Below are 57671 nucleotides of genomic sequence, written 5' to 3' on the forward strand. Positions count from 1 at the left end.
TCGAAACGGCGATCTTGGCGAGTTATATCACGTGTATGCCAGCTTCCGCTCCCACCGTTCGATTCCCGGACTGGGCGGCGCTTTTACGACAAAAGCCATCGCCGGCGGCGGCGCGCTGATCGATTGGGGCGTTCACTTCCTCGATATCGTCATGTACTGTACGGGCGATCCGAAGCCGTTAACCGTATCCGGCCAGGCTTACTGCAAGCTCGGCAAAGACATGGAGAACTATGCCTTCCTCAAAATGTGGGCAGGACCGCCGAAATACGACGGCACTTATGATGTGGATGACTTCGTGACGGCTCTCGTGCGCACCGAAGGTCCGACCATTTCCCTGAACGGCGCATGGGCGCAAAATATCGGCGCCGAAGAAATGTTCATCGACTTCCTTGGCAATAAAGGGGGCATTCGTTTGAATTACGGGGCAGACTTCACGTACTACACCTCGGCGGACGGTGCCTTGACGGAGACAACGCCGAAGTTCAATTCCGGCAATATGTATCAGAAGGAGATCGACAGTTTCATGGAATGCGTACAAACCGGGGAGAAGCAGCCGTCCCATATCGATACGGTCATCTTGTCTTCGCAGATCATCCAGGCCATCTACGATTCTTCCGACATGGGGAAGGAGATTTCCATCCTATGAAAAAAATCGGATTTATCGACCTGCACCTGGATCAATTCCATGCCGATAAATACCCCGGATGGATCGAGCAGGCTTCGGCGGGTGCCATGAAGGTCGCATACGCCTACGGGAAACGGGACAAAGAAAACGGACGCACGAACGAGGCTTGGTGCAGGGAACGGGGGATCGAGCTGCTGCCGACGATTGGCGAGGTCGTCGAGCGAAGCGACTATCTGATCGTGTTGTCTCCCGACAACCCGGAGTTTCACGAGGAATTGTCCCGGCTGCCGCTAGCGTCGGGAAAGCCGACTTATATCGATAAGACGTTCGCTCCGGACCGGGAGACGGCCGTTCGCCTATTCGATCTGGCCTCGGCGCACGGAACGCCGATGTACTCGACGTCCGCGCTCCGTTTTGCCGGCGAATATGCGCAAGTGGATCCCGAAGGCATCCAAACCATCAGCAGTTGGGGACCCGGCGCTTTCGCCAATTACTCGATCCATCAAATCGAACCCGTGGTTAGCTTGATGGGAGCCCATCCGTTAAGTGTGATGTATACCGGAACGCCGGGTTCTCCCGCCCTGCTGATCGATTTCGGTGCAGGCCGCCGGGCCTCGATTCATCACCTTGGGGATAACTGTCCATTTACGATCGGCATCAAATATGATAACGGCAACTTCGCGCAAGCCACCGCCAATTCGAATTTTTTCGAAGCATTTATTCGGAACCTGGTAGACTTTTTCGAAACCGGCAAGCCGGTCGTCGACTCCGCCGAAACCATCGCGGTCATAACCATCATCGAATATGGCTTGAAAGCGGCTGAAACGCCTGGCGTATGGGTGGATCTGCCTAACTAATGAATTCTATAGGGGTGCATTTATATGTTGCTGCGCAAGGATGTACACCCTTCAACTTGAAGGCAGTCGCTTGTATAATAAGGTTAAGAAGCTCAGCGCGTAAAACGCCCCGGCCTAAGATAAGAGCGACTTAGGCCGGGGCGTTCCGGCTATGTTTTGCACAAAGGGAAATGGAGTGGAGCGCATGGAAACCGTTATCCAATATTATGACAATTATGACGAATCCGCCAGATTAACGACGGACAACGCCCGGAAACTTGAGTTTATGACGACGACGCATATTTTGGACAAATACATAACCGGCGGTGCCGATATTCTTGATCTTGGAGCGGGCGGGGGGATTTATACCTTTTATTATGCCGACAAGGGGAACAAGGTTGTTTCGACGGATATAACGCCTAAGCATGTCGAGGCTATTCAATGCAAAGCCGATTTGCATCGTTATCCTAATATTACGACGCATATCCTGAATGCGGTGGACCTTTCCCGTTTTGATGCGGAGAGATTCGACGTCGTTTTATGCCTGGGGCCGATGTATCACCTCATGGATCCGCGCGATCGGGACGCCTGCCTCAGCGAATGCTTACGAGTGCTGAAACCGGGTGGGATACTGGCGGTCGCCTATATCAACAAATATTTTACCGTACCGTATCTTATCAAAAGCGATCGCAGATATTTGGATGAGGAATGGATTTCCCACGTAATCGAGCAGGGAAGAAGCGTTCCTACCGAGACGGATGCTTTCTTGAAATTGGCCCAATTCCTCGCTCCGGATGAAATCGAAGGTTTGTTGGAACCGTATGGCGTTGCGAAGCTGGATCATGCGGCCACGGACGGAATAGGCATTTTCATGCGGGAAACGATAAATCAACTGAGTGAAGAAGAATACGGGCTATGGGTAAAATATCATCTCGCAACGTGTTCGGAACCGTCCTTGCTGGGAGCCAGCAACCACGGATTATACGTATGCCGCAAATAGGCATTTCCGGATGCCCGATTCCCGCTTCATCCGGATGAACAAAGGTCTTTTCTCTTCCCGGCACTATCGGCTAATGGAGCCGTGCATCGTTTCGGGTTGCCGGCTCCGTTTTCGATCCTTCCAATACCATTGCAGCGCGGACATGGCGCAGATCATAGAGATGACGAGGAACAGCAGCGCCCATACCATCGCGGGCACGCCCGTGAGCTGAGCCAGATTGGCCGCATCGCCGGCCTGGCTTGGATGGGTCAGGGCTCGCAGCAGCAGGGTGGCCGGTCCCATGACCGATTCCTCCAAACATAGAAAGGCCAGCAGCAAGTAATAAAAATTCCGAATGCGTCCGCCGATGAGAAGAAACAACGCATTAACCACGATAAACGCGATTAGCCACCCCAAACCGTATCCCGATCGTACGAAAAGGAGAATGGACGCGAGCGCCAGCCCGCTGATGACCGCGAGTCCCGCCGCTTGCTTTTGCCGGGAATAGCCGTAAAACAGCGCCATCGCAAACAAGGAAGCCGTGACATAACCGGCCAGGGACACCGCCAATTGGCTCCAGCCCGAGGTCAGCACCGAATAGGTGACCCCGCTGTGGTCGGGATTCAGTTCGATTCGAAGCACCCGGCCCGACATCAGCAGGGTCGCGACGGCATGGCCAAGCTCATGGACCATCGTGTCCAGCATGCGGAACCAGTCGGAGAACGGAACCAGCCTCGTCAGTAAAGCAGCCCCAAGCAGAAACAGCAAGGCCTTCAGCCATTTGTTCAATGGAATCCCCCACCCTTTCTCCATTTAGCAGTTGCTTTTTATTATACGGGAGAGCAAAATAGTATTCAAAAAGCGAACAAGCTTTCGGTTTGATGGTATAATGGAGTCATAATGGAGGACTATGGACGATGAGCGATGGAACGGACAAACGCGACTTTGTCGATGTACATAGCAGAGAACACGGGCAGCGGACGGGACGGGAGCGCCGGCTGACGTTTGCCGAGCTTGAGCTAGGCATGCCGGAGCCGAAGCAAGCCGCGGAGCCGGTCAGCCGCGTGGTCGCGCCGGATCCTTGGGAGCGAAACCTCGATTGGCGGCAGGACTTCCGTTATGTCTCCCGGGAGCAGCAGTTCGTCCTGAAGGCCAAGGAGCTGGAGACGGCTTCCGCGGCTTATGCGGAGTTCGTGCCCTTTCAAACCTACTGGCCGACCTATGACCAGATGCAGCCCGGTCAATTGAAATGGTATCTGTTCTGGCGGGAGGAGGTTCGGTCGGGGCGCTGCCCGGATACGGATTTATCCTACCTGTTCGTTTTCCTGTACGAGCTGATCCACGGGATCGGCTGGTCGGTGCCTGCGGAAGGGTATGTCTTGATGGAGCGGGTTTGGCGGAACTACCGGGAGCGGTATCCCAAGCTGGACACGTACGTCCGCGAATGGATGTACGATTTCGCCTTGGTGCATAACCTGGAGGAACGGCCCGCCTGGCCGCTGCACAAGCTTCCGCATAATCTGTCCCCGGCGCTGAAGGAGCTGGAATGGGGACGGAGGTTTACGGCGGAGCCGCTGGAGCTCAGCTGGGAACTGCTGCTGCTGCTGATCGACTACGACGTGCAGAAGAGCCGTTTCTATGCGGAGCAAGGTCGCAAGGAACTGCGGACCTATGCGCCGAAAGCGGTAGCGCTGGTCGACGGATATTTGGCCAAGGCGAAAGGGAGCCGAATCCTGGAGCTTCATATGCCGCGCGAAAAAAGGGAGCCCCGCTATCTGTTCCGCAGCGCCGTGTACGATCACGGCCTGTATGGCCGCACCAAAACGGTAACCGTGCTGCCGATCAGCGAATATCCTCCTTTTCGCGCTTATATAACGCAGCTGGTCCGGCTGACGGAGAATAAGCTGCGGGAGCTGTACGGGTTCAAGGGCAAGTTGCGCGGCATCGAGGTGGAGCCGGAGATCGATCGGCTGATCGACCGTTTTCTGCGCAAGGAGTTTGAACAACGGCGCGCCGAGGAAGCGAAAGCCCGGGCCCCCAAGGTGAAGATCAGCGCGGCCAAACTGCGCAAGCTGAAGCAGGAATCCGACGAAGTGCGGGACATGCTGTTGGCGGAGGAATTAACTTTGCCTTTTGCGGCTGGGGATGCCGGCGATTCGGAGCTGCCGGCGGGTCTGCCGTCCGGGACGAAACCGGCCGGGTTCGGAAAGGAACAAGCGGCCGGGGAGTCCGGTCAGGCGGTGCGGAGCTCGCGCCGCGGGAAAGCTGCGGACGAGCCGGTGCAAGCGGAGCTTGATTTTGAGCGGGGTTGGCAAGAGCTCGAGGAAGAAGAAACGCCGGGGCAGGAAGAGACCGCAACGCCGGCGTCGGTCGAGATGCCGTTCAGGAAGCCGGATGCGCAGGTGGAGCCCAATATGCCTACGCCTGCGCCGACCATGGCGGCGGTTCATGAAGAGCCGGAGACCGTTCAGGAGCCGCCGTCCGTCTGGCACGGGCTGTTCGCCCGGCTCGCAGAGGCCCATGTGCAGATGCTCGCCGCATTGCTGGGCGGCAGCAATGCCGCTAAGCGGCAGGCCATCGCCGAGCAGGCCGGTTCCATGCCGGAGCTGCTGCTGGACGAAATCAACGAGCTGGCGATGGAGTTGCTCGGCGATCTGCTGATCGACGGGGACGAGATCACGGAGGAATACCGCGAAGAACTTCATCAACGGCTTCCAGATAAGCGTTAACCTAATTGAAGGCTCAGATTTCTATGAGGTGATATACGATGAAACCCATGCAAATTCCCAAGCGGCTCACCACGGCGCTGGTTAATTCCCTGACGGCCGGGGTCGTGCCGCGGGTCGGGCTGGAGCATATCGCGGTAGGCCGCAAACCGGAGGTGGCGTCGATCCTCCAGGATATGGACAATATCGCGGAGGGCGGGGCGGCTTTTCGCCTGATCACCGGTAGGTACGGGAGCGGCAAAAGCTTCCTGCTCCAGATGATCCGCAACTACGCCATGGACCGCGAGTTCGTGGTGGCCGACGCGGATCTGTCCCCGGAGCGCCGTCTGGTCGGCACGAAAGGGCAGGGTCTGACCACCTACCGGGAGCTGATGATGCATTTGTCCACCCGGACGAGACCGGATGGCGGGGCGCTCGAAACGATGCTGCAAAAATGGATCGCCGCCCTCCAGCAGGAGCAAATGCAGGCCACCGGCCTGCGCCCCGGCGATCCGCAGCTTCATGACGCGGTCGAGCTGCGGATTTACGCGGTGACGAACGAGATGCAAAGCCTCGTGCACGGATTCGACTTCGCGAAGGTGCTGGCGGCGTATTGGTCGGGGTACAAGCTCGGCGACGACGACCGGAAAGCGGCGGCGCTGCGCTGGCTGCGCGGGGAGGTCCCGACCAAAACGGAAGCCCGCCAAGAGCTTGGGGTCGGCGTCATCATCGACGATGACAATTGGTACGATTATATGAAGCTGTGGGCGGAATTTGCGGTGCGAATCGGCTATAAAGGCCTGCTGCTGTTCATCGATGAAGGCGTGAACTTGTACAAGATCACGAACAGCGTCTCCCGCCAAAGCAACTACGAGAAGCTGCTGACGATGTTCAACGACACGATGCAGGGCAAAGCGCAGTACCTGGGCATCTATCTGGGCGGGACGCCGCAATTCGTGGAGGATGAACGCCGGGGGCTGTTCAGCTATGATGCCCTGCGCTCGCGGCTGATGGACGGACGTTACAGCAGCGGGACGCGGCGTTCCTACACCTCGCCGATCCTGAAGCTGGACATGCTGTCGCATGAAGAGATATTGATCCTGCTGCAGAAGCTGCGGGATATTCATGCGATGCATGCCGGCTATGAAGCGCGGTTGACGGACGAGCAATTGATCGCCTTCATGCAGGCGGCGGTGAACCGGCTGGGCGCCGAGGAGCTGCTGACGACCCGGGAGGTCGTGCGGGACTTCATGGACGTGCTGCATTTGCTGCATCAGCATCCGGAGCTGTCGTTCGAGGAACTGATGGGCGAACGGGAGCAGGATGCCGCGGCCGCCGGGACGAGCGGCAAGCAAGCGTCCGGGGACGAGCTGGACGACTTTTTGGCGGAGTTCGATCTATGAGCGGTCCGAACGCTTTTTCCCGGCTGGCTCCGTTCATTCAGGAATACGTCTACCGCAAAAAATGGGATGCGCTGCGCGAATCCCAGGTCGAGGCCTGCCGGGTGCTGTTCGATACGCCGCATCACCTGCTGATCGCCTCGGGCACCGCTTCCGGGAAGACGGAAGCGGCCTTCTTCCCGGCGCTCACGGAGCTGTACAACCGGCCGTCCGAATCGGTCGGCATTTTGTACATCGGACCGCTGAAAGCGCTGATCAACGATCAGTTCGAGCGGGTCACCGAACTGCTGCGGGAGGGGGAGGTGCCCGTCTGGCACTGGCACGGCGATGTGTCGCAAGCGGAGAAAACCAAGCTGATGCAGCGGCCCTCCGGCGTGCTGCAAATTACTCCGGAGTCGCTGGAGGGGCTGCTGATGAATCGCCCGAATGCGATTCCGGCGCTGTTTCACGACCTGCGTTACATCATGATCGACGAGGTGCACGCCTTTATGGGGGCGGATCGGGGCATTCAGGTGCTAAGCCAGCTGACCCGGCTGGAACGGATGGCCTCCTGCGCGCCAAGGCGGATCGGCTTGTCGGCCACGTTAAGCGATTACGATACCGCGGCGCGTTGGCTGGGAGCCGGCACGCCGCAGCCGGTGGAGGTCGTCTCGCCGCCCGGCGGGCGGAAACTGAAACTGTCCGTGGAGCATTTTTCGCTCCCGGGCGCCCGGAACGAACGGGAGGCCGAGCATCTGGAACTGGCCAAGCAGAATTATTACAACTACGTCTACGACCATACCCACCGAAAAAAAGCGCTCGTCTTCACCAACAGCCGTTCGGACGCCGAGCTGACGACGCTGGAGCTGCGCCGGATCGCCGCGAAGCGGGAGGAACGCGACGTGTTCCATGTCCATCACGGCAGCATTTCCGCGATGCTGCGGGAGGAGACCGAGGCCGCGCTGCGCTCCGGCCCCGGACCGGCGGTGGCCGCGGCGACGGTGACGCTGGAGCTGGGCATCGACCTCGGCGAGCTGGAGCGCGTCATCCAGCTCGGAGCGCCGTACAGCTGCTCCAGCTTCGTGCAGCGGCTGGGCCGCTCCGGCCGCCGGGGCGACCAGGCGTCAGAGATGATGTTCCTCTGCGCGGAGGAAGAGGACGAGGAGGCTCAGCTGCCCGCGCGGATGCCGTGGATGCTGCTGCGCGCCATCGCCGTCATCGAGCTGTATCTCCGCGAGCGCTGGGTGGAGCCGGTGGACGTGCGCAAGAAACCGGTCGGCGTGCTGTACCACCAGACGATGAGCACGCTCAAAAGCATCGGCGAAGCGGAGCCGGGCGAATTGGCGCGGGCGGTGCTGACGCTGCCTTCTTTTCGCGGGATCGATCCCGAAGAGTACAAGGGGCTGCTGCAATACTTGCTGCAAACCGACCATATCCAGCAGACGGAGGAAGGTACGCTGATCGTCGGGCTCGGCGGGGAGAAGGTGGTGAACAACTTCCGCTTTTACGCCGTGTTCAAGGATGATGAAGAGCATGTCGTTTACAACGGCTCGGAGGAGATCGGCAGCATTACGACCGTACCGCCGCCGGGCTACTGCTTCTCGTTGGCCGGGAAGCTGTGGAAGGTGGAGGAAGTGGACAACAAGCATAAAGCGGTGTATGTGAAGTCCTCCCGCGGCAAAGTGGATACGTTATGGCTTGGGGCGGGCGGCGATGTCCATACCCGGGTGATGCAGAAAATGCGTCAAGTGCTTGAGGAGCATACACTGTACCCGTATTTGGCTCCCGGCGCGGCCAATCGTTTGGAGCGGGCGCGCCGGCTGGCCCGCGAGAGCGGGCTGCTGCGTAGCGCGGTAATCCCGGCGGGCGGCGATTCGCTGTTCGTGCTGCCTTGGGCGGGAAGCAAGCAGTTCCGCACGCTGGAACGGATGCTGAAGCATCAGTTGAGCGAGCCGATGGGACTGCGCCAGGTGGTCCCGATGGAGCCGTATTATATGGTCGTGGCCGGCAGAGCCGGTGCCAAGGAACTGCTCGCGGGCATCGAGGGCGAATTGGCGGGGGACCCGAATCCGGAGGCGCTGCTGGATGCGGCGGAGGCCCCTTACCTTGGCAAATATGACGAATTCGTCCCTCCCGAACTGGTTCGGCGCGCTTTTGCCGTGGATGGGCTGGATTTGCGGGGATTGACCGAAGCGCTGCGGAAATGGGATGAAGAGAAAGGGGATTGGGATTAAACATGACGGCAAAAACGAAAATCGCCGCTCCGCAGCTTCCGGGAGATTTGGAGGAAGCCCAGTGGGAAGAATTGCTGGAGGATGCGGATCATGAGTTGTTGAAACGAACGCTGTCCGGCGTGCATTTTGAACAAGAGGTGCTGGATAAATGCATTCTGGCCAAGGTGCAGCTCCGCGGCTGCTCCTTCGCGAACACGAAGTTCGAGCGTCTGGATCTGACGGACGTCGTGCTGGAGAATTGCGATTTGTCCAATGCCGCGCTTAGCGGCGTCATCCATCGCGTGCATTTCAAGGATTGCAAAATGATGGGGTTGAGCCTGTCCAAAGCGAACCTTGGGTCCGTGACGTTTGAAAATTGCATGATGAATCTGAGCGATATGGTCGAGGCTTCTTTGAAACAGGTGAGGTTTACCGGTTGCTCCTTGCAGCATGCGAATTTTTACGGCTGCAAGTTCAAGGACATCGAGCTGGAGGACTGTGATCTGAATGAGGCGGATTTCAACGACACCTCGCTGAAAGGGATAGATATCAGCACCTGCACCTATGAAAGGGTGGATATCCCCTCGTATGCTTTGGCAGGATGCACGGTGTCGCCGGCGCAGGCCATCGGCTTTGCCAAATTGCTAGGCTTGAAGGTAAAATAAATGAAATGATCTGTAATCCCTAAACACCCCCACCAAGACGAGCGATCGATGGCGGGGGCGTTTTTGCGTCATGCCAGTTCCAGCACCATCTTGTAATTGCCCGGTTCCGCACGGAAACCGAGGAGGTCGCGGTTGATCCGCAGCATGGGGCGGTTCATCGAATCGTTATGCGTTCGCAGGTAGGGGACGCCGCAACGTTGGGCGGTTTGGATGGCGAGCATTTTTAGCGCCAGCGCCAAATGGCGGCCGCGGTATTCGCGGAGTACGCCGGTATATTCGTGATACATCGCTTTCGTTTGTTCGTTTTGCAGCAAGGTCACGACGCCGACATAGCGATCCCCGTCCTTGGCGATGTGGATCCATTCGGGACGCACGCCGGTTTGCCCGATGCTCCATTTCTTCCATTCTTCGAACCAAGGGAAGCTTTCCGAGTAACCGGGAATGTCCTCATGGGTGATTCGGTACAGCTCATGCAGCTTGCGTTCGTTTGTCTCCCCGGTTTCATCGGCCAACGTGACGAACTCGATGCCGGACCGCCGCGCCTCATCGATGGCGTCCGGCAGCAAGGCGCCTTGGAAGGAGGCCAAATCCAGCACGGATTCAAACGTGTGGCGTTCCTGCACATACCCCCGGTGCTTGGCAAAAGCGAGCGAAGCCGCATCGTTTTCTCTCATGTAAATGATGAATCGGGAGGCTTTGACGTCCTTGGCCCATTGCCGGATCTCTTCGTATAGGGCTTTGCCGACCCCGTTACCCCGGCTTTCCGGCTGAACGATTAGCGTAAACAACAGGTTTCCGGGCTCCGTCCACGGAGCGCGCCATACATATGCATAACCGATGACTTGCTGGTTTTCGTCTTCGGCCACCCATTTGGGATGATCCCAGCCCGTCAGCTTGCCTTCTTCATTGTAATCCAGCTGACCCGGCGGAATTTGGGCGTCTTCTTCCTGCAGTCGTTCCGCAGTAGTCGGCTCCGACATCACCAGATTGACAAGACGAGCCGCCGCCGCATAATCATCCGGCTTTCTCATTTTACGAATCGTAAACTTCAGCATTTCATAAACCCCCGTCCACATATTAGTTCCTACGGCTATTATCTCATGCCGGGGGACTTTCGGGAGGGTAAGGTTTGGATATAAAATAAAGATTACATCACTCAAAACGCAATGCAGAGAAAACAACTAGTGGAAGGTTCCTAAAATAACTTTAACATGGCGGGGCGGCTCTTCGGGTTGGGAAAACAGCCAAAGTTAGCGCGCTGAAAAACTCAGGTGAAAATATAAGGGGAAAAAATGGCGCTATTTCGGCGATATCCCTGATTTTGCGTGAAATAGAGGAGATTTATGGCGCTATTTTTTCGAGTCGCCGGGAAATGGCCGCTTTTCGCACTGTTTATTGGAAAATAAGGCCCAAAAGTTCCCCTATTAGTGATAAACAGGCTCAGATCCGAAAAATAAGACCATAAAATTCCGCTATTTATATGAGGGTGGATTTGAACCTAATCCCGATGGCACCTTTTCGTCGCCTCCGGAATTGGAGGTCTTGAGCTAAAGGAGGAACTAGCCGTATTTATCAGAAAGTATACCAAGTCCATCCGGAACGGTTACAGGAATTTCGCCAGGTCGTCTTTCTTTTATTTAGAAATATTACACAAAAGCGAAACCTTGTTATAGGCAAAATTTCACAACTGCTAAGATTCAAAGAAAGGAATGAAACAGCCCTGATCATATTTGAATATCTGCGATTTTTGGATTTCCAGGTCATGTACCGCTCAGCAAACAGGAGCGGAAGCGAAGGAGGAACGATGGCATGGTCATGAACCAAGAGCTTGCCGATTTGTTGGAACGGTCCGAAATTCAATATATGATCGATCGCATGAAGGCGATCCAGAGCAGGGAAGGAAACCCCGAAGGCGTAGAAATCGCCCGGTTCGGCGGAAGTACCGCGTTTTACAGCCGCACGATGCCATGGGGGTTGTTTAACAATGTAAAAGGGACCCTTGAGGCGGAAGCGCTCGACGACATCCTGGAATTTTACCGGGTGCGGGAACGGAACTTCGAGTTTCAGCTCATACCGGGCAAGACCGATCCCCAAGTGTTGAAAATGCTCGCTCAACGAGGATATTACCAGTCCGGTTTTCACACTACGTTGTATGGAAAGCCCAGAAACATAGATCAAGCGCCTGATGGCGATTTGCATATTCAAGAGCTTAAAGAAGAGGAATTCGACACCTACGCGGAAATTCACTGTCTGGGGACAAATCTTCCATTGGAAGGGAAGCCTCACGTAGCCGCAAATAATCGGGTGTTGTTTTCCCGCCCGGGTTGGCGTTATTATCTCGGATTCTATCGCGATACCCCGGCGGCCGTAGCCGTCATGTACGTTGAGGACGATGTCGCAACGTTTACTTTCGCTGCAACCCTTCCGGAGTTTAGAAATAAGGGCTTGCAGCAGCGATTGCTGCTTGCTCGCATCCATGAAGCTAGCTTATTAAATTGCCGATGGGTGGTAGGCCAATGCGCCTTTGGCTCCGCGAGCCACCGGAATATGGAGCGGGCGGGATTAAGAATCGGGTATACGCGATCCACATGGACGAAATTGCACTGACGGCATCAAGTTTTTTTGTTATGGTGGGGGAAACGTTGAGAGAGAAGGCGAGCCCTTGATGGTTTACGCGGTTAGTTTAATCATCCCCGCTGCGGTGTTGCTCCCCAATTTGATATTTTGGCGTTGGCCTCCGCAGCATATGCCTTCGCCGCAGGAGCTGCAAGAGAACATCTTCCTCAAAGCGGCTGAAGGGATCGGACGCGTGGGGGTCATGGTTTTGCCTCTGTTCTCCCCTGTTCATATGGGCAACCTCCGCGATATCCTCTCGTTGACGGGCATGGTCGTCTTCCTGCTGCTGTATTATGCCGGCTGGATACGCTATCTTCGCCGGGATCGGGAATATCGCTGGCTGTTCGCGCCAATGCGGGGGATGCCGGTTCCCTTGGCGATCGCTCCGGTTCTCTATTTCGCTGCTGGCTCGGCGGTTTTGCACTCCGTGCCGATGCTGTTCAGCAGCCTTATTTTAGCGGCCGGTCATATTCCGGCAAGCCTGCATATCTACCGTTGCCTCACCGAATCGGGAAAATAAAGAAAGGGCGGAATCCGTTTTCCGCCCTTTTTGCCGTCGCTATCGCTGGCTTAGTTTATCTTCGTAAACTGCCATTTCTGCGCATCCGTTCCGTTATCGGTGTATTGCTGGACCGCCGCGCCGTCCGCCGTGGAGGCGCCGGATACGTCCATGACCAATCCGCTGGCTTTGGACACCAGCTTGTAATAGCCCCCGCCCGCATCGACGATTCTCCACCGCTGGGCGTCGGAACCGTTATCGGTCCATTGTTGAAGCTGTACCCCGCTGGCGGTGCTTGAGCTTGGCACATCCAGCACCTTGCCGCTGTGCATCACGGTCAGCTTGTAATAACCGTCGCCCGTGCTTTCGACCCGAAAGCGCTGATTGCTGGCGCCAAAATTAGTCCACTGCTGCATTTTGGCCCCATCCGCGGTGGACACATCCACGACATCCAGCACTTTGCCGCTGGCTTTGGAGGCGATGGTATAGACGGCGCCGTTTTCGAGCGTCGGCGAACTCCCGGCCTGATCTTGATATACGCGCACATAGTCCACCAGCATCTGCGCCGGGAAAGGCGTGGACGCGTTGGGGCTGCCCGGCCAATTGCCGCCGACGGCGAGATTCAGCAGCAGGAAAAACGGTTTCTGAAACTCTTCGGTATTGCCGGTTCCGTTTGCGATATAAAATTCATTGTACTGGTTGCCGTCCACGAACCAGCGAATATAGCTCGAGTCCCATTCCACGGTGTACGTGTGGAATTGCGAGAAATCCAGGTTCCCCGAAGTTCGGCCGTACGAGGCATAACCATTTGCGTCCCAATGCACGGTGCCGTTGACGAAGGCGTTGTTGTTGACGCGTTCCATAACATCAATTTCACCGCAATAAGGCCAATTCACCGAGGTAATATTGTTTCCCAGCATCCAAAAGGCCGGCCAGAGGCCTTGTCCGGTAGGAAGCTTGATTCTTGCCTCGATTTTTCCATAAGTAAAGCTTTTCAGGCCTTGGGTTTTGATTCGCGCGGAGGTATAGTTCATCCCGCCGTAGTTTTCCTTCTGGGCGGTAATGACGAGATTGCCGCCGGTTACCTGCAGGTTTTGCGGCCGGTTGGTATAGTACTGGAGTTCATTGTTTCCCCAGCCTCCGCTGCCGGTGCCGATTTCGGCGGTCCAGTTGGCGGCACTCAGGGAAGAACCGTTAAATTCGTCGCTCCATACGAGATTCCAGGCAGGGGCAGCGTGAGTTGTGTTGGTCGTTGGCACAAAAGTGGTCAGGAGTGTAAACAGCAGAAAGAGGTAGAGAAGTTTACCGCGTTTCAGCATACATGAATCCGCTCCTTTGATGGAAATTGGCATACTTGTTTCCTTAGTTATTACGGGCAACTCTTACTACTAAACCGGTTTCGATTCTAAAATATGATAGCGCTATCATTACATAGATTACCATTTAAAGGTGTAATTTACAACAATAATTTCGTATGTTTTCCAAAATAAATAGGTTCTGGTATTCTGATATCAATCGTTGACTTTAACCGGGAGCGTGAACCGATGAACCTGCGTCTATTGCAAGAAGCCGATGCCGAAATCTATCAGAACTTTAGGTTGCTGGCTTTGCGATCCAGTCCGGAAGCTTTCGGCTCGACTTATGAGCGGGAAGCCGCTTTTTCGCCGGAAAGCGTGGCGAATCGCCTTAAGGCGGCCGAAGGGAAGTTTGTGTTGGGTGCTTTTGATGATGCGGGGAAGCTGGCGGGATGCGTGACTTTTATCCGGGAAAACGGCCAAAAAACGCTGCATAAGGGCAATGTCTTCGGGATGTTTGTGTCGCCCGAAATGCGGGGGCGAGGCGTAGGGAAAGCGCTGCTGCGCGAGCTTGTCGCCTTGGCGAAAGGGATGGACGGGGTGGAGCAAATCAACCTGACGGTCGTATCCGTAAACGAGTCGGCAAGAAAGCTCTACGAATCCGTCGGTTTTCAAATGTATGGCACCGAACGCAGGGCCTTGAAGTACAACGGACAGTACTTTGACGAAGACCTTTTGGTTTTAAGGCTCATCAATGATCCGAGCTGAACTAAGATGGCTTAAGGAGCGATGAACGTATGGAGCTGGAAACGGAAAGATTGATGCTTCGGGAATTCACGATGGAAGACGAGCAGGAAGTTCATGTTTACGCGTCCGATCCCTTCGTGGTACGGCATATGGTTTGGGGACCGAATTCCGAAGAGGAAACCAGGGAGTATCTAGCGCGCATGCGCGAAATGCAGAACAAAGAACCCCGGGAGGGCTATGAGCTGGCCGCCGTGCTTAAGGCGACGGGGCAGCTTATCGGGGGATGCGGCTTATATCTAAGCGGCTTCAAGCAAGGCGAAATAGGCTATTGCTTCAACCCGCTGTTCTGGCGGCAAGGTTATGCGACGGAAGCGGCGCGGGCATTGCTAGCATTGGGTTTTCAGGAGCTGGGGCTTCACCGGATATATGCCACCTGCCGGCCGGATAATTCAGGGTCGGCGAAGGTCATGCAGAAGATCGGGATGACCTACGAGGGGCATATGCGGGAGCATCTGTGGCATAACGGGAAGTGGCACGATTCGTTCCAGTACTCGATTTTGTCGAGCGAATATGGAGAACGTCTCGGAATGGAACCATGAGGGAAAAGGGAGAAGCGATGAATCATTTTCATAAGGAGGAATTTTTGCTATGACGGATAGGGAGGACTTACTGCGCCAATTTGGCGAATGGAGTGTCTTTGTGCAGGATATGAAGGAGTTGGATTGGTCAAAACCCGTAAGCGAAGGAAAATGGGCCATTCATGATGTCGTCGGCCATATCATGATGTGGGATCAATATTTTTGGGAAGAGGCCATATCCCCGATCACTGCCGGGAAGCCTGTCACGGTTAAGGAGCTTGATTTTGATGCCTTCAACCGGAACGCCGCCGCATTCGGAAAGACCAAAACGAAGGAAGAACTGATTGAACTCGCTCTGCGGTATCGCAGCATGATTATTGATCAAATAAAGAGTTTCGACGAGGAACGTTTTTCGAAGGAATATGGAAATTTTACCGTAGAGTCGTACCTGCGAGATTTTATTTGGCATGACCGTCATCATATGAGTCAAATTCAGGAACGGCGAGAGTATCTTGTATAGTGGGGATTGGAGGGCAACGAACATGATCATAGACCTGACGCATCTCATTCAAGACGGTTTGCCGGTCCATCCGGGCGGCCATTAATAGGCATGCGGGGACCCATATCGACGGACCGATGCATTTGACGGATACGCAGCGATAGCAACCGATCCGAATATAAATCCCAAACCGAGCTGCCGCGGTTAAGAAGGAGACGGTGAGAATCGATGAGACTTGCCCTCAAACGACTTTTTGCTTACTGGATCGATTTCGTGATCCTCGGCACGGTTTTGATCGGACTGCAATTGCTAGTATACAAGATCGCCTCGGGGTTTCCCTTCGACGTGTTCGACGAGGGTTATGAAATCGAACTCTGGGTGTTGGGGACCATGTCTTTGCCGGTTTGGGGGTATTTTATTTATTTCGAAAGCCGGAAACAACAAACGCTCGGTAAAAAATGGCTGGGATTGCGTGTCATCAACGCGCATGGGAATCCGATTTCCCTGCGGCAAGCAATTCTCAGAACCGCGGTTCGGCTGCTGCCCTGGGAGCTGACGCATTGGATCGTCCTGGTTCCCGAACCCTGGTGGAATACGCAGACACCGGGAAATCAAAGCTGGATTTACCTTCCCAACGGTATCCTGCTGCTTTATCTTGTGATAATATTTTCCGCAAAGGGAAGCCTGGCATGTCACGATCACGTCGCCAGGACGAGGGTAACAGAAATGGATTGAAGGAGATGTAACCGATGAAGTACTTTAAGAAGCTGGAAGGGCCAAGACTGTATCTTTCCCCCGTGAATCCGGAGGATGTGGAAACGTATACCCGGTGGATTAATGATCTTTCCGTTTCATTAAGGCTAGGCGCGTCCAGGGAGGTATTCGGACTGCCGCGGGAACAAAGCTTGCTCGACGACATGGCCAAAGAAGGCCAAAATTTCGCTATCGTATTACATAACCAGGACCAGCTGATCGGCAACTGCTCGTTGTTTGCCATCGATCATATTCGCAGGGTCGCGGAGGTCGGCATTTTTGTGGGAGATGACGAGCAGCGGGGACAGGGGTACGGCACGGAAGCCCTGCAACTGATATGCGAATATGGATTTAAGATTCTGAATTTGAACAATATCATGCTGCGCGTGTTCGAATTTAACCAACCGGCCATCCGCTGCTACGAAAAAGCCGGCTTCCGCGTTTTTGGCCGCAGAACGCAAAGTTATTACGTCAACGATATTTATTACGACGAGATTTATATGGAGATGCTGCGGAACGACCTGGCGACGAAATACTTGGATGCCAAATTGCCTAACCGGAACTAATTAGCACATCCCCAAGCGACCCGGCCCGGAGATGAATTCCCTCATGCCGGGTCAAGTCGTATCTATCGGGAGGCTGGTTGTGTTATGGGGTGGACGAGAGCCTGGAGATTCTGGGGAGACTGGCGCGCGTATACAAGGACTTTTTGTTGGGGACCCGCAGTGGGCTTTGAGGAATCGGATGTGGGAACAACGCAGACATGGAGGCTTATGATGACCCAAACGGAAACGTTTGACGTGTTTACGAAAGAGATGATCAGGTTAGGTACCGCCTCCAGACAGGAGGTCCATGCGAAAGGCTTGTGGCATCAAACCTTTCAGTGCTGGATTATGAAACGGGATGCCGCAGGGGAGATCTATCTTTTGTTTCAACTCCGCCATAAAAATAAGGACGTCTTCCCTTCGCTGCTGGATATTTCCTGCGCGGGGCATCTGCAAGCCGGCGAGGAGGTTGCCGACGGGGTACGCGAGCTGGAAGAGGAGCTGGGATTGACGGTTTCGATCCATGACTTAACCTATTGCGGCCGGGTGGCCCAGGAGCATGTCGTGTCTCCGGAGTTGATCGACCGGGAAGTGAACCACGTTTTTTTATACGAATGCAGCAGTTCGTTGCGCGATTTCCGCCTGCAGGCCGAGGAGCTTTCCGGCCTATACTGGATCGGCCTGCGGCCGTTTCGTGAACTGCTGAACGGAGAGCGCGACCAGTTGTCAGCCTGCGGCATTGTGCTGGATGAGGCCTCCGGTACCCTTGCGGATGATCAACGATCCTGGCGCATCGAGAATTTTACGCCGAATTCCGACGAGTATTACGAACTGCTATTCGCGAAGCTCGGGGAGAGGTAGTTCAACTCGATGAAGCCGATATACGAGAAAATAACGCGCATCGTCTTGGCCGGTTATACGCTATTACTGGCGTATTGGATGCTCATTGGCTTCGGCCGGGCGGCGCATGATATCTATATGTACAATATCCGGCCGTTTTATACGATTCTTTATTTCCTAAGGGCGCATGGGGTCTTCTCGGAAATCTGGCTGGTCAATATGATCGGTAACATCGGCGTGTTCGTTCCCTTTGGGATCTTGCTGCCGAGCTTGTTCGGCGGGAGGCTGCGTAAGCCGTTCAGCCTATTTTTACTGGGGATATTCGTGCTGGAGTGTCTGCAACTGATTTTGAAAAGAGGCAGCTTTGACGTCGACGACTTGATTCTCAATAGTGCAGGTTTCATGTTGGGCTTCTGTATATATAAATTATATGATCGGAACTTTAAGCGAAGGATGTGATTCCGATAAGTAAGGACAAAAGCTTGCTGTACGCGTTTTTGGTAGGTATCGGATTTAGCCTGGCTCCTTTTCCGGCGATCCATCCCTTAATGGATCTGGCGTGGCGCATTTTACAATTCTTCGGCCTGTTCACTGCGATAGCGGCGGGCTTTTCATTGCTTGCGGTTTGTTATAAGCAGCTTATGGGAGCTAATGTCGGCAATATCAAGGCGCTTACGGGCTTAATCATCGGTTTGGCCATCATTTTCGGCATACTCTGGATGCAAAACGGTTGAAGGGAGAGCCAAGGGTGGAAGCAAGTAAATTTGTCGACGCGAAAATAAAAAGGTCCATCGCGGAAAGGCTGGACCGTCTGGATCAGCGGACGCTGGTGCGATGGGCGGCGGATTGCGCGGAGCGCGTGCTGCCCCGCTTCGAGGCCGACCGACCGGAGGACGGCCGGCCGCGCAAAGCGATCGAGGCCGGCCGTGCCTGGGTCCGCGGCGAATTGACGATGGCGGCGGCCCGCGCAGCGGCGTTTGCCGCCCATGCCGCGGCGCGCGAAGCCGGCCATGCGTCCGCCCGCGCCGCAGCCCGCGCCGCCGGCCACGCGGCGGCCACCGCGCATGTGGCGGGGCATGCGGTGCATGGCGCCACCTACGCCGCGAAAGCGGCCTCCCATGCCGGTGGAGCTGCGGACGCTGCCAAGGCGAATACAGAGCGGGAGCGGCAATGGCAGCTTCGACGGCTGCTTGAGATCGAAACGAAATTGTAAGCGGCGAAGGATGTGCGCGGGTTGAAGTATTTTACGAAAGAGATCTATGAACAAATGCAAATCCGGGGTTATTTGGTTTATCCCGAATCGGAATGGGAGCTGGAGCAGGATAAAGTCTGGTACGTCGAGAATGGCAGGGATTATGAGGCGGAGGCGGAGCAAATGTATACCTGGGTAAAACCTTATATGCTCAAATATCTCCCTGAGCGATTTTACGCCTCGATTCACGATGGAAGCATGATGACCTCGAGATGGCCTAGTCCCGATTTGGCGGTTGACATCGAGACATGGAAACTCGAATGGGATCATGAATGGGAACGGCGCTGTAAGGAATACGTCGCGTATTATGAGGAGATCAAGCTGAGCTTGCCCGGGCACGCCCGAGACTTACGGGAAAGTGTCCGCTTTCATGATGCCCGTATCATCAAGCTGAACCCTACCGAGGATAATCAGGTTGAACTCGTTTTGGATGAGTGCATAAAGAAACGGATAACGCGGCTGACTTTTCAAAATGTAACTAGCCTGCGCTCGGATGTAGACGTCTTTCAAAGCGTCTGCTTGTACGAAGAAGTGTATTGGATCGAACCTAGTCAATTTGAGCTGTGCGTGCTGCTGAAATCTCCGCGGGCCGAATTAGGCGAACTGACGCTCGTCGCCGGGGGTTTGACTACCAGGGAGAATGATTGATATCGAGGCCACCGTCGATCCGTGCAACGCTCGGTCGCGGCGGCTGCTGGACAAACTGCATTTCGAAAGGGCCGACGAACTGAAGGAGGGTCTCTGCTACTACGTGCTTAAAAAGGAGGACGTTTCGTTGAAACCATCGTTAATCGTTCAAGAAACGGGGCTGGAGCACTTGGAAGTGCTGGCCGGACTGTTTAATGAATACCGGGTATTTTACGAGCAAGAGTCGGATCTGGAGGGAGCGCGGCGGTTTTTGGCGGATCGGTTAAGCCGCCGCGAATCCGTCGCCTTCTTGGCGCTCGATGCAGCGAGCAGGGAGGCCGTCGGTTTCACCCAGTTGTATCCGTCATTCTCCTCGGTGTCTATGCGGCGGATTTGGATTTTGAACGATCTTTACGTGCGGGAGGAATACCGCAAGCAAGGAGCGGCGAAGCTGTTACTGGAAGCGGCGAAATCCCATGCCCGGCAGACGAACGCCAAAGGCCTGGAGCTGTCCACGGCCGTCGCCAATATGACGGCCCAGCGGCTGTATGAGCGGCACGGGTATGCGAAGGATGAGGATTTTTACCATTATTATTTGAGTTTGTAACGGGCAAAGGAGCTTTCGCATGACTAAAGTGTTAGTAGTTGACGATGAGGCCGGCATTTCCGGCGCCGTGGCCTACGCGCTCCGCAGAGAGGGGTATGACGTGGAAACGGCGGCGGACGGCCAGGAGGCGCTGGGACGCGTGGAGACGTTCAAGCCGGACGTTATGGTGCTCGACGTAATGATGCCGCGGATGAACGGGTACGAGGTTTGCCGCAAGCTTGACGGGCAGCCGGGCCGGCCGGCCATATTATTGTTAACGGTCAAGAACGACATCGTCGATAAAGTGCTGGGCCTGGAGCTGGGAGCGGACGATTACATGACCAAGCCGTTCGACATGCGGGAGATCATCGCCCGGGTTAAGGCGCTTTCGCGGCGCAATCCGCAGGCGGCCAAGGAGAATTCCGGCGAAACTCAGGCGCAGGTGCGGCTGGCCGGTTTGTCGATCCACCTGCTGAATCGTACGGTTCATGCGGAGGGAACGGCGATCGAGCTGACGCCCAAGGAATTTGATCTGCTGGCGCTAATGGCCCGGCATCCGGAACGGGTCTTCTCCCGGGAAACGCTGCTCGAACAGGTATGGGACATCGATTTCGCCGGGGGGACGAGAACGGTCGACATGCATGTGCAGCGCCTGCGCAAGAAACTGGGCAAGTGGCATGACGTCATCCAAACCGTATACGGCATCGGTTATAAAAGCACGGAGACGCTGCCATGAAGCGGCGCGGCATGCGGTTTGGGCTCAAGTGGAAGGCCGCCGTGCTGCTTGCGTTGCTGCTGGCCTCCGTGATTGCGGTGCTCAGTTTCCTCGTGCTTGCCGGCATTCGGGACGACCAGCGTTCACGGCTGGAGCAAACGCTCGCCGGGGAAGCGGAGGCGGCGAATTTGCGGGTTCGCCAGGAGATGATGGCCATCGGATCGCCGTCGCCGGACGGGTTCATGGATCAAAGCGGTCAACGGCTTGCCGTCGATCTGGGGGCGCAAAGCGGTTTACCCGTGACCCTTTACAAGACGAACGGAGCGCTCGCCGGGACCTCGCTGCCGTTTCAGCCTAAGGCGGACGTAAAAGATGCGCTGGCCTATACGGCGCAGGGGCGATCGGCTTATATCACCAAAGGGAATCAGCTGCTTTATTTGGCGCCGTTATACAATGCCGAAGACGAGCGGGTCGGTTCCATCCAGTTTCACGTATCATTGGCGGAGCAGCAGGCTTTTTATGACCGGATCCTGCGTTTGTTCCGGGTTGCCGGCGTTCTGGTTCTGGTCGGGGGCTTCCTGCTGGGCTTCCTTTACGTTTGGCGGCAGGCCCATGTCATCGGCCGGTTAAACCATGCCGCCCGGCGGATTGGGGAAGGGGCGTATCTTGACGCTCCCACGGTCCGGCGCAAGGATGAGCTTGGCGAGCTGGCGCTCGCAATCTATGAGATGAGCGGGAGAATCTCCCTGTCGCTCAGCCAGCTTAACGAGGAGAAAGGCAAGCTGCTGGAGGCGATTGCCCGCCTTCAGGAGCTGGAGCAGCAGCAAAAGCAGTTTATCGGAAACATTAGCCACGAGCTTAAAACGCCGCTGACCTCGATTCTGGCCTACGCCGATCTGCTGGATATGTATCGGGACGACCCGGAACTCCTCGATGAGGCCGGGAAGAATATCGGCAAGGAGGCCGAGCGGTTGTACGGGTTAGTCGAGAAGGCGCTGAAGCTCTCTTCCATGGATGTGTACGAGTTTGAGACGCATGCGGAATCCGTTAACGTCAAGCCGCTGCTTCTAGAGGCGGCGACTCGTCTACTGGCCAAAGCGGAGAGACACGGCGTCGAGATCGTAACGTCGCTGGCGGCGGGTACCGTCTGGGCCGACCCCGAAAATCTGATGCACATGGTGCTGAATTTGCTGGATAACGGCATCAAATACAACCAACCGGGCGGGAAGGTGTTCCTCTCCAACGCAGCCGAACGGGGCCCGGATGGACAAGAGCGGATGAACATCACCGTGAGGGATACCGGCATCGGCATCCCGGACGAGGCCCGGTCCAAGATCTTCGATCCTTTTTACACGGTCAGCAGCGACCGGTCGAGAGCCCATGGGGGGACGGGGCTGGGCCTGCCGCTGGTACGCAGCCTCGCGGAGAAGCAGCGTGGTTCGGTCGAATTGACAACTTCGGGGCCGGAGGGCTCGTCGTTCGTAATTACGCTTCCGCTGCGGCGTCTAGAACATAGCCCGGAGATTAACTCCGGCGCGTCAAGACCAGACTTGGAATAGAGTCTGGTCTATTTTTTAGGGGAGAGCAGACCTTTACAGGATCGTTACAAGTCGGATATTTTTTGGAGATATTCTTTTTCTATACTAAGGTCAACAGGGGATGCCGAGCAGAAAAAATGCCGGGAACCGGCCGTTCGGCAAACGACCCTGTGGAACGGAAGTGGAGGTGCCTCGGATTGTTGCAACACGCTGGAGCTTATGGGTTCAAGCTTTTGGCGGCCGCGGGATTGTTGTTGGCCGCAACGGCATGCCAACCGAACGACAACCGGTTGACTGTGGTTGCCCCCGATGTCGGCCGCATCGAACAACCTTCGTCGCAAGTAGGAGATCCGGCTTCCGCAGGGGAGCGAAAGCTTACCGTCGCCAAGATGCCGGGTCCGACGGCTAAACATGAAGTTGCGGTAGCCCGCACGCACCGGATCGATGCCGCATTTATTCGGGACTGGCTGTCGGATGACGAGGTCAGCATCGAGACGATCAAGCTGGTGAAAGCCGGGACCGAGACGGAGGAGCCGAAATATGAGTACACGAATTCCATCGTGAACGTCAACACGGGAGAAAGCCGCGGCAATAACGGGGAGGGAGGACAACAAGTGGATGGATACATGCTCGTCAAAGAGAGCATTTCGCCGGACGGCCGATACAGCTTCATTCAGAAATGGAAGGATAAATACACGGCGGACAATTTCGTAAAAAACGAAGACACCGGCCAAACGATTCAAATCCAAGGCGATAATTATCTGGAACAGGGAGGGTGGTTAAACGAGGATACGTTTGTCTTGGCCGCCGGTTCCATGAGCGGTCGCGGAGATATTCGGCGAATCTCGGCGGCTGACGGAAAAGTGGCGACGATCCCGCTGGAGGACCCGGACGTCGAGATATTCGGGCAATTCGGCGTCAGCCATGGCAGGATCTATTATACCGACAAACATCAGGTGCTTAAGGTGTTCGAGCCGGGGCAAACCACGCCGGTGAGCTTGATCCGCGATGTGTGGAATTTCGTGATTTCGCCGGACAGCGGGTATATTGCGGTATCCACGGTGACCCGATCCGGCGCTTTCCAGGGCAGCGAGCTGCTGGTTTACGATTCAACCGGAAGCCTTCAGGGCTCGCTGATCGGCAAGGGCGATTTGATCTCCTACATCTCCTGGTCGCCGGATTCCGCGAAGCTGGCGTTCGATGTCTATACGGAGGAAACGACGGGCATGAACGGCGTGTACATTTTCGACACTTCTTCGGGAAGGGTTTTGCCGCTGGCACCGTATTATGACGTGCCGGTATCGCATCCGTCATTCCCTTTAAGCTGGAGTCCATCCGGCAAACGGCTGGGGATTACGATGGATGGTCCGGAATCGCTTCTTGTTACGCAGGTTTTTGATTTTAAATAAAACACGACTAATTACCATTACTAGAGAGGAATGAATCCAATGAAAAACAACATGAAAAAATCGATCATCACCGCTGCCGTCCTCGGCATGACTTTTACCGGCGCAGCCGGCGTATACGCGGGAACGCAGATGCAGAAAATCACCGCCTATTTGAATCATCAAATCGGCATCCAGGTGGACGGCAAAGCTTATGCTCCAGTCGATCAGGAAGGCCGCAAATTGGCGCCGATCACTTACAATAACACGACGTATTTGCCGGTAAGGGCCATTGCCGACGTCTTGGATGTGCCGGTGAACTATGACGCCAATAAGCACCAAGTATCGATCGGCAGCGGGAATTCGCAAGACTCCGAAACGAACGTCAATTTGACCGGCGTAAACTACACGAATGCCCAGCTGGAGGAAATCGCCAAAGCATTCAAGAAGTTCGAATCCTTCGAAACGCCGTATGCGCCGCAGCAAATGGTTAAAGGGGACGCGTTCAAGATGGTCGGCGCTTCGGAGGACGGCGTTAATCTGATCTTCAATCATACGACGGTAACGGTATCGCCGCGGGATTACGCTTTTGATTACGAGGGCAAAACCGTGACCTTGCCGAACGGCGTTCAAGCGAAATGGTATAAGCCATCCGATACGCCGATGTTAAGCTTCAAGCTGGACGACCGTTTCGTGACGTTGAGCTCGCCGGACGGTACAGTAAGCCAGGCGCAGCTTGAGAAAGTGGCCGTAACCGTGGCAAAACTGAAATAAAGATAGAGATAGGTTATAGATAAAAGACGATTCAGGGATATGAAAAAGGGAACCTGTTCGACGAAGGGGAGCCCGCAAGAGCAAACAAAAGCTCTTGCGGGCTTTTTCGTTGCGAAGAGGGTGAAAAACACATTTACTTCACAGGGGGATCTGGCCTAAGATGGAGGTATTGGATGAGTTTCCTGAAATATATGGCGATAGGAGAGGAGCGGCATGGGGCCGAATGAGCAGGGCAATCTGTTTCTCAAGATAACGTTGCATCGCATGTGCGATATGTATCTGCCGAAGCTGAAAATGGTTTTAGGCGGCATAAGTCAGGAGGTACTCTGGACCGAACCGTATCCCAAGGGCAATACGGTTGGCGGTATCGCCTTGCATGTGTGCGAACACATTGCAAGAAGCTGCTTAAGGCTGCAGCAGCTCACGCATCAACTAAAGCCCGATTTTGAAAGCTATTTCCCGGTCGGGGGACAAACCGCTGAGCAGTTGATCGGGCTATTCGAACAGCAGTTTCAGGCCTGGGAAGGCGAAATGCGTAAGTTGATGCGGGGCGAACAGCGGATTGACGCCGAACAGATCCACCAGCTGTATCATCTCGTCGAGCATACCGGCTATCATCTAGGCCAAATCATCGACCGGATTCAGGCCGCGACCGGCAGGAAGTTCTCGTTTTGCCAAAACGGTTTGAACGAATCTTATTTACGCCGCTTGATGGAGCAAGGGGAATAAAAGAGGAGGGTACCTGGATATGAAGCATTTACGTGAAGAGCTGGATCGCTTGCTGAATGAATTGCCGCGAATCGTTAACGGCCTCGGCGAGGCCGAATTTATCCGTAAACCCTCGTCGGCCAAATGGTCGAAGCAGGAGATCCTCGGGCACCTCTGCGATTCGGCGGCGAATAATCACGTGCGTTTCGTATGGATCATGACGTCGGAAGCGCCGATTACGGTGGAAGGATACCCGCAGGACGAATGGGTGAAGCTGCATGATTATCAGCACGGCTACGCCCGTCCTGAGCTGTTGGCCCTGTGGAAGCTGCTGAACGGACAAATCCGGAACGTTCTGCAGAGCGCCACCGCACCGGATTGGCGCAAACGCTGCTTGTTAAGCGCTGGCGGCGAGCTTACGCTGGCGGAGCTGTTTGAGGATTACCTTCGGCATATGGAGCATCACCTCGATCAGCTTCGCGAAATTGGATAAGGAGGAAGGCGATACCTAAATGCTCTCAGACCAGAAAGTGATCGTGACGGGAGCCGCCTCCGGCATCGGCAGGGAAATCGTGCTGCAATGCTTGAATGAAGGAGCGGCCGTTATAGCCTGCGATATCGACGCGGATCGGCTGCGGGAACTGAAGCGCGATTCCGAATCTCCCCGGTTGCATACCTATCCGCTAAACGTCGGCAGCTATGAAGAGGTCGTCGCTTTTTTTGACGATATGGATCAAACGCATGCCGATATCAATGCGCTAGTGAATAACGCAGGCATCTATTTGGGAAAAAGCATGCTGGACTACACCGTCCCCGAGATCGATACCGTGCTTGACGTGAATATCAAAGGCTATATTTATTTCTCGCAGCTGTTCGGAAAACGCCTGATGTCCCGCAAGACGCAGGGCGTCATCGTAAACATATCATCCGTTTCCGGCCAGGAGGGGAGCTCCGATGCCGTTTACGGCCTCACGAAGGCGGCCATCCTTGGCTTGACCAAAAGCAATGCGATGAATTTCTCTCCGCATATCCGCGTCAACGCCGTAGCGCCGACGATGGTCAATACGCCGATGATGGAGCGGATTCCCGACTGGCGCAAAGAAGAATACGTCGATCATCAACTCGTCAAGCAGCCGCTTCAGCCGGAAGACGTGGCGCAAACGGTGATCTTCTTATTGTCCAGGAAATCGCGGCATTATACGGGAGCTACGTTTGATATTAATGGCGGTTGTTATGTAAGATGATCGTTAATTCGGCGTTTCATGGCAAATCAATCTGTCTTAAAATGAAAGGGTATACGGTTTTCGTTTGGAGGGAGTTTATCAATGTTGGCAAATAAGGATAGCAGCCGTTTGAATTTGCGGGCCGACTGCGAGAATTGCTTCGGTTTGTGCTGCGTGGCATTGCCTTATGCCGCGTCGGTGGATTTCGCGGCCGACAAAGCGGGGGGACAACCCTGCGCCAATTTGCGGGCGGATTTCCGCTGCGGGGTGCACGGCAGTCTCCGGGAGCGGGGGTATCGGGGCTGCACCGTGTACGATTGCTTTGGCGCGGGGCAGAAGGTATCGCAGGTCACGTTTGCGGGAATCAACTGGCGGCAAGCACCGGCGTCGGCGCAACCGATGTTTGAGGTGTTTCCGGTGATGTGGCAGTTCCATGAGCTGCTCTGGTATCTGGATGAAGCGCTAAGCTTGCCGCAGCCGACGTCCCTGCAGGAGAAGCTCCGTCTGGCGTATGACGAAACGGAACGGCTGACCTGTCAGGACCCGGAAACGTTGCTCCGAATCGATGCGGCCGCCCATCGCTCCAAGGTGAACGAACTGCTGCTCGAGGTAAGCGAACGCGTTCGCGGCGAAGCGGTTCGGCAGTTGGGTAATATATCCGGCCGCCGCAAGACCTACGGCCGCGGGTCCGATCTGATCGGAGCCAAGCTCAAAGGGGCGGACCTGCGCGGGGCGAACCTGAGAGGCGCCTATCTGATTGCCGCGGATTTGCGCGGAGCCGATCTGCGCGGGGCCGACTTGATCGGAGCCGACTTCAGGGATGCCGACGTGCGCGGGGCCGACTTGTCGCAGAGCCTGTTTGTAACCCAGGCGCAGATGAATGTGGCCAAAGGGGATGCCGGCACCAAGCTGCCCCCGATGTTGATGCGCCCGCCGCATTGGGACGGCGTACCGGAAAGGAGGGTCCCGAATGAACGATTACCGGGATAGGATCCAGCAAGTCGAGCGATATATCGAGTCCCATATGGACCAGAAATTAAGCCTGGATCGATTAGCCGAGGTTTCGCATTTTTCCAAATACCATTTTTCGCGCGTGTTCGCCTCGGTTGCAGGCCTGACTCCATTTGCGTACATCGCCCAAAAACGGCTGGAGAGGGCCGCCGCTTATTTGCGGGAAACCGATAAATCCGTGCTGGAGATCTCTTTGCTTTGCGGATTCGAGACGGCTTCGAATTTCAACGCCGCTTTCAAGAAGCATTTTGGGCAAACGCCGACCGAGATGCGCAGCCAAACGCAGCAGGACCGCAATATTTCGTTATCGCTTCGCAATGCCCAGGAAGCGCCTACGCCGCCTGCCCGATACGATAGAACGGTAAACAGTTTATTGAGGAGGGTATGGCAAATGCAAGTAACGATTGAAGAGTTACCGCAAATGGAAGTGGCTTATGTCAGACATGTCGGCAGCTATCTGGAAACGTATCGGGCTTGGGAGCAACTGGGAGCCTGGGCCGCGGAGCAGGGACTGTTTCCGCCGGAGCAAAGCTTTATCGGCATTTCCCTTGACGATCCGGGGGTTACCGAGGAGGAGGCTTGCCGCTACGATACCTGCGTTACCGTTCCGGGCACGCTGAGCCATGAGGACGCGCCGCCGGAGGTGCAGTTCAAGGAGCTGCCGGGAGGCCTGTACGCGAAGTTCTGTTTTTACGACACGTTGGATAAATTTGCCCTGTTCTATCAGAACATTTTCGGCGGCTGGCTGCCGGACAGCGACTATGACCCGGACGACCGGCATTGCCTGGAATTCGCCATGAACGATCCGGCTCGCGACCCGGAGGGAAAAGCGAAAGTGGATTTATATATTCCGATCAAGAAGAGGTGACGCGTTTTGAATCCGATCCTGAATCAAATCGGCACGGTATTCGTTCCGGTCAGCGATATCGAACGGGCCCGGGACTGGTACTGCGGACTGCTAGGGCTTCCGGTGGACGGGGAGGTTTTGCACGGCCATTTGTACGTCCTGCCGATGGAGGGAACGACCAGCATCGTGCTGGACAGCAACATCTATGCCCGGGACAAGGTCTTTAGGGCGCCGGCCTTTCATTTCAATACGCGGGATATCAAGGAGGCCTATGCGTACATGATTTCCTGGGACGTGGAGCTGACGTCGGGCATCGAGCATGACCACTGGTTTACGTTTAAGGACCCGGACGGGAATTTGCTGATGGTCTGCCAGTGCTAAGAGCCGTTGATGAATGGAGGGAGAGTAGCGCTATGTACGATACGATCATTTTTGATGTAGACGGTACCTTGATCGACACCGAGAAAGCCGTCATCGGTTCGCTGCAACGCATGCTAAGCACGGAGTACGGCATGGACAAAGAGGCGTCCGAGCTGTCCTTCGTGCTGGGGATTCCCGGTGCGCTTTCGCTCCCGCAGCTAGGGATCGAGCGCATCTCCCCGGCCGTCGACCGTTGGAATGAGCTAATGAAGGATTTTTACGATACGATCTCGGTGTTCGACGGAATCGAAGAGGTGATGGCTTCGCTCCATAACCGGAATTTCGTGCAAGGAATCGTCACTTCGAAAACGCGGGAAGAGCTGGAGGAAGATTTTGTGCCGTTCGGTTTATCTACTTATCTATCATTTACGGTTTGCGCGGACGATACGCTGAGGCATAAACCCGATCCTGAACCGTTGCTGAAGTTTATCGACATCTCGGGCTCGGACCCGAAAAGGTCGATCTATATCGGAGATACGGTGTACGATTACGAATGCGCCCGGGACGCGGGCATCGACTTCGGCTTGGCTTTGTGGGGTTGCAAGCACCCGGAACGGATTCCGGCCCGCCATATTTTCGCGCATCCCCAAGACATACTGCGATATTGCGACAACGGGAATTTGGGAAAATAACCGAACCGCCGCCGGCATCGAACAGAATGGGAGGAACTTCTTGTGAATTATCACTACATCTTATTTGACGCGGACGACACGTTGTTCGATTATCCGTTGGCGGAAAGCCAGGCCTTATCCCGCACGCTGGCGAGCGAGGGCATCGACTGCACCGACGAAGTGATGGAGGCTTACCAGGCGATTAACGGCCAGCTGTGGCGCGAATTCGAGCAGGGGGCCATCGCGCTCGCCTCACTGCGGACGGAGCGATTTGCCCGATTGATCGCCCGCTTGGAATTATCCGTCCGCTCCGATGCCGAGCAGATCAGCGAGCGTTATTTGCGGCAACTGGGCGAGGGCGTCTATCTGCTCGAAGGTGCCTATAACCTCTGCCGTGATTTGGTCGAGTCGGGCGTCCGGTTGGCCATTATTACGAACGGCATCAAGGAAGTACAGATGAACCGGATCGGTAAATCGCCGCTGGCGGACATGTTCGACGCGATCATTGTATCCGAGGACACGGGGTACCAGAAGCCGCACCCGGGCATATTCGACTATGCCTTTGCGAAGCTGGGGCTCACCGACAAAAGCCGGGCGCTGATCGTCGGCGATTCATTGACCTCCGACATGAAAGGCGGCATCGATTACGGCATCGATACCTGCTGGTATAACCCGCATCATCGTCCCAATACGCTTGGCCTTCAGCCGACTTATGAAATCCGCAGCCTGGAGGAAGTGAAAGGATTGATCGGCGGGAGCGGCGAATCGCGGTAGGCGCTGACGGGCTCCGCCACCTTGCAGCAGCAACACGGTGATGGGGATGGACGTGACGTGGAGATCCCGGCAAAGGTGCAGGTGTTGTTTTTGCACCCAAACGCCCGACAGGATGCCGATGTACACTAAAAACACATTTATGGATGAAATGAATGCGAAAAACCGAATAGAAACCGCCGTGTCTGTCGTTTTCGAGAAAATGTATATGAAAAATCGAATAGAATTCACCGGTTCTGTCGTTTATCGATGAAATGTATATGAAAAACCGAATAGAATCCGTCGTTTCTAACGTTTTCGATGAAATGTATGCGAAAAACCGAATAGAATCGGTCGTATCGGTCATTTGCGATGTGTTTTTCCCCGGGAGGAAAGGAAAACCAAAAAACGCGAGCCGCAAGGGTTAGGGAACTCTTGCGCTCGCGTTTTTTTTCGGCAGGGACGGCCGCATCATGCCTAACGTGACGAATTTTATAGCCGTGCACCTTGATATCCGGCCCAAACGAAGCTCGCCGACGCGCTCCTCGGCAATCTGGCTAAGGTAGACCGGCGCATTGGCCGGAGGTTAGGACGGATAGGCGGGTTTCCTCGCCGGACAAGGTGAAGGATGCAAACTTTCGCGGCCGATCTTAGCCGATCTCTCCTTGCCGCTTGTTCACCTGGGGGAGCGATAATAAAATGAAGAAAAAGGATGGTGGGGCGAGTGCGGGCACTGATTGTCGATGACGAAATGGAAATCCGCGAAGGACTGCGGGCGCGAATTCCCTGGTCCGACTTCGGAATTGAAAGCGTTTTTACGGCGGATGACGGCGATATCGCCCTGGAGCTGGCGCGATCGGAGCGCCCGGAGGTCATCGTGGCCGACATCCGCATGAAGCGGATGTCGGGACTGCAGCTGCTTGAGGCTTGGGGGCGGGAGCAGCCGTCCGGCTGGAAGGCGATCGTCGTGAGCGGATATGACGATTTCGAAATGGTCCGCCAAGCCATGAAGCTGGGAGCGATGGATTACATTCTCAAACCGATCAATACGGAGGAGCTCGGGGAGATCATGCGGCGGGCGGTCGGACAACTTGAGCAAGAACGGAGAGATGAACGGAACCGGCTGTTGCTGCACCACCAAATTCAAACTGCCCTGCCCAAGATCCGCGAGGAGCTGCTGCGGGAGGTCGCCGGGCAGGCGTACGATCCGTTCCGGGAAACCCGCCTCATGCACCGGCTGCGTACGCTGGAGCTGGAATGGATCGTCGGCGGGCCGTCCGCGGTCATGATCATCGAGGCGGACGATCTCAAAGCGGTCGACCATCAAAAAGGGCTGCGCCGCGAAAAGGAGCTGATCCTGTTTGGCATCGGCAACGTTGTCAAGCAAACGTTGGAAGAGGAGTATGAAGCGCCGTTCGTCCTTTACGAGGATGCCAAGCAACGCTGGACGGCTGTGCTCCACTGCCCTCACGAGGCTGACGTCGCCCGCCTGGAGCAGCTCGGACGCCTGCTCATCGAGCGGTTCCACGATTACGTCCGGGCGAAGGCCAGCGTTGCGCTGTGCACGCACACCGGTTCGCTCGCCGATCTGCACGCCCGTTATGTCGAAGCCGAGGAAATCCTGGAGCAGAAGGCTGTGTACGGCGGGGACCGGTTGCTGACGAGCCGGGGCTGGGAGCATGAAGCGGAGAAAGAGAAGATTCCGATCACCGATCCCGACGAAGTAGTTGACCTGATCCGGTACGGCACGGAAGGAGACATTCGCCAGGCGATGGAGCAGTTTTGCGACATGGTGAAAGGCTGGCAGGCCGAGCACATCAAGGATATCCAGCAGCGGATGTTCGAGTGGCTGCTGGGCATTTTCCGGCAAGCGTCGCGGCTGGGATGGAGCGAACCGGGCTGGCAGCGCAACCCGATGCTGCTATGGGAGCGGTTGGAGCGCTACGATACGCTGGAATCGCTGCGCGAGCAAGCCGAGCAATACTTGATCGGCATGGCGCGGGATTTTGCCGGTCTGGCCGCCTCCCCCGGGCAAATCACCCAGGAAGCCGAGCGGTTCATCCGGCGGCATTATGCCGATAACCTGACCCTCAACAGCGTGGCGGCCGAAGTCCATGTTACGCCGGTCTGGCTCAGCAAACTGTTCAAGAAAGAGAAGCGGCAAACCTTTCTGGAGTTTCTGACCGAGGTGCGAATGGAGCGGGCCAAAGAAATGCTGGGCGACGTGCGGTACAAAATTTATCAGGTCTCGTCCATGGTCGGCTATAAAGATCCGGTTCATTTTACGAAGCTGTTCAAAAAACACGCGGGATACACCCCCAAAGAGTACCGGAATTTAAGGGGGATCGCCGATGAGTAAACGAAAGCTGGGGCCCGGTTCGCTGCGTGACCGGGTCATTTTGATTTTCTTCGCCATGCTGGTGGTGCCGTTTCTCCTGTTCGCCTACTATTCGCACGTAAAGGCGATCGAAGGCATTTCCAACGCCAACAACATCACCTCCTTCAGCTATTTGATGCAGGCCCGCAAAAATTTCGAAACCTACCTGACCCGCCTGAACGACCAGGTCAACGATCTGATCGGCAACCAACAGCTGCAAGGACTGCTGGAGCAGCTGGCGGAGGATCCGGCGGACGAAGGCTTGGTGACGGTCAATATCTTGTCGCTGATGAACCAGCGGACGTCGACGATCGATGCGTTTCGAGTGCATCTTTACCCGGCGGATCCGGTGCGATATCCGATCTATATGAGCACGGTAGGCGGGGGCAGCCGGCAAATCACCGAACAGAATTGGTTCAAAAAAATCAGCGTCTCCAGCACGCCGACCTGGGAGCTGTCGATGCCGCAAACCGGCCAATACGCCAAACCGCTGCTGCTGTATGTCAAGCGGTTCACCGGCCTGTACGATAATGTTCCCCGGGGGATCATGGTCGTGGATTTATCCGAGGATCAGCTCGGCCGTTTTTTCAATCCGCCGAATTTCATCGAAGGACAGAAGATCCTGCTGCTCGACGAGGAACGCAACGTCATTTACGATTCTTCCGCCAACGAATGGACCGGCCGGCCGGAAATGTCCGGCAAATTCCGGAAGCTGGTCGTCGGGAATACCGAAGAAGCCCAGACGATTGCCATCGGCGGTCAAAAATACCTGGCTTCCTCCCTCAAGCTGGACAGCCGTTCCTGGTACGTGGTAAACCTGGCCCCGCTTGGCGCGTTAACCGGTTCGATCCTGGAGATCAACCAGGTGATGCTGCTGTTTCTGATCGTTTATCTGATCTGCTGCATGGGCGTGGTTTATTACCTGACGGCGCATTTCACCCAACCGGTGGCCAAGCTCGTTCAGCTGATGCGCCGGGCGGAGCGGGGGCAGCTGCGCCATCAGACGGCCTCCTGGAGCAAGCGAGGCGACGAGGTGGGCTGGCTGTATCAGGGGTTCGACAGCTTGACCGGTCAAATTGAGCGGCTGGTGGAAGAGGCGGCCCGTTCCGAGCTGAAGAAGCGGGAGCTGGAGCTTCAGGTATTAAGCCACCAGATCAACCCCCATTTCCTATACAACACGCTGGAGTCCATTCGCTGGAAGGCGGAAACGCACGGTCGCAACGACATCGGCGAAATGGTGGCCGCGCTTGGCAATTTGCTGAGGCTCAGTCTGAATCAAGGCAAGGAAATCACCACCCTGCGCCGGGAGATCGAGCAGGTCAAAGCTTACGTGCAGATCGAGCAGGCGCGCATGGGAAAGACGATTCGCATTTCTTACGCGATCGATCCGGAGCTTTTGCCGCTGCCTTTCCTGCGGCTGTTGCTGCAGCCGCTCGTGGAAAACGCGATCAGGCACAGCATTCAGGGCAACTTCGACCAGGGCAAAATCCTCATCTCCGCCCAGCGCGACAAAGGCGATATCGTCATCCGCATCATCGACAACGGGGGTGGCATACCGCCGGAGGTGTTAGGCAAACTGAACCGGCAGACGAGCGAGGACGGGCAAGCGCAGCCGCAGCAGTCCACGGGCTCCAAAGGCGTCGGCTTGCGCAACATCAACGAGCGGCTGCGGTTGAATTACGGCGACGCCTACCGTCTGCGGATCGAATCCGGACCCGGGGAGGGCACCTGCATCATCCTGCGTCATCCGGTTATCGGCGAGCGGCAGCGGATGGAGGCCTAAACCGCAATCCACGGGTTTATCTCGCGGAACATTCCGTCTTGCGAACCGGCCCGGAAGGCAAAGCGATCATAGGCTAATTCTAAACCGGAAAGTACAAGATCGGCTCATGGCAGCGCTTTCTTCGCGAGTTTATCATAAAAGTATCAACCGACAGAAAGGTACATGCTCATGAAAACGATCACCGCAAACCCAAGCGGACAACCGAAGCATGCCCTGGCGCGAGCAAGCAAAGGCGTATTCCGCGAGCTTTACCGCAACCGCACGCTGCTGTTGATGTTTTTGCCGGTCGCCGTCCTGCTTTTGCTGTTCAATTATTTGCCGCTGGCTGGGCTGGTCATCGCCTTCAAGGACTTCAGCTTCGACCGGGGCATATTCGGCAGCGCCTGGATGGATCCGCTCTTTGATAACTTCGATTATCTCCTATCCTCCGAAAGCGCCTTTCGCGCCATCCGCAACACGATTTTGCTGAATGCGCTGTTCATCGCCGCCGGTTTGGTCTTCGAAGTGGGGCTGGCGCTGCTGCTGAACGAGTTGCGCAACAAATACTTCAAGCGGGTGACGCAGTCCCTGACGTTTTTGCCTTTCTTCATATCGTGGATCGTCGTCGGGGTGTTCACTTATAATCTGTTGAACTTCGAAAGCGGTTCGATGAACCGTTTGCTGGAGTGGATGGGCTTTGAGCGGATCGACTTCTACAATACCGCCAGCCTGTGGCCGATGATCCTGACGATCGCCGCCCGCTGGAAATCGACCGGGTACGGGGCGATCATTTACCTGGCGGCGCTGACCTCGATCGATCAGTCGTATTACGAAGCCGCCGCGATCGACGGCGCTTCGCGTTGGCAGCAAATCCGCCACATCAGCCTGCCGATGCTGAAGCCGACCGTGATCATTTTGACCCTGCTGGCGGTGGGAAGGATCATGAATGCGGATTTCGGCATGTTTTACGCAATGGTCGGCGATGCGTCGCTGCTCTATCCGACCACCGACGTCATCGATACGTTCGTCTACCGCAGCTTGCGGCAGACCGGCGATATCGGCATGGCTTCGGCCGCGGGCTTTCTGCAGTCGGTGATCGCTTTCGTGCTCGTGCTGGGCAGCAATTACGCCGCGCGAAGAATCGACAAGGATTCGGCGATTTTCTAAGCTTCGCGCGGGTTCTTCGCAGGAGCCTAGCCCTTGCAGGGGTTTACACGATATTTTACCGGAGGAGGCTTGAAGGTCGATGGTTCGCAAAAGATTTTCGCTGGGCCAGTCCGTGCTGGCGCTTATGGTCGCCTTATTCAGTCTGGCCTGCCTGTATCCGTTCGTGATGGTGATATCCGGCTCGCTCAGCACGGAGAAGGATATCGTGGATTACGGATACGGATTGATCCCGCGGCAGGTCACGTTCGATTCCTACAAAATTCTGTTCTATAGCTCGAATCGCATTGTGCAGGCTTATGGGGTGAGCACGTTCGTGACCGTGGCCGGCACGGCACTGTCTCTTCTCGTGATCGGCATGGGCGCGTATGTCATGGCAAGACGTTCGTTTAAATACCGGAACATCTTGTCCGTTTACGTGATCATCACGATGCTGTTCAACGGCGGACTCGTGCCCTGGTACATCATTTGCGTCCGTTACCTGGACCTGAAGGACTCGATTTGGGCGTTGATTTTGCCCTCGTTGGCCGGGGCGTTCAACCTGTTCCTCGTGCGTAATTTCATGCTCTCGATCCCCGAGGAAATCCATGAATCGGCAAAGATTGACGGGGCCGGCGAGTTCAGGATCTTTTACCGCCTGATCGTGCCGCTGTCGCTGCCGGTCCTGGCCACGGTGGGCCTGTTCGTTTCGCTCGGGTATTGGAACGATTGGTTTCTCGGCCTGATGTTCATCGATAAGCAGGAGCTCCAACCGCTGCAGCTGATGCTGCGCACGTTGATCGCCAACGTGGACTTCTTGCGCAACTCGGGGAATGCCGCGGCGATGCAGCGCATTTCCGCCCAGATCCCGACCGAGTCGATGAAAATGGCGCTCACCGTCGTGACGATCGGCCCGATCGTATTCCTGTATCCGTTCGTGCAGCGTTATTTCGTCAAAGGCTTGATGGTAGGGGCGGTCAAAGGTTGAACGAACTATGCCGGCTTCGGCCGTTATAGCATAATTACCAATACGAAACAGGGGAGAGGTTGACATGCAAACAAGGAAAGCCGGTTTTGCCGTGCTCATCGCGGTGCTGCTGCTGGGACTGGTCTTGTCCGGCTGCGGCGGCAACAGTGGCGGAGGCGGAGGAAACAGCGGAAACGCCGGGGAGAACGGCGGACAAAACGAGCCTGCGGCCAACGGGACGGAGCCTTCGAGCAGCGGGGAAGAGGTAACGCTCAAGTTCTACTTCGGCGGCGACAAAAAGGCAGCGACCGACGAGGTGTGGGGCAAAATCAGCGAATACGTAAAAAGCAAAGGCCTTAACGTGAAATTCGATACCAATTTCATTTCGTTTGGCGATTTTCAGCAAAAGATGCTGGTCATGGCCGCTTCCGGCGACAGCTGGGACATGAACTTCGACGGGGATTGGCTGTCTTACAAGCAGATGGCGGCCAAAGGCTCCTATATGGCCCTGAACGATCTGTTGCCGCAGTATGCGCCGAACCTCTACAAGAAATATGAGGAGCAGGGCACGCTTAGCGCCGCCACGGTCAACGGGAAGATCGTCGGGCTGCCGTGGACGATGAAGATGAACGAGCGCAAATTCGTCGGCTGGCGTTCCGATTTGGCGAAACAAGCGGGCCTTGACATTCCGGACGGCTCCGTCAAAACGATCGAAGACATGGAGAAGCTGCTGACGGAGTTCCGGGAGGCTTATCCCAACGACAAGCTGTCCCGTACGCCTCCGACTTCGCTTTATATGATCCGGGACGAATGGGTGGATTTGAACTTCCATGGGCTTGGCTTTTACCTGAACGATCCGGACATCAAAATCCAGCCGGTGGAAACGCAGCCGTTCTACCGGGAAGCCGCGCATAAATCGAAGGAATGGTACGACAAAGGCTTGATCAACCGCGACGCCATGATCGACAAGGAAGGCGAAGAGGTGCAGTGGAGAAACGGCAAAAAATATATTACCGTCACCTCCCACGAATGGGCTTACGCCGATCCCGGCTTCGTCGACAAATCGTTTACGCAGGGGATCTCTGAGCTGTATCCGGATAAAAAGTACGTGAACCGCACGCCGCTTGCCAACGTGGTGGCGATCAACGCCAATTCCAAGCACCCGGATCTCGTACTGCGGTTCCTGGACATGGTCGAGACCGACCGGACGCTGTACGACCTGCTGCAATACGGCATCGAAGGCAAGACGTACGTACTGGACGGCGAAATGGCCGTCTACCCCGACGGCATGGACTCGACGACGAGCAACTATATGGAATGGGGCGGGCAATGGGCGTTCTGGAAACCGCAATTCATGCGCCCGACGCAAACGTACCCGGAAGGCTTCTGGGAAAAGGAAGCCGAATTCGCGAGCGAGCCGCGAAACGTCAACTCGCCGGTAGACGGCCTGTTCATCGCCGAGGACAACATCAAAAACGAGCTGGCCAAACGGGACACGGCTTCCCAGGAATTCGCCAAGCCGATCGAATTCGGCGTGGCGAAAGGGGATACCGATAAAGCGCTGGACGACTATATCGCGCTGCAGCAGAAGAACGGCATCGATGCCATCGTCGCCGAAGCGCAAAGACAGGTTGACGAATATTTGGCCAGCAAAAAATAGGTTGATGCAGCAGGCGCCCCCGGCAGTTAACACTCCGGGGCGCCTGCCTGCTAATTTCGAGCGTTCATTTTGGACCGAATATGGAAAGGAGGTGAACGGTTGGCTTTTCATCCATCCTATATGCAAGCGCATACATTTCATTTTATTCTAAATCATTGAAATGAGGGAGAATTCATGGACAAACGTTGCGTATGGCCGCGCGCTTTGCGGCGCTTGGCGCTGCTATTCCTGGCGATGGCATTGATCTGGACGGGATTGGGGATCGCGCCTCCGGCCCAGGCCTCAGCCGAGGCAGTCGAGGTGAACATCCGTTTAGGGAACGAGCCCGAGGAACAGGGGATTACGGCCCGGGCGGGGGACTATGAAGCGGGGCTGCAAACGGGGACGCTTGATGGAAAGGGCTTCTGGAAAACCCGTTTCGATGCTCCGGAGCCGAGAACCTTGTATTTATACATGAATGTGGACGACGGATTCCTTTACGACAACGCCGATCACGACGTTTACGTCACCGCCGAGTATTACGACGCGGGCAACGGGCACTTGGTGCTGCAATACGATGCGAACGGCGCTCCCTTCAAGGACGCGCCGCTATATAGCTATGGGGACAGCAAACAATGGTTAACCCAAACGTTCAAGCTGACCGACGCCAAATTCGCCAACCGCACGAACGGGTCGGACTTCCGGCTTGGCATCAGCGGGGCCGGCGCGCCGGCCAACAACCCCGACCTGACGATCGCTTCGGTCACGGTGCGGAAGGTGCCGAAGCCCGCCGGGGCAGCGGGCGACGCGGTCGTGGTTGAAACGAGATTCGCGACGGACGACATCGCGATCGCGAATGCCAACGTACTGGACTTCGGCGCCAAAGCCGACGGCGTGGCCGACGATACGGCGGCCGTGCAGAACGCCCTCGATGCGGTGGGCGGCCAAGGGGGCGGCGTGGTGTTCATGCCGGCCGGCACGTACCGCATCGACGGCCATCTGCTGATCCCGACCGGCGTGACGCTGCGCGGGGACTGGGCCGATCCGGCCGAGACGGGCGGGCTCGTCCAGGGCACGGTCCTGGCGGCGTACGAAGGGCGCGGCCAGGAGAACGGCACAAGCTTCATCCGCCTGGAGCCGGTCAGCGGGGTAACCCATCTCTCCGTCTGGTATCCGGAGCAAACGCTGAATGCCCCGGCCCCTTACCCGTGGACGTTCGAGCAGTTGTCGGGCGACAGCGCCACGATCAAGAACGTTACGCTCGTCAACGCCTATGGAGGAATCAAGATCGGGCCGGTTTGGAACGAGCTCCATTACGTGAGCGAAGTGTATGGGACGGCGCTCAAAACCGGTATCTTCCTCGACTATACGACCGATATCGGCCGGCTGGAGCAGGTGACCCTGTCGCCGGACGTATGGGCCGGATCGGGATTGCCGGGCGCGCCGGAGCGCGGCGCTTTGTTCGATTACATGACGACCCATGCCGAAGGCATCGTGATGGGCCGTTCGGATTGGGAGTATATGTCCGATCTGGCGATCTCCGGCTTCAAAACCGGGCTGCGGGTAACGACGCGGACCGATTCGCTGGAGACGGCCAACGCGCAGCTGTACCGGATCCGGATTACCGATTGCAACGTGGCGCTCAAAATCGAAGGCGTCAACGACTACGGGCTGCTTGTCTCGGACAGTGCTTTTGAAGCCGGCGTCGGCGAGGGATCGGTGGCGATTCATGCGACGGAAGGGTTCCATTCCATCGCCCAGTTCAACACGGTTGCCGTCGGAGGCAACCCGAAGTATGGCGTCGTGAACGACGGCAGCGGCGTGCTGTCGTTCGAGAACAGCACGTTTGCGGGCTGGAGCGATGCGGGTGACGGTTATGCCATCGCGGCGAATGCCGGTTCGCTGCTCCTTGGGCAATCCTCGTTCGCCAAAGCGGATCGGCACGTGCGGCTGGGAGCCGGCGCGCAGGTGCTGAAGGCGATCAACTCCGGCCAAGGCGGCCGGCTGGAAGTGGCGGACGAGAGCAACGGAGCGGAGGTGCTTATTCGCCAGGATGAGTCGCTGACGCTCGAAACGCTGCCGCAAGGGGTTGAAACGGATGCGCAGGCGCTGTCGAAGCCGACGACCGCGCGCTTGTTCGACGTTACCGCGTTGCCTTACGGCGCCGACCGTGAGGGAGCCGCGGACGCCGCGGACGCTGTCCAGCGGGCATTGGACGATGCCAGGGCCGCGGGCGGCGGGACGGTGTATCTCCCGGCGGGCACGTACCGGATCGACCGCCCGCTGGTGGTGCCGACCGGCGTGGAGCTTCGCGGCTCCTGGGACGTGCCGCATCATACGATCGGCGGGGGCAGCGTGATTTTCACGAACTATGGGGAGAACCTGGACGACGAGGCGGATGCGCTGATCACGCTGGAAGCTTCGGCGGGCGTGCGCGGGCTGTCGGTTTATTACGACCGTCAGGACTGGAGGGACATTAAGCCCTATGCCTGGACGATCCGAGGCACCGGGCACGGCGTTTACGCCATCGATACGACGCTGGTGAATCCGTATCGGGGCATCGATTTCGGCAGCCGCGATACGAGCGGCCATTACATCGATTACGTGGCCGGTTCTCCGCTGAAGGAAGGTATTTTCGTCGGCGGCGGGGCGGAAGGCGGATATGTGCGAAACGTGCAGTTCAATCCGCATTATTACGGACGCAGCACCTATCCGGGCCATCCCGATACGGACGCCGCATTCCAGGCGGTATGGGATTACCAGAAAGAGCACCTGGACGCGTTCCGAATCGCCGACGTGACGGGGGAAACCGTGTTTAATACGTTTGTCTACGGCTCGCAATTCGGCATCCATTTCGCGCCGCAAAACGGCCGGGGGCCGGAAGCCGTCGTCATCGGGCACGGCACGGACGGCAGCAAAAAAGGCGCGGTGCTGGAAAGTGCCGGCCCGGGCGGCCTGGTCCTCGTGAACACCGAACTCGTATCGCTCAGTTCGTCGGATAAGGTATACGTTACGGTGGACGAAGCGTTCGATTCGCAGGCCACTTTATTTAATACCTCGATGTGGGGCGATACGACACGCTCCTTCGATATCTCCGGAGGCCGCATCCGCATCCAGCAGGCCAACCTGGTGACGGTCGGCGAACGGGGGCTGGGGGCGTTAGGCGGCGACATCGCCATGTATAACGCGTACTTCCAGCAAGCGCGGACGACGCATGTGTATGCCGCGCCGGACATCGAGCGGCTGGTGCTGACGAACAACCTTTATAACGGCGGCATGCAGCTCGACAACCGGGCCGGCACGAAGGTGACGGGGACGGACCTGGTGCCGGTGCAGCTGTCGCTGGCGAAAACGCCGTTCGACCTGGCCCGTCCGGAACGGATCAACGCATGGCTGACGTTGAGCAATATGGCGGGGGCGGTGCCGCTGAGCGGGCGTTTAGAGCTGGTCGGACCGCCGTCGTACCGGGACGCGCTGCAGCCGATCCGCTTCGAGGGGCTTGGCTTCGGTGAAAGCCTTGAGATCCCGCTGCCTTACCTGGGCAGCGACTTGTTGAAGTACCGCGTGACGCTTGACGGCGGCGAAACTTACGTTTCGAGCGTCACGCTCGGGCAGTCGTTCGCCGATCGCCAGGCTAACGGACGCGGTGCCGCGGCCCAGCGGCAAACGGTGCAAGCTCCGCCGATCGAGCTGGCGGAAGCGGATCATTACTCCAGCGTCGGGGGACAATGGAAGGGAATCGCTGACCTGAGCGCGTCCGCGGATGTCCGATGGGACAAGGAGCAGCTTTACGTTACCGTGCAGGTTCGCGACGATGTTCACGAGCAGTCCTGGACCGGAGGCGATATTTGGCAGGGCGACAGTCTGCAGCTCGGCATCGATTTGTCCAGGGCGGACGGCTCCGGGAGCCGAAACGCCAGCGAGCTTGGATTTGCGATGGACGGCGAGGGAACGATCAGCGCCTGGCGCTGGCGGGCACCGGAAGGTTTGCCAACGGGCGCTCTGACCGGGGCGAAGGCTACGATCACCCGCAACGAGGAGCGGCAGCTGACGGAGTATCGGCTTGCCCTTCCGTTTGCCTTGCTTCACGGGACGGACAAAGCGTTTGCGCCGGACGGCGCCACGATCGGCTTTGCCTTGCTGCTGAACGAGAACGACGGGGCCGGCCGGGCCGGCTTCATCGAATACAACCGGGGCATCGGCACAAGCAAGGATGCGACGGTGTTCGGCGATCTTTACCTGCTGGCGGACCCGTACGAACAAGCGCTGTGGCGTTCGGCGGCAACGGCGGTAGCTATGGCCGAAGCCGCGCCGACGCTGACGAATCGCGATGCCGCGGCCAATTTCGTCGGGCTGCTTCCTCCCGGCAGGATCAAGGCGCAGCTGCACGCCAGACTGATGAAACTGAAGTAACGAAAAAGGCCGGCTCTTTGATGAGCCGGCCTTTTTTTAGTACTTCCAGCATGGGCGTCATCTCTAGGGTGAAAGTCCTGAACGGGGGCTGGCGAGCGCCTACCGTTAGCCAAAGGCAAGGGTGTCCATCGCGAGGTGGAATCTGAAGGAAGCCGGAGGCAAAAGTACGGGCCAAGGGACACGAACTGGATTTGAGGCAGGATGAGTCGGATGAGTTGCCTAAACACAACAAAATCCAAAGCCGCCAAGGGCTTACCTTGTAACTCCAGTGGTCGCGGGCGGAAAGATGACGTTCTTATCTGGGGAGGCCTGCGGGAGGGAAAAAAAATGCGAAGTCACTTCGTAACCGCAATCGAGAGGTTGCGCTGAACCCGCAGGAGTCAGCAGAGGCCATAGTACGCGAGTACGGGACGCCGGAAAACGGAAGGGCCGAACCGAAAGGAGAGAGGAAACCGATGCGTTCGCGTGAAGAGCATAGACAGCCGAATATCCCGCAAGGGAGCTGCCAGCAAAGAGAAGCGGTGAAGCCGCCAGGGTATGCTGGAGCGCCGAGTTCATCATCGGCACAAGTCGCCCATTCCTCTCGCGAAGCAAGTAACGACTTGTTGGAGCGAATGCTCGAAGGAGAAAATCTTCGACTTGCCTATAAGCGAGTAGTTCAGAACGGAGGAGCCCCCGGCGTGGACAGAGTAACGGTAGCGGAGCTACAGGTTTACCTGAAAACCCACTGGGAAACGGTGAGCGCCGAACTTCTAACGGGAATGTACAGACCGATGCCCGTCAGACGGGTGGAAATCCCCAAACCCGGAGGCGGAGTGCGGCTGCTCGGCATCCCGACCGTGATGGACCGCTTCCTCCAACAAGCACTTCTGCAAGTGATGAACCCGATTTTCGATGCTCACTTCTCGTGGCATAGCTACGGCTTCAGACCGGGAAAGAGAGCACACGATGCCGTGAAGCAAGCCCAGCGATATATCCGAAGCGGCCTTAGATGGGTCGTGGATTTAGACTTGGAAAAGTTCTTTGACCGGGTGAATCATGACATGTTCATGGCAAGAGTGGCAAGGAAAGTGACGGACAAGCGAGTTCTGAAACTGATCCGAGCCTACTTGAGCGCTGGAGTCATGGACGGTGGAGTTTGCCAAAAGACGGAGGAAGGAACGCCGCAAGGCGGTCCGCTGAGCCCGCTTCTAGCCAACATTCTGCTGGACGATCTGGATAAAGAACTCACTAGAAGGGGCTTGAGATTCGTTCGCTATGCAGACGACTGTAACATTTTCGTCGCGAGTAAACGAGCAGGTGAACGTGTAATGAAGTCGATAACTCACTTTGTAGAAGGAAAGCTGAAACTGAAAGTGAATCGTGACAAAAGCGCAGTGGACAGGCCGTGGAACCGCAAATTCCTTGGCTTTAGTTTCCTATCTAACAAGCAGGCAACGATTCGACTGGCTCCGAAGACGCTCTTTCGGTTTAAGGAGAAAATCCGGGAACTAACGAATCGAACCCGGCCGATGTCGATGGAAGAGCGCATCTCAAAACTGAACCGGTACCTCATGGGGTGGATTGGCTATTTTCGGCTAGCATCCGCAAAGGGCCACTGCGAGAGATTCGACGGGTGGATTCGTAGGAGACTCCGAATGTGCTTGTGGAAACAGTGGAAACGAGTACGGACGCGACTGCGCGAACTACGGGCTCTTAGCGTTCCGAACTGGGCAGCTTTCAAGATGGCGAATTCCCGCCGCGGTGCTTGGGAAATGTCTCGGAACACAAATAATGCCCTTCCGACTCCTTACTGGGAAGCGAAAGGGCTGAAAAGTTTACTTTCTCGTTACTTGGAACTTTGTTAACCTTTTGGAACCGCCGTATGCGGACCCGCATGTGCGGTGGTGTGAGAGGACGGGGGCTAGCCGCCCCCTCCTACTCGATTGCCGCATACAGTTTCGCTAACGTCGCAGCAACCCTAACAAGGTACCCTATGCGCATAAAGACTAGTCCAATGATTGCGAACCTTGAAGCCGTACCTTAGCGTACCGGAAACGAAAAACTGCAAAAGTGCAGGAATTTCGGCCGATTTTAAAGATTACGACTAAAAAGATGCGAAAATACAGGAATTTGAGGCCCAATTGGGGGATATGCGCTTTTCGTGATAAAAAACTGCATTTTCACAGGAATTCGCGACAGTCTGGTTTATTTCTGAGAAAAGCCTGCATTTTTGCAGGAATTCCTTGGAAAGGCTTGGCACGATTCGGCTTTCATAGGTTACCTGGCCTGGGGACGGCTTGAAAGTAAGGCAGTAAAACTAGTTTGACTCCGCTTATTCAATCACCTCAAACTCCGCGCTCAAGGCGATCCGGTCCGAGCCGGGTCCGGCCACGACCCGGAACACGCCGGGTTCTACCCCTCGGCACAGATGCCGGTCCAGCAGGCTTAGCTCGCGGGGAGTCAACTCAAATTCCAGTTCCGCAGACTCGCCAGGCAGAAGGTGGATGCGCCGGAACGCTTTCAGTTCCTTGTCCGGGCGGACGACCTGGCTGACAAGGTCGGACAAATACAACTGGACGACTTCATCCCCCGCACGAGAACCAACGTTGCTCACTGTAAGCGAAACGGTCAACGTTTCGTCACGGCGAATGCGTCCGGCATGTACGCGAAGATCGGCGTAGGCGAAGGCGGTATAGCTCAGGCCGTGGCCGAAGGCGTATAAGGGCCGATTGTCGCCCTCCACGTAATGCGGCTGGCCGCCGCGGCGGCGGTTATAGTATACGGGCAGCTGGCCGACCGTTTTTGGAAAAGACACCGGCAGCCTGCCGGCGGGATTGCAGTCGCCGAACAGCGTTTCGGCGATGGCCGTGCCGCCCTGCTCGCCCGGGTACCAAGCCTCCAGAATGGCGGGAATATGGGCGGACTCCCATTCCAGCGTGAGCGGACGCCCGTTTTGCAGCACCAGCACGATCGGCGTTCCTGTAGCGTAAAGCGCCCGCAGCAGCTCCCCTTGGCGGCCGGGCAATCCCAATTCCGAGCGGTCGACGCCCTCGCCGCAGGTCCGGCGGGAATCCCCTAACGCAACGATGGCGACGTCGGCCTCGCGGGCGAGCTCCACGGCCCGGCTGCCATCCTCGCCGTGGCTCCAGCCGAGCAGCACCTCCACGCCGTTTGTATCCTTGCAATACTCCACTCGCAGCTCATAAGCCCGTCCCGCTTTCAGTTCGACCTCCACGCTGCCGTTTGCGCTTTTTCCTTGGCCCCAGCCGTCGACGGCAAGCCGGCCGTCCAACCAAAGGCGCATGCTGTCCTGGCTGGCGATGCCGATGCGTCCGGAAACGTCATGGGGCGGAATCAGCTTGCCGGTCCAGCGGACGGAGAAGCCGGAGCTTTGAATGCGCTGATCTGGCTTGGTGATGGCCCAGTCGAAAGCGATCGCCGCGTCGGTCCGCGTTAGCGCAGGCTTTCCCGCCAGATTCGGATTGTTGAAATATTCTCCGCGCAGCCCGGGGTTGCCGTCCCCGTCGTTGAGGCAAGCGACCGGGATCGGTTCCAGCTCATCCTCCAGGATGCCGCAGCCTTTCGTGTACGATACTTCGGTTTCGGGAGACACGGCCTGACGGATGCCTTGCAACACGGTAACCGGTTTGAACCCTTCCACTGCCGGCGAATAATCACCCAGCCGCGCTTCGTCCGCGCTGGGGCCGATCACCGCAATCTTGCCCAAGTTTTTGGGCAAAGGCAGCAGGCCGTTTTCGTTCCGGAGCAGGCAAAGGCTTTCCCGGGCGGTCTGCAGCGCCGTGTCGGCATGTTTTCGGCTTCGGACGACGAGCCCGCGCCGATTCGGATCGGTGTACGGATTTTCGAACAAGCCGAGCAGGAATTTGACGGTCAGCACGCGGCCGACGGCGGTATCCAATACATCCGGCGGGATAACGCCCTCCCGAACCATATCGGCAATGGCATTTTGGTATGTCTCGTGCGGGAAGTCGTAATATTGCATATCCGTTCCGGCCATCAACGCCTGACGAATCGCCTCTCGTTCAGAGCCTGCGGTATGATGGGCGTTTTGCAGACGGGCGATCGCGCCGAGGTCGGAGCGAACGAATCCCGGCATCCGCCATTGCCCGCGAAGCACTTCCGTCAGCAGGTTAGTGTCGGCGGCGCAGGGAACCCCGTCGATGGAGTTGTAAGCGCACATCGCATTCACCGCCCCGCCTTCCGTAAAGGCGGCCTCGAACACTGGCAGGTGATACGTATGCATTTCATGGGCCCCGATGGAACAGGGGGCGTGGTTCAGCCCGCTTTCGGGAATGCCGTGCACCGCGAAATGCTTCGGCTCGGCGACGACGCTTGCGCTTCCGGCGAGGTTGTCGCCCTGGAGGCCCCGAACCATGGAAACCGCCATCCGCGCGGCCAGATGCGTATCTTCGCCGAACGTCTCCTCGACGCGCCCCCAGCGCGGTTCCCGCGCCAAATCGAGCACCGGCCCAAACGTCTCTTGGATGCCGAAGCTGCGTACTTCCGCGGCAATTTCTTCGCCTACGCGCCGCACCAACTCGGGATTCCAGGTGGACGCCATGGAGATGGCTTGCGGGTAAATGGTACATCCCGGACGGAGCAGCCCGTGCAGGGCTTCTTCGCTGAACAGGATCGGGATGCCGAGCCGCGTTTCCTCCACCGCGTAACGCTGCAAGGCGTTGTTGATTTCCGGCGTTCCGTACAAATCGTGGATGCAGCCGATGCCTTCCTTGCCGAACGTTTCCCGGACTTTGTCCCATAGAATCTCGGCCTCGTCCGCCATGACGGTCGACATTCTGGGATGGGCGGCACTCAAGAGCGATGCGCCGTAATATTGGTCGAGCTGCCGCACTTTTTCCGGAAGGGTCATCTCGGCGAGCAGAGCGGAGACCCGCTCCGGTATCGGTAGTTCGGGGTCAAGATAAGCCTTTTCGAAATGCGGATTAGCGGGAGTGGACATCGACATTCCTCCTGAACGATGAACCGGGCAGAGCGGGAACTTCCGCTTCCATGCCGCCGGTTTTTCGGTAGTTTTCGCCCCCAGTGTAGCATAGATTTTCGTTCGGTTTGGGCCGTGCAAGGCCTTTCGCCAATAATGCAATGGAAACTTTAATAATGCCTCATTGGTGAGGCGTCCGAACTGACTTACACTGGGCAAAAAGCGAAAAGGAAGCGTGAAGCGATGACAATCATCAGGGCGGTGCGCTGCATCCGCACCCGGCACGACGGCAGTTGGACGATCGTTCAAATCCAGACGGACCAGGACGGATTGTATGGGCTTGGGTCGGCTTCCGACCTGTACAACCCCGAAGCGGTCGTCCAGGTGGTCGAACAGTTGTTGGCCCCGCAGTTGATCGGCCGGGATGCGGCTCGCATCGAGGACTTGTGGCAGTTGATGCAGCACAGCGGCTATTGGCGGTACGGCGGCATCCTCCAAACGGCTATCGGAGCGATCGACATGGCGTTATGGGACATTCTCGGCAAAGAGGCGGGGTTGCCCGTCTACCGTTTGCTCGGCGGGCCGGCGCGAGCCGCCGTTCCCTGCTACGGGCATGCCGAAGGCAGGGATATTGCCGAATTGAAAGAGGAGGTGCGTCGCTATATCGAGCAAGGTTATACGGTTATCCGCTGCCAGCTGGGAGGCTACGGCGGAGGCGGACTGATCGGAGCGCAGACGGCCATGCTGCCAAGGAACGCGTGGTCCGAGGACAAGGTATTCGACGAACATGCCTATCTTGAGGCGATTCCGGCGATGTTCGAGCAACTGCGGCTGGAGTTCGGCTTGTCCGTTCGCTTTACGCATGACGTGCATGAACATCTTTCGCCGATCACGGCCATTCGGCTGGCGAAGCGTCTGGAGCCTTACGAGCTGTTCTTCCTGGAGGACGCATTGCCGCCGGAGCAGTCCGAATGGTACCGTCAGCTTCGTGCCCAATCCGCCACGCCGCAGGCGGCAGGCGAGCTGTTCACGAACCCCCGGGAGTGGCTTCCGCTGGTCCAGGACCGGCTGATCGATTTCCTGCGGGTTCGCGTATCGAAGGCGGGGGGGATCAGCGCCTGCCGCAAAGTCGCCGCGGTGTGCGAAGCGTTTGGCGTCAGGACCGCTTGGCAGGAAGGCGGGGAGAACGATCCCGTCAACCAGGCCGCGGCGGTTCACCTGGATTTGGCCGTATGGAATTTCGGCATTCAAGAGATCAACCATTTCCGGCCGGAGGAGTTGGAAGCCTTCCCGGGGCATATTCAGCGCGTCGGCGGGTATTTGTATGCCGCCGAGAAACCGGGGCTGGGCATAGACCTGGATGAAGCCAAAGCGAAGGCGCTGATCCGGGACGGCTGGGACAAGGGAACCTACCACCGGCCCTATACGCTTGACCGAAAACCGGACGGAACGCTGCTGCGCCCTTAAATGATGATCGGAGGTTGATATCCTATGAAAACCGTAGCCATAACCGGCGGCAGCGGCAAGCTGGGCGAGCAAGTGGTTCGCGAGCTGCTGCAGCAAGGCCGGCAAGTCATATCCCTGGATCGGCAGCGATCCGGAAAGCTGCCCTGCAAGCAATTCCAGGTGGATCTCGCCGATCTGGGCCAAGTCATCTCCGCCTTGGAAGGCGCTGAAGCGATTGTACATCTTGCGGCGATTCCGGCCCCGCTGTGGTATCCGGCGGCGTCGATTTTCGCCAATAACGCGGTATCGACCTATCACGTCCTCGAAGCCGCGTCGTTGCTGGGAATCCGCAGAGTCGTGTTGGGCTCCAGCGAGTCGTCCTACGGGTTCGCCTGGTCGCCCCTTCCGTTTGCCCCGGATTTCGTACCGGTCACGGAAGAGCATCCCCAACTCCCGCAGGAATGCTACGGGTTGTCCAAGGTCGTAGGCGAGCTGACGGCGGAGATGTTCCATCGCAGGAGCGGCATAGAGGCCTATTCGCTTCGTTTCTCCACGATCATCGGGCGAGGCGAATATGAGCGAATCGACCTGAAGCATCCGGAGAAATACAAAAAAACATTATGGAGCTACATCGACATCAGGGATGCGGTATCCGCCTGCTTGACGGCTTTGGAGCAGGACGGAGGGGGCTCGCATTCGCTGAATATCACCGCCGACGATACGCTAAGCGAGTTGCCGACGGAAACGCTGCTGGAGCTTTTTTACCCGGACAGCATAAGAACGCAAAAATTTACGGGCCGCGAAGCCTTAGTAAGCAATGGGCTCGCCAAGCAAATTTTGAACTGGGAGCCCCGCTACTCCTGTTTAATTGAGAGCTAGCGCTACTTTTGCTTCCCTTGCCGATTTCTCCATAGCCTGCCCGCTTGATTCGCCGGGTAGGATTTTTGGCTTGGCGAGACAGCTTGCGGATGCTACAGGATTTTTCGACGGATAGCGAGAATACGTATAGAGGGTAGAAGGTAATTCGATTTCTACATAAAGGAATAAAGGAGTCATATAAATGGATATTCGCCTCATGGAGATTTTGCCCGAACAACAAGAACTTTTTCTGAATCTATACAACTTGTACCTCTATGAACTGTCGGCATTTACGGGCGAGGATCCGGCCGAAGACGGGAGATTTGACCTCGCGAACACCCACCTTTATTTGGAGCGAAAAGAGTTGCTTCCCTACTTTGTTTATTGCTCGGGAAAGGTGGCGGGTTTTGTGCTGGTTTGTACGCCGCCGTTCGTTCCCGAGGGGATCGATTATACCTTGCAGGAGTTGTTTTTGTTAAAGAAATACCGGGGACGGCAGGTCGCGCAAACGGCGGTAGCCGAAGTCATGCAACGGATGTCGGGTCAGGTGAGGGTGGAACAGCTGCGAAACAACGCGGCGGCCGTATCCTTTTGGCAGAAATTTTATAAGCGGCATTCGATTGCGTTCGAGGAGACCGTCGAAATCGTGGAAATTGAAGGATTGCCCGGGACGCACGAAATGGTGGCCCAGACTTTCTTCATTTGAACCTCAAGGGTTCCAAAATCAGGTAAATGAAAAAGACAACTCATGCCCGGACCAAGATAACCAATATTTAAAAGGAGGCTTTGAGATGGCCCACATTTTTCATGCCGATCGCGTGTCGTACAAACTCAAACAATCGCCCGTTCCGGAATTCGCCTGGCATACCAGCGAAAGGCTGGCGGAGCTTGCAGGCTCCAAGCACCTGACGTTCGATATCCGGTCGCTGGACCCGGGGAAGTACTCCTACCCCTATCATTTTCACCGCAACGCCGAGGAAATCTTCGTGATTCTGGAAGGGAGCGCGCAGCTCCGGACGCCGGAAGGGATTCAGGAATTGCAAACCGGCGATATCGCTTTTTTTGAAATGGGCCCTTCGGGCGCTCACCAATTGTTTAATCATACGGAACGACCGTGCAAATATTTGGACATCCGTACGAGTATGGGATTGGACGTTTGCGAATATCCCGACTCGGGGAAAATCAACATTTTGCCCTATCAGGAGATTTACGAAAGCTCTGACCAAGCCGATTATTTTAAAGGTGAAGATCAGGTAGCGGAAAAATGGAAGTTAGGTGCAGATCGACATGAGCGGCAATCCAAGGCTTAGTATATATCAAAAAGAACATCTCGAAGCGCTATCAGGACGGGTTGTTCGGAGTACCGTTTCTATGGACCGGCCTTTGGAGAACAAGATAACCGCGGGCAGACGAGCGCTATGAGCGGCGGCCTAAGGAAGAAGGAGAGAGCATTTTGATTGAGATTAGGGGAATTAGGGAGGACGACGCCGAACGGCACTTGAACCTATGTTACCGATTGGATCGGGAAACGAACTTTATGCTTTTGGAGCCAGGGGAACGTACGACGACGCTTGAAGCGCATCGGGAGCGAATCCGTTCGATCGTCGGATCGCCCAATTCCACGATCTTTTTGGCGGAGGATCGCGGCGAAGCGGCCGGGTATCTTGCCGTTTTCGGCGGCAGCGCCAACAAAACGAAACATGTGGGCTATATCGTCATAGGTATTATAGAAGCTTATACCGGAAAAGGCATCGGAACGTCCCTTTTTCAGGCGGCCGAGAAATGGCGCGCCGACGCCGGACTTACCAGGTTCGAGCTCACCGTGATGGTTCCGAATGAGCCGGCCGTGGCGCTTTACACGAAGATGGGCTTTGAAATCGAAGGCGTCAAAAAACGCTCCATTCGCATGGAGGGGCGGTACATCGACGAGTATTATATGGGCAAAACATTCGATTCTTAATCCAATAAGGAGGCGGCGGCCGGTGATTCAATGTCCGTGGTGCGGGGAACGAGTGATTTTAATTAGCGATGTTTGTCCCGAGTGCAAGCATGAGGTGCTGCCGGAGCATTTGGAAGGACGGGAGGGGCGGGAAAGCGCCGTTCCAGGCGAAGCCCCGGATATGAACTTTTTTGATTTGGAGGAAGTGCTGCAGCGTCGCTTCAAATGCGTAAAATGCGGCTGCCGGGACGGTTCGGTGAACGAGGTATCGATGAGCGGCGGCGGTTTGAGCAAAATCCTGGACATTCAGCATCACCATTACTTGTTCGTCTCCTGCCAGCATTGCGGCTACGTGGAAATCTATGATCCGGTTGTGCTAAGGGGGCATTCTTCGAGCAAATTCTCGACGATTCTGGATATCTTGTTCGGGCGCTGAGGCGTTACGGTTTGACGCGAGCCGGCGTCTTTGCTATAACAGGAATACCTGTAACGATCATGATGAAAGTGGGCTAGATATGAAACGAACGGACGTCGTCTACCTGTTGATCGCCAATGAGGCGCGTACCCACGTACTAATGGTACAAAACGAAAACGAAACGTGGACGCTCCCGGGCGGAGCCGTCGAGCCCGGCGAAACTTTGCAGACCGCGGCGGTGCGGGAAGCGAAGGAAGAAACGGGATTGGACGTTGACGTGCAAGGGGTGGTGGCGGTCAACGAATTCGTGTACAAGGACACCAAGGAACATGTCGTCCTGATTACCTTTCGCACGGAAATCGCTGGCGGGGAGCTTCAAATTACCCGGCCGGAGGAAATATTGAACATCGCCTGGGTCGATGTGAAGCTGGCCGATGAGCGGATGCCTTATTATCCGGAAGGCATCAGCACCATCGTAGCCAAGGGCTCGGAAGTTACGTATTTCGACGAGGGGCAAATCTAAAGTTACTGCAAGCCAATGGAATCCTGGTTCCGCCGGCCTCGAACTAAACATCCAGCGAGGTAACTTTCTTTCGGTTGACGCGCGGCTGGATGGCCAGGAACAACAGCGTGATCAGCAGCGGGTACAACATCGCCCAGCCGGTGAAGGGGAAGACGACAGCCGTAGCCGCAAAGGAGATCCAGCTGATGACGACGCCGGCTTTGCTGCCCTTGAGCAGTTTGATGCCGGCCGCGCAGCCGCCCATGTACGTCAGGATAAACGTGGCGTTCGGGAATTGGATCAGCGTGGCCAGGGACATCGTGCCGGTTCCGTACAGCAGCATGACGGCCGCAAAGCAAAGCAGCAGGAACAATAGCGCCCCGACCGGCGTATGAAACCGGGACGAGAGCCCGCTCCACCATTTGGGGGCATGCCCTTCGCGAGCCATCGCATAGGCGACCCGCGCCGCGGCCCCGGTATAGGCGATAATGCCGGCCATGCAAATGCAAAGCCCGGTTACCCCGGCGACGATCCCGCCCCAGGGACCCAGCGGCCTACTGATAATCCAGACCATCGAAGACTCCGAGCCGCCTTTCAAGTAGCTTTGCGTGCCGACCGTAGCGAGCGCCGACATAAAATATAAAATCCCTACGATAATCGCAGCGGCGGTCACCCCTTTGATCGCCGCTTTCTGCGGATCCTTAAACTCTTCGGACATATGCGACACCGCCTCCCAACCGATAAAGCACCAGAACAGCATCGATGCCGCCTGCCCGACGCTTAACCAACCGTGCGGCATAAATGGGGTAAAGTGAGCGCTCTCCATCCGGGGCAGCGCCGCCCCGAAGGAAAATATCAACACCGCCGCGATCGCGATCACGACGGCGATTTGAATCTTGCCGGCGAGCTGCATGCCGATCCAATTCGTGATCAGGCCGACGGCTAGCATCGCGGCGGCGACGGCGATTTTGGCTCCTTCGCCCCAGCCGAACGCGGCGGCCAAATAGCCGGCTCCGGTCAAAGCGGCCACCGGCGCCCCGATCGGCACCGACATGAGGAAAAACCAGCCGACCAGCGTTCCCGCCCGTTCCCCGTAAGCGCGCGTAACGAAATGGGAAACGCCTCCGGCATTCGGATATTTCGCCGACAGGAGTCCCATGGACAACGCCATCGGCAGAATCAGCAAAGTCATGAAGCCCCAGGCAAGCAGCGAGGCTGGTCCGGCCATTTCCGCGGCCAGGCCGGGAACGATCAAGACGCCGGAGCCTAATACGGCGCCGATATAAAGGGCTATCGCCTGCGGCATGCCGATGCCTTTTTGTAATGAGGTTGTCGTTTCTTTCATTGTAAAGTCCTGCTTTCCTTGTGTTTTTTTCTAGCGTATCAGATAATAGATCCATAGGAAAAACAGAATTATCGAATTTAATCCATTCGAAATTCCGATGGAAGGAGCGATCAGGGGATGGAATCCCGCCATTTGTTTACGTTTCTGGTGGTGGTCGAAACCGGCAGCTTTACCCGGGCCGCGCAGAAGCTGGACTATGCGCAGTCGAGCATCACGGCGCAGATTCAGGCGCTCGAAGCGGAATTCGGCTTGCCGCTGTTCGACCGGATCGGCAAGAAGATCATCCTGACCGACGCCGGACGCCGGTTGCTGCCGTATGCGCAGGAAATCTCCAAAATCCACGACATGGCCAAAAACGCCCTGCTCCCGGAAGCCGACATGGCCGGCTCCCTGAAAATCGGCGCGCCGGAATCGCTGGCCGCGTTTCGCTTGCCGGAGGTTATCCGGGCCTACCGTTTGCGTTATCCGCAGGTACAGATTATTTTGAAGCCAGGGCAATGCTGGGAAACCCGGGAGATGGTGCGCTCGGGGGAACTCGATGTGGCCTTCTTGCTGCAGCCGGAGTCGGAGGACCGCGATCTGCATATGGAGACCCTGGTTCAGGAGCCGATGGCGCTGGTGGCCCCTGCCGATCATCCCTTAAAGCACGAGACGGAGGTGCTGCCGCTGCACCTGAAGGACCAAACTATTTTGCATACGGAAACCGGCTGCACCTACCGCACCTTGTTTGAGCATTACTTGAACAGCCACGGCGTGTTCCCCGATCCGAATTTGGAGTTCTGGAGCGTCGAGGCGATCAAGCAATGCGTCATGTCCGGGCTGGGGCTGTCCTTTCTGCCGCTGGTGACCGTTCGCACCGAATTGAAGGAAGGCAAGCTGGTCAAGCTGCCTTGGAACGACGAATCCCAACGGGTCGCCACGCAATTGGCGTATCATCGGAAGAAATGGAGATCTCCGGCCTTGGCTCAGTTTATCGAAATGGTTCAGTCGCAAGCGAAAGTTTGGCGCGCCGAAGCCGCCCTATGAAAAGTAAGATCGCTTCGTGTAATGGAAAATACAGTCAGGCAGGAATCGCAAGCTTTACTATAGAATGGTAAATTGCCGAAGCAATTCAAACTATTTCTATGGAACGGTGGTATGAAGGATGGTAGAGGTTAAGGTTAGGGAGTCGGCTGCATCGCGCTATCGCCGGCTGGGCAACTCGGATTTGACGTTGTCGCCGCTAGGCCTGGGCTGCTGGCAGTTCAGCAACGGGAAGGGGATCGTCGGAAAGTTCTGGCCGGTGCTGCTGCCTGATGATATCCGGCAAATCGTACGAATTTGTTTGGAGGGCGGAATCAATTGGTTCGATACCGCGGAAGCCTACGGCGGCGGACAGTCGGAGCAGTTGCTGGCCAGGGCGTTGAAAGAGATCGGCGGAGCCGATGCGGGAGAGGCCAAGATAGCGACGAAATGGTGGCCGGCGCTCCGCACCGCCGGCAGCATCACCTCCACGATCGATGAACGCATCCGAATGCTGGCTGGGCGAACGATTCACCTGCATCAGATCCATTCGCCTTATTCTTTATCTTCGATAGCGGCGGAGATGAAGGCGATGGCCGAACTGGTCAAGCAGGGTAAAATCCGTCATGTAGGGGTCAGCAACTTCTCCGCCCAGCAGATGAAAGAGGCGGACCGGGTACTGCGCGAGCATGGCCTGCGCCTGGTTTCGAATCAGGTGAAATACAACCTGCTGGACCGCCGTATCGAGCACAACGGCGTCATGGAAACGGCCAAGGAGCTGGGGGTGGCGATTATTGCTTACTCACCGTTGGAGCAGGGGATATTGAGCGGGAAATTCCATAAGAACCCGGCTTTGGTGAAGTCCGTTAAAGGGCCTCGCAAGTGGACGCCGAATTTTCGGGACGCCGGCCTGCAGCGATCGAAGCCGTTGATCGATCAGTTGGATCGGTTGGCCGAGCGTTATCACGTTTCTCCGACGCAGATTGCCTTGAACTGGTTGATCCACGCCAACGGAGAAACCGTATTTGCAATTCCGGGGGCATCGAAACCGCATCACGCCGTGGAGAATGTGAAGGCGCTGCAGTTTGCTTTGAACGCCGATGAGATGGCCGAAGTCGCCGAGGTTTCCCGTCAGGTGCTGAACTTAAGTAAATAACGCCTCTGCCGCATCGCTAGAGATGCGGCTTTTTTTTGCCGAAACGAGCCAAAATCCGTTGATATGTATCACGACGTGATGTATATTTATATCACGATGTGATATAGTTTAATGCGATACATGGAGGCTGGAACCATGAATTTCGAGAAAGTGAAGAAGCGGTTCATTCCGATGAGCGAAACGATGTTTTACATCCTGCTGTCCCTCCAGGAAGAACGGCACGGGTACGGAATCATGCAGCACGTCAAAGAGATCACCCGTGAAAGGATCGTACTGGGGGCGGGAACGATTTATCAAAGCCTCGGCAAGCTCGAAAAGGACGGGTTGATCGTACCGACCCGGGAAGCCGACCGGAAGAAGTTTTACGCTTGCACGGAACTGGGCAAGCGCATCCTGATCGAAGAAGCCGGGCGAATCAAAGAGCTTTATCATAATGTGGAGGGATTGATATGAGCGAAAAAAAGACGGTTCTGTTATCCGCATTCCGTTACGTGATTCCTGCTCAGTATGAGCAATGGTTCGAGGAGCTGGCCGCCGAAGGCTGGCATCCCGCCAAGGTGGGGCAATGGAGCTCCCTTGCGATGCGTTTCGTCAAGGGAACTCCCGAGAGATACCGCTATGTCGTTGATTTGCAGGCCATGCCCCAAAAGGGGTACAAGCAGATTTACGAAGAGTTTGGCTGGGAATATGTCGGCCGGATGTCCAGCGCGTTCGTCTGGCGCAAAAAATACGCGGGGGAGCGGCCCGAATCGTTCAGCGACCGTGAAAATTTGGAGGTCAGAAACAAGCGGTTCATTCAGGCCATCTCGTTTTCGTTTTTCATCTTCGCCCTGATCGCCGTTATTGTGACGGTGAGCTTTGCCTGCCTTTTTCAAGGGCTTACGGCGGGCGAAACCATCCAGTTCTGGATTGGAATCGCAGTGAGTTGGCCCGCCGCGGTTTATCTCGGCTGGGTGATGCGAAAAATCAAGCATAGCTTGAAGAGCTGACCGGCATGGACGGTCAACATATTTTTGCTTGAAATAGCCAATACTCCCTATAGTTACTATAGCTATCAGGAGGCGTGGCTTGTGGCCGACAACAAGGCAAGCGTAAAAGGAATCACGACGTTTCATTTAACGATGTTGGCGCTCGGAACGGTGGTTGGCGGGTCGTTTTTTCTAGGTTCGGGCGTGGCGATCAAGGCGGCCGGTCCCAGCATTCTTTTCTCGTATATTCTTGGCGGTTTGCTGATCTACGTCATTCTTTATGCCTTATCGGAAATGACGGCGGCCGATCCGGTGCCGGGTTCCTTCCGCACGTATGCCGAACGCAGCTTTGGCCGGGGCGTCGGGTTCGTGACCGGCTGGGTTTACTGGATCGGGTTGATTCTGGCGATGTCGAGCGAATCGATCGCGGCTTCAACGTTTCTGCGGGCGTGGTTTCCGAATTTCCCGGAAGTCGCCATGGGCATGCTCATTATCGTGGCGATCACGCTGCTCAACTTGCTGGGGGCCAACTATTTAAGCAAACTGGAGAGCGGCCTGGCGGCGGTGAAGCTGCTT

56 protein-coding genes (2 of these 56 cut by a window edge) are annotated in these 57671 nt (G+C 56.4%); 51 read left to right on the plus strand and 5 right to left on the minus strand.

Going from position 1 to position 57671, the window contains the following annotated elements; translation table 11 throughout:
* From ACQ4N8_RS06195 to ACQ4N8_RS06205, 3 genes are all read left to right on the plus strand, one after another.
* Positions 1–646 carry the 3' portion of a Gfo/Idh/MocA family protein gene (locus ACQ4N8_RS06195; protein WP_430703457.1) on the plus strand. It extends 416 nt beyond the left edge of the window, so the window shows 646 of its 1062 coding nt (coding positions 417–1062); its start codon lies off the left edge, out of view; its stop codon occupies positions 644–646.
* Complete coding sequence (locus ACQ4N8_RS06200; protein WP_430703458.1) at positions 643–1482, plus strand: hypothetical protein; 840 nt, start codon at positions 643–645, stop codon at positions 1480–1482. The genes ACQ4N8_RS06195 and ACQ4N8_RS06200 overlap by 4 nt, the downstream gene beginning before the upstream one ends.
* A 184-nt stretch (positions 1483–1666) precedes the next feature.
* Positions 1667–2461: a methyltransferase domain-containing protein gene (locus tag ACQ4N8_RS06205; protein WP_430703459.1), complete on the plus strand. Its 795-nt coding sequence runs from the start codon at positions 1667–1669 to the stop codon at positions 2459–2461.
* A 63-nt stretch (positions 2462–2524) separates the two neighbouring features.
* Here the strand turns inward: ACQ4N8_RS06205 and ACQ4N8_RS06210 are convergent, their stop codons facing one another.
* The gene (locus ACQ4N8_RS06210) at positions 2525–3229 is read right to left on the minus strand and encodes a M50 family metallopeptidase (protein ID WP_430703460.1); all 705 of its coding nucleotides are present in this window, start codon (positions 3227–3229) and stop codon (positions 2525–2527) included.
* Positions 3230–3357: 128 nt separating this feature from the next.
* Here ACQ4N8_RS06210 and ACQ4N8_RS06215 point away from each other — a divergent pair, with 128 nt between their 5' ends.
* Genes ACQ4N8_RS06215 through ACQ4N8_RS06230 form a run of 4 tightly spaced genes read left to right on the plus strand, consistent with a single transcriptional unit; the run spans position 3358 to position 9402 of the window.
* Entirely contained in the window at positions 3358–5169 is a 1812-nt protein-coding gene (locus ACQ4N8_RS06215) for a TerB N-terminal domain-containing protein (protein WP_430703461.1), read from the plus strand.
* Positions 5170–5207: 38 nt separating this feature from the next.
* Positions 5208–6548: an ATP-binding protein gene (locus ACQ4N8_RS06220; protein ID WP_430703462.1), complete on the plus strand. Its 1341-nt coding sequence runs from the start codon at positions 5208–5210 to the stop codon at positions 6546–6548.
* On the plus strand, positions 6545–8758 hold the full coding sequence (locus ACQ4N8_RS06225; RefSeq protein WP_430703463.1) for a DEAD/DEAH box helicase: 2214 nt from the start codon (positions 6545–6547) through the stop codon (positions 8756–8758). Before ACQ4N8_RS06220 ends, ACQ4N8_RS06225 begins: the two co-directional genes overlap by 4 nt.
* A gap of 2 nt (positions 8759–8760) precedes the next feature.
* A complete protein-coding gene (locus tag ACQ4N8_RS06230) occupies positions 8761–9402 on the plus strand; it encodes a pentapeptide repeat-containing protein (protein WP_430703464.1) in 642 nt (213 codons plus the stop codon).
* A 68-nt stretch (positions 9403–9470) separates the two neighbouring features.
* Here the strand turns inward: ACQ4N8_RS06230 and ACQ4N8_RS06235 are convergent, their stop codons facing one another.
* Positions 9471–10457: a GNAT family N-acetyltransferase gene (locus tag ACQ4N8_RS06235; RefSeq protein WP_430703465.1), complete on the minus strand. Its 987-nt coding sequence runs from the start codon at positions 10455–10457 to the stop codon at positions 9471–9473.
* Positions 10458–11211: 754 nt separating this feature from the next.
* On the opposite strand from ACQ4N8_RS06235, the gene ACQ4N8_RS06240 reads away from it, so the two are divergent.
* Positions 11212–12009, plus strand: a complete 798-nt coding sequence (locus ACQ4N8_RS06240) for a GNAT family N-acetyltransferase (RefSeq protein ID WP_430703466.1) — start codon at positions 11212–11214, stop codon at positions 12007–12009.
* Positions 12010–12064: 55 nt separating this feature from the next.
* Positions 12065–12538 carry a hypothetical protein gene (locus tag ACQ4N8_RS06245; protein ID WP_430703467.1) on the plus strand — a complete coding sequence of 158 codons (474 nt, stop codon included), beginning with the start codon at positions 12065–12067 and terminating at the stop codon, positions 12536–12538.
* 50 nt (positions 12539–12588) lie between these two features.
* On the opposite strand, the gene ACQ4N8_RS06250 is transcribed toward ACQ4N8_RS06245, so the two are convergent.
* Positions 12589–13836: an RICIN domain-containing protein gene (locus ACQ4N8_RS06250; RefSeq protein WP_430703468.1), complete on the minus strand. Its 1248-nt coding sequence runs from the start codon at positions 13834–13836 to the stop codon at positions 12589–12591.
* Positions 13837–14061: 225 nt separating this feature from the next.
* Here ACQ4N8_RS06250 and ACQ4N8_RS06255 point away from each other — a divergent pair, with 225 nt between their 5' ends.
* From ACQ4N8_RS06255 to ltrA, 30 genes are all read left to right on the plus strand, one after another.
* Positions 14062–14580 (plus strand): N-acetyltransferase family protein, encoded by a 519-nt coding sequence (locus tag ACQ4N8_RS06255; protein WP_430703469.1) that lies wholly within the window; start codon positions 14062–14064, stop codon positions 14578–14580.
* A 29-nt stretch (positions 14581–14609) separates the two neighbouring features.
* Complete coding sequence (locus tag ACQ4N8_RS06260; RefSeq protein WP_430703470.1) at positions 14610–15158, plus strand: GNAT family N-acetyltransferase; 549 nt, start codon at positions 14610–14612, stop codon at positions 15156–15158.
* 49 nt (positions 15159–15207) lie between these two features.
* On the plus strand, positions 15208–15657 hold the full coding sequence (locus ACQ4N8_RS06265) for a DinB family protein (RefSeq protein WP_430703472.1): 450 nt from the start codon (positions 15208–15210) through the stop codon (positions 15655–15657).
* 207 nt (positions 15658–15864) lie between these two features.
* Complete coding sequence (locus ACQ4N8_RS06270) at positions 15865–16371, plus strand: RDD family protein (RefSeq protein WP_430703473.1); 507 nt, start codon at positions 15865–15867, stop codon at positions 16369–16371.
* A gap of 14 nt (positions 16372–16385) precedes the next feature.
* Positions 16386–16955 carry a GNAT family N-acetyltransferase gene (locus ACQ4N8_RS06275; RefSeq protein WP_430703474.1) on the plus strand — a complete coding sequence of 190 codons (570 nt, stop codon included), beginning with the start codon at positions 16386–16388 and terminating at the stop codon, positions 16953–16955.
* A 210-nt stretch (positions 16956–17165) separates the two neighbouring features.
* The gene (locus ACQ4N8_RS06280; RefSeq protein WP_430703475.1) at positions 17166–17795 is read left to right on the plus strand and encodes an NUDIX hydrolase; all 630 of its coding nucleotides are present in this window, start codon (positions 17166–17168) and stop codon (positions 17793–17795) included.
* A gap of 9 nt (positions 17796–17804) precedes the next feature.
* Complete coding sequence (locus tag ACQ4N8_RS06285) at positions 17805–18233, plus strand: VanZ family protein (RefSeq protein ID WP_430703476.1); 429 nt, start codon at positions 17805–17807, stop codon at positions 18231–18233.
* A gap of 23 nt (positions 18234–18256) precedes the next feature.
* The gene (locus ACQ4N8_RS06290) at positions 18257–18508 is read left to right on the plus strand and encodes a hypothetical protein (protein ID WP_430703477.1); all 252 of its coding nucleotides are present in this window, start codon (positions 18257–18259) and stop codon (positions 18506–18508) included.
* Between the two features lie 14 nt (positions 18509–18522).
* A complete protein-coding gene (locus ACQ4N8_RS06295) occupies positions 18523–18987 on the plus strand; it encodes a putative immunity protein (protein ID WP_430703478.1) in 465 nt (154 codons plus the stop codon).
* Positions 18988–19008: 21 nt separating this feature from the next.
* Positions 19009–19674 carry a DUF4085 family protein gene (locus tag ACQ4N8_RS06300; protein ID WP_430703479.1) on the plus strand — a complete coding sequence of 222 codons (666 nt, stop codon included), beginning with the start codon at positions 19009–19011 and terminating at the stop codon, positions 19672–19674.
* Positions 19667–20260 carry a GNAT family N-acetyltransferase gene (locus tag ACQ4N8_RS06305; protein WP_430703480.1) on the plus strand — a complete coding sequence of 198 codons (594 nt, stop codon included), beginning with the start codon at positions 19667–19669 and terminating at the stop codon, positions 20258–20260. The genes ACQ4N8_RS06300 and ACQ4N8_RS06305 overlap by 8 nt, the downstream gene beginning before the upstream one ends.
* A 19-nt stretch (positions 20261–20279) precedes the next feature.
* Positions 20280–20975, plus strand: a complete 696-nt coding sequence (locus ACQ4N8_RS06310) for a response regulator transcription factor (protein WP_430703481.1) — start codon at positions 20280–20282, stop codon at positions 20973–20975.
* Complete coding sequence (locus ACQ4N8_RS06315; protein ID WP_430703482.1) at positions 20972–22513, plus strand: sensor histidine kinase; 1542 nt, start codon at positions 20972–20974, stop codon at positions 22511–22513. Before ACQ4N8_RS06310 ends, ACQ4N8_RS06315 begins: the two co-directional genes overlap by 4 nt.
* 176 nt (positions 22514–22689) lie before the next feature.
* Positions 22690–23901 carry a WD40 repeat domain-containing protein gene (locus ACQ4N8_RS06320; protein ID WP_430703483.1) on the plus strand — a complete coding sequence of 404 codons (1212 nt, stop codon included), beginning with the start codon at positions 22690–22692 and terminating at the stop codon, positions 23899–23901.
* Positions 23902–23940: 39 nt separating this feature from the next.
* Positions 23941–24651 carry a stalk domain-containing protein gene (locus ACQ4N8_RS06325; RefSeq protein WP_430703484.1) on the plus strand — a complete coding sequence of 237 codons (711 nt, stop codon included), beginning with the start codon at positions 23941–23943 and terminating at the stop codon, positions 24649–24651.
* 213 nt (positions 24652–24864) lie between these two features.
* Positions 24865–25380: a DinB family protein gene (locus ACQ4N8_RS06330; protein WP_430703485.1), complete on the plus strand. Its 516-nt coding sequence runs from the start codon at positions 24865–24867 to the stop codon at positions 25378–25380.
* Between the two features lie 19 nt (positions 25381–25399).
* Entirely contained in the window at positions 25400–25852 is a 453-nt protein-coding gene (locus ACQ4N8_RS06335; RefSeq protein ID WP_430703486.1) for a DinB family protein, read from the plus strand.
* Between the two features lie 19 nt (positions 25853–25871).
* Entirely contained in the window at positions 25872–26603 is a 732-nt protein-coding gene (locus tag ACQ4N8_RS06340; protein ID WP_430703487.1) for an SDR family NAD(P)-dependent oxidoreductase, read from the plus strand.
* 81 nt (positions 26604–26684) lie between these two features.
* On the plus strand, positions 26685–27572 hold the full coding sequence (locus tag ACQ4N8_RS06345) for a pentapeptide repeat-containing protein (protein WP_430703488.1): 888 nt from the start codon (positions 26685–26687) through the stop codon (positions 27570–27572).
* A complete protein-coding gene (locus ACQ4N8_RS06350) occupies positions 27553–28461 on the plus strand; it encodes an AraC family transcriptional regulator (protein ID WP_430703489.1) in 909 nt (302 codons plus the stop codon). Before ACQ4N8_RS06345 ends, ACQ4N8_RS06350 begins: the two co-directional genes overlap by 20 nt.
* A gap of 6 nt (positions 28462–28467) precedes the next feature.
* Positions 28468–28821 (plus strand): VOC family protein, encoded by a 354-nt coding sequence (locus ACQ4N8_RS06355; RefSeq protein ID WP_430703490.1) that lies wholly within the window; start codon positions 28468–28470, stop codon positions 28819–28821.
* A 32-nt stretch (positions 28822–28853) separates the two neighbouring features.
* Complete coding sequence (locus ACQ4N8_RS06360; RefSeq protein ID WP_430703491.1) at positions 28854–29492, plus strand: HAD family hydrolase; 639 nt, start codon at positions 28854–28856, stop codon at positions 29490–29492.
* 42 nt (positions 29493–29534) lie between these two features.
* Complete coding sequence (locus ACQ4N8_RS06365) at positions 29535–30245, plus strand: YjjG family noncanonical pyrimidine nucleotidase (protein ID WP_430703492.1); 711 nt, start codon at positions 29535–29537, stop codon at positions 30243–30245.
* A gap of 700 nt (positions 30246–30945) precedes the next feature.
* Positions 30946–32580 (plus strand): response regulator transcription factor, encoded by a 1635-nt coding sequence (locus ACQ4N8_RS06370; RefSeq protein WP_430703493.1) that lies wholly within the window; start codon positions 30946–30948, stop codon positions 32578–32580.
* Entirely contained in the window at positions 32573–34381 is a 1809-nt protein-coding gene (locus ACQ4N8_RS06375) for a sensor histidine kinase (protein ID WP_430703494.1), read from the plus strand. The genes ACQ4N8_RS06370 and ACQ4N8_RS06375 overlap by 8 nt, the downstream gene beginning before the upstream one ends.
* Before the next feature lie 168 nt (positions 34382–34549).
* On the plus strand, positions 34550–35527 hold the full coding sequence (locus ACQ4N8_RS06380) for an ABC transporter permease (RefSeq protein WP_430703495.1): 978 nt from the start codon (positions 34550–34552) through the stop codon (positions 35525–35527).
* 79 nt (positions 35528–35606) lie between these two features.
* Positions 35607–36491: a carbohydrate ABC transporter permease gene (locus ACQ4N8_RS06385; RefSeq protein WP_430703496.1), complete on the plus strand. Its 885-nt coding sequence runs from the start codon at positions 35607–35609 to the stop codon at positions 36489–36491.
* Between the two features lie 64 nt (positions 36492–36555).
* The gene (locus ACQ4N8_RS06390) at positions 36556–38130 is read left to right on the plus strand and encodes an extracellular solute-binding protein (protein ID WP_430703497.1); all 1575 of its coding nucleotides are present in this window, start codon (positions 36556–36558) and stop codon (positions 38128–38130) included.
* Between the two features lie 174 nt (positions 38131–38304).
* Entirely contained in the window at positions 38305–42522 is a 4218-nt protein-coding gene (locus ACQ4N8_RS06395) for a glycosyl hydrolase family 28-related protein (RefSeq protein ID WP_430703498.1), read from the plus strand.
* A 455-nt stretch (positions 42523–42977) separates the two neighbouring features.
* Positions 42978–44369 (plus strand): group II intron reverse transcriptase/maturase, encoded by a 1392-nt coding sequence (ltrA, locus tag ACQ4N8_RS06400; protein ID WP_430703499.1) that lies wholly within the window; start codon positions 42978–42980, stop codon positions 44367–44369.
* Between the two features lie 467 nt (positions 44370–44836).
* Here the strand turns inward: ltrA and ACQ4N8_RS06405 are convergent, their stop codons facing one another.
* A complete protein-coding gene (locus ACQ4N8_RS06405; protein ID WP_430703500.1) occupies positions 44837–47485 on the minus strand; it encodes a glycoside hydrolase family 3 C-terminal domain-containing protein in 2649 nt (882 codons plus the stop codon).
* Between the two features lie 222 nt (positions 47486–47707).
* On the opposite strand from ACQ4N8_RS06405, the gene ACQ4N8_RS06410 reads away from it, so the two are divergent.
* From ACQ4N8_RS06410 to ACQ4N8_RS06440, 7 genes are all read left to right on the plus strand, one after another.
* Positions 47708–48931 (plus strand): enolase C-terminal domain-like protein, encoded by a 1224-nt coding sequence (locus ACQ4N8_RS06410; protein WP_430703501.1) that lies wholly within the window; start codon positions 47708–47710, stop codon positions 48929–48931.
* 24 nt (positions 48932–48955) lie between these two features.
* Positions 48956–49789 carry an NAD-dependent epimerase/dehydratase family protein gene (locus ACQ4N8_RS06415; protein ID WP_430703502.1) on the plus strand — a complete coding sequence of 278 codons (834 nt, stop codon included), beginning with the start codon at positions 48956–48958 and terminating at the stop codon, positions 49787–49789.
* Positions 49790–49970: 181 nt separating this feature from the next.
* Positions 49971–50474 carry a GNAT family N-acetyltransferase gene (locus ACQ4N8_RS06420; protein ID WP_430703503.1) on the plus strand — a complete coding sequence of 168 codons (504 nt, stop codon included), beginning with the start codon at positions 49971–49973 and terminating at the stop codon, positions 50472–50474.
* Between the two features lie 85 nt (positions 50475–50559).
* On the plus strand, positions 50560–51078 hold the full coding sequence (locus tag ACQ4N8_RS06425; protein ID WP_430703504.1) for a cupin domain-containing protein: 519 nt from the start codon (positions 50560–50562) through the stop codon (positions 51076–51078).
* Between the two features lie 143 nt (positions 51079–51221).
* Positions 51222–51728: an N-acetyltransferase family protein gene (locus ACQ4N8_RS06430; protein ID WP_430703505.1), complete on the plus strand. Its 507-nt coding sequence runs from the start codon at positions 51222–51224 to the stop codon at positions 51726–51728.
* A 22-nt stretch (positions 51729–51750) separates the two neighbouring features.
* The gene (locus ACQ4N8_RS06435) at positions 51751–52143 is read left to right on the plus strand and encodes a zinc ribbon domain-containing protein (RefSeq protein WP_430703506.1); all 393 of its coding nucleotides are present in this window, start codon (positions 51751–51753) and stop codon (positions 52141–52143) included.
* 79 nt (positions 52144–52222) lie between these two features.
* Positions 52223–52645, plus strand: coding sequence for an NUDIX hydrolase (locus ACQ4N8_RS06440; protein WP_430703507.1), 423 nt, complete (start codon positions 52223–52225; stop codon positions 52643–52645).
* Positions 52646–52688: 43 nt separating this feature from the next.
* Here the strand turns inward: ACQ4N8_RS06440 and ACQ4N8_RS06445 are convergent, their stop codons facing one another.
* Positions 52689–53969, minus strand: a complete 1281-nt coding sequence (locus tag ACQ4N8_RS06445) for an APC family permease (RefSeq protein WP_430703508.1) — start codon at positions 53967–53969, stop codon at positions 52689–52691.
* A 117-nt stretch (positions 53970–54086) separates the two neighbouring features.
* Between ACQ4N8_RS06445 and ACQ4N8_RS06450 the strand changes: the two genes are divergently transcribed.
* From ACQ4N8_RS06450 to ACQ4N8_RS06470, 5 genes are all read left to right on the plus strand, one after another.
* A complete protein-coding gene (locus tag ACQ4N8_RS06450; protein WP_430703509.1) occupies positions 54087–54995 on the plus strand; it encodes a LysR family transcriptional regulator in 909 nt (302 codons plus the stop codon).
* 118 nt (positions 54996–55113) lie between these two features.
* A complete protein-coding gene (locus ACQ4N8_RS06455) occupies positions 55114–56127 on the plus strand; it encodes an aldo/keto reductase (protein ID WP_430703510.1) in 1014 nt (337 codons plus the stop codon).
* A 135-nt stretch (positions 56128–56262) separates the two neighbouring features.
* Entirely contained in the window at positions 56263–56580 is a 318-nt protein-coding gene (locus ACQ4N8_RS06460; RefSeq protein ID WP_430703511.1) for a PadR family transcriptional regulator, read from the plus strand.
* Positions 56577–57116 carry a DUF2812 domain-containing protein gene (locus ACQ4N8_RS06465; protein ID WP_430703512.1) on the plus strand — a complete coding sequence of 180 codons (540 nt, stop codon included), beginning with the start codon at positions 56577–56579 and terminating at the stop codon, positions 57114–57116. Before ACQ4N8_RS06460 ends, ACQ4N8_RS06465 begins: the two co-directional genes overlap by 4 nt.
* An 81-nt stretch (positions 57117–57197) precedes the next feature.
* Positions 57198–57671, plus strand: partial view of an amino acid permease gene (locus ACQ4N8_RS06470; protein ID WP_430703513.1) — the beginning only. It continues 1047 nt past the right edge of the window; only the first 474 of its 1521 coding nucleotides appear in the window; the start codon lies at positions 57198–57200; its stop codon lies beyond the right edge, outside the window.

It is taken from the genome of Paenibacillus macerans, assembly GCF_050565405.1.
GTDB classification, from domain to species: Bacteria; Bacillota; Bacilli; order Paenibacillales; family Paenibacillaceae; genus Fontibacillus; species Fontibacillus macerans_B.

Coding starts and splice junctions, on each gene's coding strand:
- ACQ4N8_RS06200 (WP_430703458.1), top strand. CDS start 643: ATGAAAAAAATCGGATTTATCGACCTGCACCTGGATCAATTCCATGCC.
- ACQ4N8_RS06205 (WP_430703459.1), top strand. CDS start 1,667: ATGGAAACCGTTATCCAATATTATGACAATTATGACGAATCCGCCAGA.
- ACQ4N8_RS06215 (WP_430703461.1), top strand. CDS start 3,358: ATGAGCGATGGAACGGACAAACGCGACTTTGTCGATGTACATAGCAGA.
- ACQ4N8_RS06220 (WP_430703462.1), top strand. CDS start 5,208: ATGAAACCCATGCAAATTCCCAAGCGGCTCACCACGGCGCTGGTTAAT.
- ACQ4N8_RS06225 (WP_430703463.1), top strand. CDS start 6,545: ATGAGCGGTCCGAACGCTTTTTCCCGGCTGGCTCCGTTCATTCAGGAA.
- ACQ4N8_RS06230 (WP_430703464.1), top strand. CDS start 8,761: ATGACGGCAAAAACGAAAATCGCCGCTCCGCAGCTTCCGGGAGATTTG.
- ACQ4N8_RS06235 (WP_430703465.1), bottom strand. CDS start 10,457: ATGCTGAAGTTTACGATTCGTAAAATGAGAAAGCCGGATGATTATGCG.
- ACQ4N8_RS06240 (WP_430703466.1), top strand. CDS start 11,212: ATGGTCATGAACCAAGAGCTTGCCGATTTGTTGGAACGGTCCGAAATT.
- ACQ4N8_RS06250 (WP_430703468.1), bottom strand. CDS start 13,836: ATGCTGAAACGCGGTAAACTTCTCTACCTCTTTCTGCTGTTTACACTC.
- ACQ4N8_RS06255 (WP_430703469.1), top strand. CDS start 14,062: ATGAACCTGCGTCTATTGCAAGAAGCCGATGCCGAAATCTATCAGAAC.
- ACQ4N8_RS06260 (WP_430703470.1), top strand. CDS start 14,610: ATGGAGCTGGAAACGGAAAGATTGATGCTTCGGGAATTCACGATGGAA.
- ACQ4N8_RS06265 (WP_430703472.1), top strand. CDS start 15,208: ATGACGGATAGGGAGGACTTACTGCGCCAATTTGGCGAATGGAGTGTC.
- ACQ4N8_RS06270 (WP_430703473.1), top strand. CDS start 15,865: ATGAGACTTGCCCTCAAACGACTTTTTGCTTACTGGATCGATTTCGTG.
- ACQ4N8_RS06275 (WP_430703474.1), top strand. CDS start 16,386: ATGAAGTACTTTAAGAAGCTGGAAGGGCCAAGACTGTATCTTTCCCCC.
- ACQ4N8_RS06280 (WP_430703475.1), top strand. CDS start 17,166: ATGACCCAAACGGAAACGTTTGACGTGTTTACGAAAGAGATGATCAGG.
- ACQ4N8_RS06285 (WP_430703476.1), top strand. CDS start 17,805: ATGAAGCCGATATACGAGAAAATAACGCGCATCGTCTTGGCCGGTTAT.
- ACQ4N8_RS06305 (WP_430703480.1), top strand. CDS start 19,667: ATGATTGATATCGAGGCCACCGTCGATCCGTGCAACGCTCGGTCGCGG.
- ACQ4N8_RS06310 (WP_430703481.1), top strand. CDS start 20,280: ATGACTAAAGTGTTAGTAGTTGACGATGAGGCCGGCATTTCCGGCGCC.
- ACQ4N8_RS06315 (WP_430703482.1), top strand. CDS start 20,972: ATGAAGCGGCGCGGCATGCGGTTTGGGCTCAAGTGGAAGGCCGCCGTG.
- ACQ4N8_RS06325 (WP_430703484.1), top strand. CDS start 23,941: ATGAAAAACAACATGAAAAAATCGATCATCACCGCTGCCGTCCTCGGC.
- ACQ4N8_RS06330 (WP_430703485.1), top strand. CDS start 24,865: ATGGGGCCGAATGAGCAGGGCAATCTGTTTCTCAAGATAACGTTGCAT.
- ACQ4N8_RS06335 (WP_430703486.1), top strand. CDS start 25,400: ATGAAGCATTTACGTGAAGAGCTGGATCGCTTGCTGAATGAATTGCCG.
- ACQ4N8_RS06340 (WP_430703487.1), top strand. CDS start 25,872: ATGCTCTCAGACCAGAAAGTGATCGTGACGGGAGCCGCCTCCGGCATC.
- ACQ4N8_RS06345 (WP_430703488.1), top strand. CDS start 26,685: ATGTTGGCAAATAAGGATAGCAGCCGTTTGAATTTGCGGGCCGACTGC.
- ACQ4N8_RS06350 (WP_430703489.1), top strand. CDS start 27,553: ATGAACGATTACCGGGATAGGATCCAGCAAGTCGAGCGATATATCGAG.
- ACQ4N8_RS06360 (WP_430703491.1), top strand. CDS start 28,854: ATGTACGATACGATCATTTTTGATGTAGACGGTACCTTGATCGACACC.
- ACQ4N8_RS06375 (WP_430703494.1), top strand. CDS start 32,573: ATGAGTAAACGAAAGCTGGGGCCCGGTTCGCTGCGTGACCGGGTCATT.
- ACQ4N8_RS06380 (WP_430703495.1), top strand. CDS start 34,550: ATGAAAACGATCACCGCAAACCCAAGCGGACAACCGAAGCATGCCCTG.
- ACQ4N8_RS06385 (WP_430703496.1), top strand. CDS start 35,607: ATGGTTCGCAAAAGATTTTCGCTGGGCCAGTCCGTGCTGGCGCTTATG.
- ACQ4N8_RS06390 (WP_430703497.1), top strand. CDS start 36,556: ATGCAAACAAGGAAAGCCGGTTTTGCCGTGCTCATCGCGGTGCTGCTG.
- ACQ4N8_RS06395 (WP_430703498.1), top strand. CDS start 38,305: ATGGACAAACGTTGCGTATGGCCGCGCGCTTTGCGGCGCTTGGCGCTG.
- ltrA (WP_430703499.1), top strand. CDS start 42,978: ATGCGTTCGCGTGAAGAGCATAGACAGCCGAATATCCCGCAAGGGAGC.
- ACQ4N8_RS06405 (WP_430703500.1), bottom strand. CDS start 47,485: ATGTCCACTCCCGCTAATCCGCATTTCGAAAAGGCTTATCTTGACCCC.
- ACQ4N8_RS06410 (WP_430703501.1), top strand. CDS start 47,708: ATGACAATCATCAGGGCGGTGCGCTGCATCCGCACCCGGCACGACGGC.
- ACQ4N8_RS06415 (WP_430703502.1), top strand. CDS start 48,956: ATGAAAACCGTAGCCATAACCGGCGGCAGCGGCAAGCTGGGCGAGCAA.
- ACQ4N8_RS06420 (WP_430703503.1), top strand. CDS start 49,971: ATGGATATTCGCCTCATGGAGATTTTGCCCGAACAACAAGAACTTTTT.
- ACQ4N8_RS06425 (WP_430703504.1), top strand. CDS start 50,560: ATGGCCCACATTTTTCATGCCGATCGCGTGTCGTACAAACTCAAACAA.
- ACQ4N8_RS06440 (WP_430703507.1), top strand. CDS start 52,223: ATGAAACGAACGGACGTCGTCTACCTGTTGATCGCCAATGAGGCGCGT.
- ACQ4N8_RS06445 (WP_430703508.1), bottom strand. CDS start 53,969: ATGAAAGAAACGACAACCTCATTACAAAAAGGCATCGGCATGCCGCAG.
- ACQ4N8_RS06450 (WP_430703509.1), top strand. CDS start 54,087: ATGGAATCCCGCCATTTGTTTACGTTTCTGGTGGTGGTCGAAACCGGC.
- ACQ4N8_RS06455 (WP_430703510.1), top strand. CDS start 55,114: ATGGTAGAGGTTAAGGTTAGGGAGTCGGCTGCATCGCGCTATCGCCGG.
- ACQ4N8_RS06460 (WP_430703511.1), top strand. CDS start 56,263: ATGAATTTCGAGAAAGTGAAGAAGCGGTTCATTCCGATGAGCGAAACG.
- ACQ4N8_RS06465 (WP_430703512.1), top strand. CDS start 56,577: ATGAGCGAAAAAAAGACGGTTCTGTTATCCGCATTCCGTTACGTGATT.